At 70.0% G+C, this 55,114-nt stretch carries 48 protein-coding genes, 2 tRNA genes and 1 pseudogene (2 of these 51 only partly in view); 22 read left to right on the forward strand and 29 right to left on the reverse strand.

Annotation, left to right across the window (positions count from 1 at the left end):
• The 5 genes in view from J2X20_RS06755 to J2X20_RS06775 are tightly spaced (at most 4 nt apart) and all read left to right on the forward strand, a layout consistent with a single transcriptional unit that may run on beyond the window.
• Positions 1 to 450, forward strand: partial view of a sulfonate ABC transporter substrate-binding protein gene (locus tag J2X20_RS06755; RefSeq protein WP_310262629.1) — the final stretch only. It extends 510 nt beyond the left edge of the window; only the last 450 of its 960 coding nucleotides appear in the window; its start codon lies off the left edge, out of view; the stop codon is at positions 448 to 450.
• Entirely contained in the window at positions 447 to 1,394 is a 948-nt protein-coding gene (locus tag J2X20_RS06760; protein WP_310262632.1) for an aliphatic sulfonate ABC transporter substrate-binding protein, read from the forward strand. Before J2X20_RS06755 ends, J2X20_RS06760 begins: the two co-directional genes overlap by 4 nt.
• 1 nt (position 1,395) lies before the next feature.
• Positions 1,396 to 2,568, forward strand: a complete 1,173-nt coding sequence (gene ssuD / locus J2X20_RS06765) for an FMNH2-dependent alkanesulfonate monooxygenase (RefSeq protein WP_310262635.1) — start codon at positions 1,396 to 1,398, stop codon at positions 2,566 to 2,568.
• A gap of 4 nt (positions 2,569 to 2,572) precedes the next feature.
• On the forward strand, positions 2,573 to 3,337 hold the full coding sequence (gene ssuC / locus J2X20_RS06770) for an aliphatic sulfonate ABC transporter permease SsuC (RefSeq protein ID WP_409034137.1): 765 nt from the start codon (positions 2,573 to 2,575) through the stop codon (positions 3,335 to 3,337).
• Between the two features lie 2 nt (positions 3,338 to 3,339).
• Positions 3,340 to 4,131, forward strand: coding sequence for an ATP-binding cassette domain-containing protein (locus J2X20_RS06775; protein ID WP_310262642.1), 792 nt, complete (start codon positions 3,340 to 3,342; stop codon positions 4,129 to 4,131).
• Here the strand turns inward: J2X20_RS06775 and J2X20_RS06780 are convergent.
• Positions 4,054 to 4,980: a CPBP family intramembrane glutamic endopeptidase gene (locus J2X20_RS06780; protein ID WP_310262645.1), complete on the reverse strand. Its 927-nt coding sequence runs from the start codon at positions 4,978 to 4,980 to the stop codon at positions 4,054 to 4,056. The genes J2X20_RS06775 and J2X20_RS06780 overlap by 78 nt on opposite strands.
• A 124-nt stretch (positions 4,981 to 5,104) precedes the next feature.
• On the opposite strand from J2X20_RS06780, the gene J2X20_RS06785 reads away from it, so the two are divergent.
• Positions 5,105 to 6,073: a hypothetical protein gene (locus tag J2X20_RS06785; RefSeq protein WP_310262647.1), complete on the forward strand. Its 969-nt coding sequence runs from the start codon at positions 5,105 to 5,107 to the stop codon at positions 6,071 to 6,073.
• A gap of 6 nt (positions 6,074 to 6,079) precedes the next feature.
• On the opposite strand, the gene J2X20_RS06790 is transcribed toward J2X20_RS06785, so the two are convergent.
• Positions 6,080 to 7,345, reverse strand: coding sequence for a M20/M25/M40 family metallo-hydrolase (locus tag J2X20_RS06790; protein WP_310262650.1), 1,266 nt, complete (start codon positions 7,343 to 7,345; stop codon positions 6,080 to 6,082).
• Positions 7,346 to 7,446: 101 nt separating this feature from the next.
• Between J2X20_RS06790 and J2X20_RS06795 the strand changes: the two genes are divergently transcribed.
• From J2X20_RS06795 to J2X20_RS06805, 3 genes are all read left to right on the forward strand, one after another.
• Positions 7,447 to 8,364, forward strand: a complete 918-nt coding sequence (locus J2X20_RS06795) for a LysR substrate-binding domain-containing protein (protein WP_310262652.1) — start codon at positions 7,447 to 7,449, stop codon at positions 8,362 to 8,364.
• A gap of 45 nt (positions 8,365 to 8,409) precedes the next feature.
• The gene (locus J2X20_RS06800) at positions 8,410 to 8,748 is read left to right on the forward strand and encodes a thioredoxin domain-containing protein (protein WP_310262655.1); all 339 of its coding nucleotides are present in this window, start codon (positions 8,410 to 8,412) and stop codon (positions 8,746 to 8,748) included.
• Between the two features lie 156 nt (positions 8,749 to 8,904).
• Positions 8,905 to 17,403 (forward strand): GH36-type glycosyl hydrolase domain-containing protein, encoded by an 8,499-nt coding sequence (locus J2X20_RS06805; RefSeq protein WP_310262656.1) that lies wholly within the window; start codon positions 8,905 to 8,907, stop codon positions 17,401 to 17,403.
• 52 nt (positions 17,404 to 17,455) lie between these two features.
• Here the strand turns inward: J2X20_RS06805 and J2X20_RS06810 are convergent, their stop codons facing one another.
• Positions 17,456 to 17,659: a hypothetical protein gene (locus tag J2X20_RS06810; protein WP_310262659.1), complete on the reverse strand. Its 204-nt coding sequence runs from the start codon at positions 17,657 to 17,659 to the stop codon at positions 17,456 to 17,458.
• A gap of 189 nt (positions 17,660 to 17,848) precedes the next feature.
• On the opposite strand from J2X20_RS06810, the gene J2X20_RS06815 reads away from it, so the two are divergent.
• Complete coding sequence (locus tag J2X20_RS06815; RefSeq protein WP_409034138.1) at positions 17,849 to 19,306, forward strand: glycine betaine ABC transporter substrate-binding protein; 1,458 nt, start codon at positions 17,849 to 17,851, stop codon at positions 19,304 to 19,306.
• On the forward strand, positions 19,303 to 20,121 hold the full coding sequence (locus J2X20_RS06820) for a substrate-binding periplasmic protein (protein WP_310262664.1): 819 nt from the start codon (positions 19,303 to 19,305) through the stop codon (positions 20,119 to 20,121). Before J2X20_RS06815 ends, J2X20_RS06820 begins: the two co-directional genes overlap by 4 nt.
• 12 nt (positions 20,122 to 20,133) lie before the next feature.
• Here the strand turns inward: J2X20_RS06820 and J2X20_RS06825 are convergent, their stop codons facing one another.
• Positions 20,134 to 21,147 (reverse strand): MBL fold metallo-hydrolase, encoded by a 1,014-nt coding sequence (locus tag J2X20_RS06825; RefSeq protein ID WP_310262667.1) that lies wholly within the window; start codon positions 21,145 to 21,147, stop codon positions 20,134 to 20,136.
• A gap of 109 nt (positions 21,148 to 21,256) precedes the next feature.
• Between J2X20_RS06825 and J2X20_RS06830 the strand changes: the two genes are divergently transcribed.
• Positions 21,257 to 22,201, forward strand: a complete 945-nt coding sequence (locus tag J2X20_RS06830) for a LysR family transcriptional regulator (RefSeq protein ID WP_310262669.1) — start codon at positions 21,257 to 21,259, stop codon at positions 22,199 to 22,201.
• A gap of 83 nt (positions 22,202 to 22,284) precedes the next feature.
• Positions 22,285 to 23,073 (forward strand): glycoside hydrolase family 19 protein, encoded by a 789-nt coding sequence (locus J2X20_RS06835; protein ID WP_310262672.1) that lies wholly within the window; start codon positions 22,285 to 22,287, stop codon positions 23,071 to 23,073.
• A 65-nt stretch (positions 23,074 to 23,138) separates the two neighbouring features.
• Here the strand turns inward: J2X20_RS06835 and J2X20_RS06840 are convergent.
• From J2X20_RS06840 to J2X20_RS06910, 15 genes are all read right to left on the reverse strand, one after another.
• Positions 23,139 to 23,214, reverse strand: a tRNA-Lys gene (locus J2X20_RS06840).
• Between the two features lie 74 nt (positions 23,215 to 23,288).
• A tRNA-Lys gene (locus J2X20_RS06845) sits at positions 23,289 to 23,364 on the reverse strand.
• A 68-nt stretch (positions 23,365 to 23,432) separates the two neighbouring features.
• The gene (locus J2X20_RS06850; protein WP_310262679.1) at positions 23,433 to 24,212 is read right to left on the reverse strand and encodes a tRNA threonylcarbamoyladenosine dehydratase; all 780 of its coding nucleotides are present in this window, start codon (positions 24,210 to 24,212) and stop codon (positions 23,433 to 23,435) included.
• Complete coding sequence (gene ybgF, locus J2X20_RS06855) at positions 24,212 to 24,991, reverse strand: tol-pal system protein YbgF (RefSeq protein WP_310262683.1); 780 nt, start codon at positions 24,989 to 24,991, stop codon at positions 24,212 to 24,214. The genes J2X20_RS06850 and ybgF overlap by 1 nt, the downstream gene beginning before the upstream one ends.
• 5 nt (positions 24,992 to 24,996) lie before the next feature.
• Complete coding sequence (pal, locus tag J2X20_RS06860; protein WP_310262687.1) at positions 24,997 to 25,539, reverse strand: peptidoglycan-associated lipoprotein Pal; 543 nt, start codon at positions 25,537 to 25,539, stop codon at positions 24,997 to 24,999.
• Between the two features lie 99 nt (positions 25,540 to 25,638).
• Positions 25,639 to 26,928, reverse strand: a complete 1,290-nt coding sequence (gene tolB / locus J2X20_RS06865; RefSeq protein ID WP_310262690.1) for a Tol-Pal system beta propeller repeat protein TolB — start codon at positions 26,926 to 26,928, stop codon at positions 25,639 to 25,641.
• Between the two features lie 291 nt (positions 26,929 to 27,219).
• A complete protein-coding gene (rng, locus tag J2X20_RS06870) occupies positions 27,220 to 28,713 on the reverse strand; it encodes a ribonuclease G (RefSeq protein WP_310262691.1) in 1,494 nt (497 codons plus the stop codon).
• Positions 28,714 to 28,775: 62 nt separating this feature from the next.
• A complete protein-coding gene (locus J2X20_RS06875) occupies positions 28,776 to 29,390 on the reverse strand; it encodes a Maf family protein (protein ID WP_310262694.1) in 615 nt (204 codons plus the stop codon).
• Between the two features lie 55 nt (positions 29,391 to 29,445).
• Complete coding sequence (rlmH, locus tag J2X20_RS06880) at positions 29,446 to 29,913, reverse strand: 23S rRNA (pseudouridine(1915)-N(3))-methyltransferase RlmH (protein ID WP_310262697.1); 468 nt, start codon at positions 29,911 to 29,913, stop codon at positions 29,446 to 29,448.
• Positions 29,913 to 30,593: a ribosome silencing factor gene (gene rsfS / locus J2X20_RS06885; protein ID WP_310262700.1), complete on the reverse strand. Its 681-nt coding sequence runs from the start codon at positions 30,591 to 30,593 to the stop codon at positions 29,913 to 29,915. Before rsfS ends, rlmH begins: the two co-directional genes overlap by 1 nt.
• Positions 30,594 to 30,595: 2 nt before the next feature.
• Positions 30,596 to 31,186, reverse strand: coding sequence for a nicotinate-nucleotide adenylyltransferase (gene nadD, locus J2X20_RS06890; RefSeq protein ID WP_310262702.1), 591 nt, complete (start codon positions 31,184 to 31,186; stop codon positions 30,596 to 30,598).
• Positions 31,177 to 32,112, reverse strand: coding sequence for an oxygen-dependent coproporphyrinogen oxidase (hemF, locus tag J2X20_RS06895; RefSeq protein ID WP_310262704.1), 936 nt, complete (start codon positions 32,110 to 32,112; stop codon positions 31,177 to 31,179). Before hemF ends, nadD begins: the two co-directional genes overlap by 10 nt.
• Positions 32,109 to 32,729: a 1-acyl-sn-glycerol-3-phosphate acyltransferase gene (locus tag J2X20_RS06900; RefSeq protein WP_310262707.1), complete on the reverse strand. Its 621-nt coding sequence runs from the start codon at positions 32,727 to 32,729 to the stop codon at positions 32,109 to 32,111. The genes hemF and J2X20_RS06900 overlap by 4 nt, the downstream gene beginning before the upstream one ends.
• Positions 32,726 to 34,012: a phosphoribosylamine--glycine ligase gene (purD, locus tag J2X20_RS06905; RefSeq protein ID WP_310262709.1), complete on the reverse strand. Its 1,287-nt coding sequence runs from the start codon at positions 34,010 to 34,012 to the stop codon at positions 32,726 to 32,728. The genes J2X20_RS06900 and purD overlap by 4 nt, the downstream gene beginning before the upstream one ends.
• Complete coding sequence (locus tag J2X20_RS06910) at positions 34,012 to 34,734, reverse strand: YebC/PmpR family DNA-binding transcriptional regulator (RefSeq protein ID WP_310262712.1); 723 nt, start codon at positions 34,732 to 34,734, stop codon at positions 34,012 to 34,014. The genes purD and J2X20_RS06910 overlap by 1 nt, the downstream gene beginning before the upstream one ends.
• 269 nt (positions 34,735 to 35,003) lie before the next feature.
• Between J2X20_RS06910 and J2X20_RS06915 the strand changes: the two genes are divergently transcribed.
• From J2X20_RS06915 to J2X20_RS06940, 6 genes are all read left to right on the forward strand, one after another.
• The gene (locus tag J2X20_RS06915; RefSeq protein ID WP_310262714.1) at positions 35,004 to 36,542 is read left to right on the forward strand and encodes a helicase HerA-like domain-containing protein; all 1,539 of its coding nucleotides are present in this window, start codon (positions 35,004 to 35,006) and stop codon (positions 36,540 to 36,542) included.
• Positions 36,543 to 36,623: 81 nt separating this feature from the next.
• Positions 36,624 to 37,688, forward strand: a complete 1,065-nt coding sequence (locus tag J2X20_RS06920; protein WP_310262717.1) for a sensor histidine kinase — start codon at positions 36,624 to 36,626, stop codon at positions 37,686 to 37,688.
• Positions 37,685 to 38,461 (forward strand): LytR/AlgR family response regulator transcription factor, encoded by a 777-nt coding sequence (locus J2X20_RS06925; RefSeq protein WP_310262719.1) that lies wholly within the window; start codon positions 37,685 to 37,687, stop codon positions 38,459 to 38,461. The genes J2X20_RS06920 and J2X20_RS06925 overlap by 4 nt, the downstream gene beginning before the upstream one ends.
• 51 nt (positions 38,462 to 38,512) lie before the next feature.
• Entirely contained in the window at positions 38,513 to 38,767 is a 255-nt protein-coding gene (locus tag J2X20_RS06930) for a hypothetical protein (RefSeq protein ID WP_310262722.1), read from the forward strand.
• A 9-nt stretch (positions 38,768 to 38,776) separates the two neighbouring features.
• Positions 38,777 to 39,592: a hypothetical protein gene (locus J2X20_RS06935; protein WP_310262724.1), complete on the forward strand. Its 816-nt coding sequence runs from the start codon at positions 38,777 to 38,779 to the stop codon at positions 39,590 to 39,592.
• Between the two features lie 56 nt (positions 39,593 to 39,648).
• Positions 39,649 to 41,418: a glutamine--tRNA ligase/YqeY domain fusion protein gene (locus J2X20_RS06940; RefSeq protein ID WP_310262727.1), complete on the forward strand. Its 1,770-nt coding sequence runs from the start codon at positions 39,649 to 39,651 to the stop codon at positions 41,416 to 41,418.
• Between the two features lie 15 nt (positions 41,419 to 41,433).
• Here the strand turns inward: J2X20_RS06940 and J2X20_RS06945 are convergent, their stop codons facing one another.
• From J2X20_RS06945 to J2X20_RS06955, 3 genes are all read right to left on the reverse strand, one after another.
• A complete protein-coding gene (locus tag J2X20_RS06945) occupies positions 41,434 to 42,198 on the reverse strand; it encodes a substrate-binding periplasmic protein (protein WP_310262731.1) in 765 nt (254 codons plus the stop codon).
• A gap of 104 nt (positions 42,199 to 42,302) precedes the next feature.
• Entirely contained in the window at positions 42,303 to 42,527 is a 225-nt protein-coding gene (locus tag J2X20_RS06950) for a hypothetical protein (protein WP_119043205.1), read from the reverse strand.
• Positions 42,528 to 42,655: 128 nt separating this feature from the next.
• Entirely contained in the window at positions 42,656 to 43,543 is an 888-nt protein-coding gene (locus J2X20_RS06955) for a hypothetical protein (protein WP_310262737.1), read from the reverse strand.
• Between the two features lie 146 nt (positions 43,544 to 43,689).
• On the opposite strand from J2X20_RS06955, the gene J2X20_RS06960 reads away from it, so the two are divergent.
• Positions 43,690 to 44,202 (forward strand): hypothetical protein, encoded by a 513-nt coding sequence (locus J2X20_RS06960; RefSeq protein WP_310262739.1) that lies wholly within the window; start codon positions 43,690 to 43,692, stop codon positions 44,200 to 44,202.
• Here J2X20_RS06960 and dbpA read toward each other — a convergent pair.
• The 5 genes from dbpA to J2X20_RS06985 all read right to left on the reverse strand — a co-directional run bounded on the left by dbpA (position 44,199) and on the right by J2X20_RS06985 (position 50,451).
• Positions 44,199 to 45,602 carry an ATP-dependent RNA helicase DbpA gene (dbpA, locus tag J2X20_RS06965; protein ID WP_310262743.1) on the reverse strand — a complete coding sequence of 468 codons (1,404 nt, stop codon included), beginning with the start codon at positions 45,600 to 45,602 and terminating at the stop codon, positions 44,199 to 44,201. The two genes, J2X20_RS06960 and dbpA, sit on opposite strands and share 4 nt — an antisense overlap.
• A gap of 648 nt (positions 45,603 to 46,250) precedes the next feature.
• Positions 46,251 to 47,432 (reverse strand): LacI family DNA-binding transcriptional regulator, encoded by a 1,182-nt coding sequence (locus tag J2X20_RS06970; RefSeq protein WP_310265122.1) that lies wholly within the window; start codon positions 47,430 to 47,432, stop codon positions 46,251 to 46,253.
• Between the two features lie 47 nt (positions 47,433 to 47,479).
• Positions 47,480 to 47,824, reverse strand: a complete 345-nt coding sequence (locus J2X20_RS06975) for a translation initiation factor Sui1 (RefSeq protein WP_310262748.1) — start codon at positions 47,822 to 47,824, stop codon at positions 47,480 to 47,482.
• Entirely contained in the window at positions 47,821 to 50,031 is a 2,211-nt protein-coding gene (locus J2X20_RS06980; protein WP_310262750.1) for an alpha/beta fold hydrolase, read from the reverse strand. Before J2X20_RS06980 ends, J2X20_RS06975 begins: the two co-directional genes overlap by 4 nt.
• Before the next feature lie 9 nt (positions 50,032 to 50,040).
• Positions 50,041 to 50,451: a rhodanese-like domain-containing protein gene (locus tag J2X20_RS06985; RefSeq protein WP_310262753.1), complete on the reverse strand. Its 411-nt coding sequence runs from the start codon at positions 50,449 to 50,451 to the stop codon at positions 50,041 to 50,043.
• Positions 50,452 to 50,545: 94 nt separating this feature from the next.
• Between J2X20_RS06985 and ftrA the strand changes: the two are divergent.
• Positions 50,546 to 51,497, forward strand: a pseudogene (gene ftrA, locus J2X20_RS29475) (transcriptional regulator FtrA).
• On the opposite strand, the gene J2X20_RS06995 reads toward ftrA, so the two are convergent.
• Positions 51,494 to 51,886 (reverse strand): hypothetical protein, encoded by a 393-nt coding sequence (locus J2X20_RS06995; RefSeq protein WP_310262760.1) that lies wholly within the window; start codon positions 51,884 to 51,886, stop codon positions 51,494 to 51,496. The pseudogene ftrA and the gene J2X20_RS06995 sit on opposite strands and share 4 nt — an antisense overlap.
• A 42-nt stretch (positions 51,887 to 51,928) precedes the next feature.
• Positions 51,929 to 54,337, reverse strand: a complete 2,409-nt coding sequence (locus J2X20_RS07000; RefSeq protein ID WP_310262763.1) for an ATP-binding protein — start codon at positions 54,335 to 54,337, stop codon at positions 51,929 to 51,931.
• 127 nt (positions 54,338 to 54,464) lie between these two features.
• Between J2X20_RS07000 and J2X20_RS07005 the strand changes: the two genes are divergently transcribed.
• Positions 54,465 to 55,114, forward strand: the 5' portion of a protein-coding gene (locus tag J2X20_RS07005; protein ID WP_310262766.1) for a hemerythrin domain-containing protein. The gene runs 46 nt beyond the window's last position; 650 of the gene's 696 nt are visible here — the first part of the coding sequence; it begins with the start codon at positions 54,465 to 54,467; the stop codon falls past the right edge of the window.

Here is a 55,114-nt window from a genome sequence, read left to right on the forward strand (position 1 = left end):
GCGGCGTTCGAGCGCGGCGCGGTGGATGCCTGGGTGATCTGGGATCCCTTTCTGGCCGCCGTCGAGAAGCAGAGCGGCGCCCGCGTGCTGAAGGACGGCCGCGGCATCGTCAACAACTACGCCTACTACCTGGCCGAACGCGGCTATGCCGAGAAGCAGCCGCAGGTCATCCAGGCCCTGTTCGAGGACACTCAGGCCCAGGCCGCCACGCTGAAAGCCAACGTCAAGGCCGCCGCCGCCGTCATCGCACCGCTGCAGGGGCTGGAGGCCGAAGTGGTCGAGAAGAGCCTGACGCGCTACCAGTTCGGCGTGAAGCCGCTCAACGCCGCCGTCGCTGCCGAGCAGCAGAAGATCGCCGACACCTTCCACGCCCTGGGCCTCATCCCCAAGCCCATCCGCGTGGCCGACGCCCTGCCCGGCACGGCCAAGCTCGCCGAGGCCGCCAAATGAATGCCCATACCACGCGGCGCGCCGCCGTCGCCATCCTTGCGACGACGGCCGCGGTCTGGACGCGCGCGCAGACGCCGCAGCAACTTCGCATCGGCTTCCAGAAGGGCTCGCTGAATCTCGCGCTGCTGAAGAGCTACGGCCTGTTGGAGCAGCGGCTGCCCGGCACGCGCATCCAGTGGATCGAGTTCCCGGCCGGCCCGCAGTTGCTGGAGGCCCTGGCGCTGGGCAGCGTCGAGTTCGGCGCCACGGGCGATGCCCCGCCAGTGTTCGCCCAGGCCGCCGGCAAGGACGTCGTCTATGTCGGCGCCGAGCCGCCCAAGCCCGACAGCTCGGCCATCCTCGTCAAGCCCGATTCGCCGCTGAAGACCCTCGCCGACCTCAAGGGCCGCCGCGTGGCTTTGCAGAAGGGCAGCAGCGCACACTTCCTGACCGTGCGGGCCGTCAAGAAGGCCGGGCTGGGTTGGAGCGACATCCAGGCCGTCTATCTGCCGCCGGCGGATGCCCGCGCCGCCTTCGAGCGCGGTTCGGTGGACGCCTGGGCCGTCTGGGATCCCTACTACGCCGCCGCTGAAGTCAGCGGCGAACTGCGCGCCCTGGCCACCAGCCGGGGCCTGACGAGCAACAACACCTTCTACCTGGCCTCGCAGGCCCTCGGCCGCGATGGCGGCCTGATCAAGACGCTGTTCCAGGCCCTGACCGACACCGACACCCGCGCCCGTACTGACCGCCGCGACGCCGTGCAGCGCTATGCCGAGTTCGCCGGCCTGCCGCTGGCCACGGTCTACAAGATGGTCGAGCGCCGGGGCGCCGCGCCCGTGGGGCCGCTGACGACAGAGCTCGTCAGGGAGCAGCAACTGGTGGCCGACTCCTTCACCGAACTGGGGCTGATCCCCCGCTCCATCCGCGTGGTCGACGCCATCGCCACGCCGATCCGAAAGGCCTGACATGAAGATCTTCTGGTTCATCCCCACCCATGGCGACAGCCGCTACCTCGGCAGCTCGCGCGGCGCCCGTGTGGCCGACCATGCCTACTTCAAGCAGATCGCCATCGCCGCCGACAGCCTGGGCTACGAAGGCGTGCTGCTGCCCACCGGCCGCTCCTGCGAAGACTCGTGGATCGTCGCGGCCAGCCTCATCGACGCGACCAAGCAGCTGAAGTTCCTCGTCGCGCTGCGGCCCGGCCTGGTGGCGCCGTCGCAGAGCGCCCGCATGGCCGCTACGCTGGACCGCCTCTCGGGCGGGCGCCTGCTGGTCAACCTCGTCACCGGCGGCGACCCCGACGAGCTGGCGGGCGACGGCCAGTTCCTCGACCACGCGGCGCGCTACGAGCAGTCGGCCGAGTTCATCCGCATCTGGCGCGAGCTGCTGGCCCGCTCGCACAGCGGCGAGCCGCTGGACCTGGACGGCGAACACCTCAGCGTCAAGGGTGGGAAGGTGCTGTATCCGCCCATCAACAAGCCCTACCCGCCGGTCTTCTTCGGCGGCTCGTCGGCGCCGGCGCATGAGCTGGCCGCGGAGCAGGTCGACACCTATCTGACCTGGGGCGAACCGCCCGCCGAGGTCCAGAAAAAGCTGGCCGATGTGCGCGAGCGCGCCGCGGCACGGGGCCGCCAGCTGCGCTACGGCATCCGCCTGCATGTCATCGTGCGCGAGACCGAGGACGAGGCCTGGCGCGCCGCTGGCGAGCTGCTGTCCGAGTTGGACGAAGCCACCGTGACCGCGGCCCAGGCGCGCTTCAAGACCATGGACTCGGTCGGCCAGCGCCGCATGGCCGAGCTGCATGGCGGCCAGTTCAACAAGGCCGATGTGCGCCAGGGGCTGGAGATCTCACCCAACCTCTGGGCCGGCGTTGGCCTGGTGCGCGGTGGCGCGGGCACGGCCCTGGTCGGCAGCCCGCAGCAGGTGGCGGATCGCATCAAGGAATACTCGGACATCGGCCTGGAGTACTTCATCCTCAGCGGCTATCCGCATCTGGACGAGGCGCATCGCTTCGCCGAGCTGGTCTTCCCGCTGCTGCCGCTGGGCGTGCGCGAGAAGCTCAGCGCGCCGGCGCTGACCGGACCCTTCGGCGAGGTCGTCGCCAACAGCTATGTTCCCAAAGCCGTCTCCGCGAGCTGAAGACATGCTGAAGCGCCTCACCCCCTGGCTGCTGCCCGCGGCCATCCTGGTCGCCTGGGAGATCGCCTCACGCAGCGGCCTGCTGTCCGCGCGCATCCTGCCCGAGCCTGCCGCCGTGCTGGCTGCCTTCTGGCAGCTGCTGCGCTCGGGCGAGCTGGCGCATCACGTCGGCGTCAGCGCGGCGCGGGCCTTCTCGGCCCTGGCCATCGGCGGTGGCCTGGGCCTGCTGCTGGGACTGCTGACGGGCACGTGGAAACACGCCGAAGCCCTGCTGGACACCACGCTGCAGATGCTGCGCAATATCCCGGCCCTGGCCCTGATCCCGCTGGTCATCCTGTGGTTCGGCATCGACGAGGCCGCCAAGCTGGTGCTGGTCGCGGTGGGCGTGTTCTTCCCCGTCTACCTGAACACCTTCCACGGCATCCGCAACGTCGACCGCGACCTCATCGAGATGGCACGCAGCTATGGCCTCAACGGCTTCCAGCTGTACCGCCAGGTCATCCTGCCCGGCGCCCTGCCTTCCATCCTCGTCGGCCTGCGCTTCTCGCTGGGCCTGATGTGGGTGCTGCTCATCGTCGCCGAGACACTGTCGGCCCAGGCCGGCATCGGCTATCTGACCATGAATGCCCGCGAGTTCCTGCAGACCGACATCGTGCTGGTCGGCATCCTGCTCTACGCCGTGCTCGGCAAGCTGGCCGACGTCGTGGCGCGCGGGCTGGAGAAGGCCTGGCTGCCCTGGCACAAAGGCTATGCCGAGCAAGGAGGCTGACCATGTGGCTCACCGAATACGACGCCCCCGTGCTGCCGCGTGAACCGGTCGTTGAGGCCTCATCACCCACGCGCAAGGCTTCCAACGGCCTGGCGCTCAAGCTGAGCGGCGTCAGCAAATCCTATGGCTCACGCCATGTGCTGGAGCAGCTGGACCTGAATGTCGCGCCCGGAGAATTCGTCGCCCTGGTGGGCCGCAGCGGCTGCGGCAAGAGCACGCTGCTGCGCCTCATCGCCGGCCTGGACGCACCGACCGCCGGCCGCATCGAAGCCGGTGTGGCCGAGGAGCGCCGGCTGATGTTCCAGGACGCGCGCCTGCTGCCGTGGAAGCGCGTCGTCGACAACGTCGCCCTCGGCCTCGAAGGCCGCGATGCCCGCGACCGCGCGCTGGAAGCCCTGTCCCAGGTCGGCCTCGCCGGCCGCGGCGGCGACTGGCCCGCCACGCTGTCAGGCGGCCAGCGCCAGCGCGTGGCGCTGGCCCGCGCCCTCGTGCACCGGCCGCGCCTGCTGCTGCTGGACGAGCCGCTGGGCGCGCTCGACGCGCTGACGCGGCTGGAGATGCACCGCCTCATCGAGCAGCTGTGGCGCCACCACGGCTTCACCGCCCTGCTCGTGACCCACGATGTCGCCGAGGCCGTGGCCCTGGCCGACCGCGTGCTGCTGATCGATCGCGGCGGCATCGCGCTGGACGCGACGGTGGCTCTGCCACGGCCGCGCTCACGCACGGCGGCGGGGTTTGCCGAGCTGGAGGAGAGGGTGCTGCGGCATATCGTCGGCAACGGCGCGACCGTCTGAGCGGGCTTTGCCCGCCATGCCCTTCCAGCGCCAGAGCAGCAATACCGCCGCCGCGTCTGCAACGACGGCCAGGACGCTCGCCTCGGGACCGAAGGCGCCACCGCTGAGCCATGGCGGCACGTCCAGCAGATGCGGCTGCCACCACCCGGCCTGGGCCAGGCCACTGACGTCGAAACCCAGCACGCCGCCCTGCATCCAGTTCCAGCCGAAATGGATGCCGATCGGCAGAGCGAGGCTGCCGGTGCGCAGCCAGGCCAGGCCGAGCAGGATGGCGCCCAGGCCGTTGTCCAGGGTCGCCAGCAGCAGGCTGCTGCCGTCCATGCCGGGATTGCCCAGATGCGCAGCGGCAAACAGCGCTCCCGCCAGCAGCAAGGCCGCGGGGGCGCCAAGGCCGTCCACCAGGCGCTGGAACACGAAGCCGCGGAACAGCAGTTCCTCCAGCGTCGCCACCCAGGTGAAGCACCAGATTCCATAGCCCAGGGCCGCCCATCCGCGTGCCGGATCGAGCTCGAAGCGCACGCCGCCGGCCAGCAGCATCAAGGCCGCGACGGCCAGCATCTGGGCCACGCCGAAGGAGATGCCGCCCAGCAGCTGGCGCCACCAGCCTGCATCCAGGGCCAGTCCCACGGCAGCCAGGCGCTGGCGCCGCAGCCGCATGCAGACCCAGGTCACCGCCAACAGAAAGACGACGGGCAGGGGCAACAGCCAGGACTTGGTGACACCGAGCTGTTGCAGGCCCTGCGACACGGGCCGATACAGCCACTGGCTGACCAGGAAGACGGCGGCGAACAGGAGGATCCACCAACCGCTGCGCAGCTGGCCCTGGTCATTGCGTAGCAGCTTGTTCACATCCATGTCCGTGGCTCGGTGGGATGGAGGCATTCTGCAAAGGCTGCCCGGGCGGGGACAAGGCTGGAGCGACGAACTGCAGCAGGGGCGGACAGGCCGCACGGCCGCGCCCCACAATGCCGGCATGATGAAGCTCGCGTTCACCTCCTGCATGCTGCAGCAGCGCTTCGAGAGCCAGCCGGTCTGGAGCCGCATCCAGGCCCTGGATCCCGACTATCTGGTGCTGCTCGGCAATGCCATCCACCTGGACATTGACGCCACGCCAAGCCGCATGTCCCCCGGCGAATTCGCCGCCCATGCCCATGGCCTCTATCGCAGCCAGCTCGCCGTGCCCGAGTTCGACGCCCTGCTGCGCCACATGGTCGCCAAGGGCGGCCGCCGCGTGTTCGCGATCTGGGGCGAGCACGACTTTCTCTGGCATGAGGCGGCAGGCGCCGACATCGTCCACAACGCCGAGCATGCCGCCAAGCTAGAACCCAGCCGCGTGTTGTTCCAGCTTTTCCAGCAGGCCCTGGTGGGCGTCGGCAGCTTCCCGGCGCAGCTCGACGACATCACGCCGCCGACGCCGCCCGAGACGGCACCCCTGCACGAATCCCTGCCGCTGGGCGACGACGTCTGGCTGCACCTGACCGACGGCCGCAGCCAGCGCACCGGAACCTGGCTGGTGCCTCAGGACCAGCGCGCCCTGCTCGGCCTGTCCCAGCTCGACGCCCTCGCCACGGCCATCGCGACGACGGCGCCAGGCACCCTGCACCTGGTGGCGAGCGCGTCGACGAGTGCGGACTGGCAGGACTACCCGCGTGAATGGACGGCGCTGGGCGACATCGCCGCTCGCCACCGCCTGCTGATGCTCAGCGGCGGCCTGCAGCGCAATGCCTTTGCCTCGCATATCGAGGCCCCGGGCTGGCCTTTGCACGAAACCACCTCATCCGGTGCCGCCGTTCGGGATGCCGTCCTCTACGGCGCCGAGGTCGAGAACTTCGCCCTGGCTGAGATCGAGGCGGCCGACGTCCGCATCCGCTTCTTCGACCGTCATGGCGAGGCGCTACCGCGTCGTATCGGGCGCGAGGCTTGGAATCTCGCCGCGGCCTGAGGCGCCCTACTTCACGGCGCTGCCCGACATCTCCATGATCAGCCGCGTCACCAGATAGAGCCGCGGCGGGATGGAGCGGATGTCGACGTATTCGGCATCGTTGGAATGGGCGCCAAAGCCCGTCAGGCCCAGGCCTTCGATCACCGGGCCGCGCGCCCGCAGCGCCGCGAAGGCGGCGTCCGTGCCACCGCCCGTGGCCACCTCGGCCACCTGCATGGGCAGGCCCAGCTCCGCATAGATGGCCTGGGCGCGTTTGGCCAGCGCGCGCGAGGCCTCGGTAGCCTCCAGCGGCGGGCGGCGCAGCTCGAACTTGAGCTGGACCTTGGCCTCCGGCAGGCGCCTGTGCTGCACACGGCGCTGCAGTTCCTTCTCCAGGCGCTCGAAGTCCGCCACGCGCAAGGCGCGCGCGTCGGCCTGGGCCGTCGCCTGCGCCGGGATGACGTTGCGGTTGGTGCCGGCCTGGGCCACGGTCCAGTTCAGCTTCAGGCCCGTGCCCGGCTCGGACAGGTCCTGCATCTGCAGCAACTGGTGGGCCAGCTCCGTCAGCGCGTTGACGCCGCCCTCGGGCCGGGCGCCGGCATGCGAGGAGCGGCCCTCCACGCTCAGATAGGCCGAGCCAATGCCGCTGGTCGCCAGCCGCACACCCCCTTGGGCGCCGGCGCCTTCGAAGGACAGCGTCATGTCCTGCTCGGCCGCGGTGCGGGTGATGGTGGCGCGCGAACCGGGCGAGCTGATCTCCTCGTCGCCGTTGATCAAGACCGTCAGCGTGCCGTAGTCGTCGATGCCCGCCTTCTGCAGCAGCGCGATCGCATGCAGGATGGTGGCCACGCCCTGCTTGTCGTCGGCGACGGCCAGCCCGTAGGCGCGGTCGCCGTCGATGCGAAAAGGCTGGTCCTTCAGCATGCCCTTCAGATAGACCGTGTCCATGTGGGCGATCAGCAGCAGCTTGTTGCTGCCCCGGCCCTTGAACTGCGCCTTGACCATCTGGCCCTGGCGCTCCGGCGTGTCTTCCATGCGGTAGACCTCGCCGGGTTCGATCATCGACACCTCGCCGCCCAGCGCCTTCAGCTTGCCGGCGATGAGGCCGGCCAGCGCGGCCAGGCCGTCCAGGTCACGGCTGCCGGACTCGATCTCGACCAGGGCCCGCAGGGTCTCCAGCAGCGCGGGCTGCTCCTGCCTGGCCAGCTCCTGCAGTTGCTGGGACGTGGGGGCGGCCTGGGCCAGGGAAGCCATCAGCAACGCGGCGGCGGCGATCAAGGGACGGACTTGCATGTCGAGGAGTAGCGAGCTGGGACCGGGCGGACTGTGCCAGCGACGCTGCGCGGCGCCCATCGACAAGTTTTCCCCACCCTATGCAGTGATGTAATAGTCCAATGCGCTTCCGCTCGCCGTCGCTGGCCGAACTCCATGCCTTCGCCGCCGTGGCCGAGCTGGGCAGCTTCTCGGCGGCCGCCCAGGCCCTGTCCGTCACACAGGGTGCCGTCAGCCGCGCGGTGCAGCGCCTGGAGACGGAACTGGGCCTGGCGCTGCTGGCGCGCGGCGGCGCCCAGGTCAGGCCGACGCCGCATGGCGCGGACTATCTGGCCCGCATCAGGCCAGCCCTGGACATGCTGGAAAGCGCCGTGCCCCTGGCGGCCGCCACCGCCGGCCCCTCGCTGCGCATCGCGCCCGTGCCCTCGCTGTACGCGCGCTGGCTGGTGCCGCGCCTGCCGGCCCTGCAAGCCCAGCATCCCCAGCTCCAGCTCGAGTTCCGCCGCTGGCGCCACGACGACGGCTTCGAGCGCGACGACGTCGACTGCTGGATCAACCCCAAGCCGAGCGTGCACAGCCGCTGGCCCGAGGGCGTCGTTGCGCAATACCTGCTTGGGCGCGAGCTGGTCGCCGTGTGTCGCCCTTCCCGCGCCGCGCGGCTCAGCCGGCCGCAGGATGTCCTGCAGCACCCGCTGCTGCATCACAGCGCCCATCCCGGCGACTGGTCGCTCTGGCTCAAGGCCCAGGGCGTGCAGGCCGCCCGGCCCCGGCTGGCCTCGGGCTTCGACCTGGCCGCCGCGCTGATCGAGGCCGTCGTCGCCGACATGGGCATCGCCGTCGTGCAGCTCTGCCTCATCGAAAGGGAGCTGGCCGCGGGACAGCTCGTCCTGCCCTTCAGCGGCTGGGTGTCGTCGGGCCGCGGCTTCTACCTTTGCCGACGGGCGGACCGGGAAGCTTCGTCCGAGCAGCACAGCTTCGCCCAATGGGCGGTGGCCGGGAGCCGGCACTGGCGGCGCCAGGCCCTGGCCGCGCTCGACTGACGGCATGCCGGCGAGGGACTTGCCGGCCATGGCACCATGGCGCCCATGTCCCTTCACGTCGCCTGCCTTTGCGCCGCCTGGTGCCGCACCTGCGAGTCCTACCAGCAAGTCTTCGAAGCCGCCTGCGCGGAGCTGCCGCAGGCCGGTCTGCAGGTGCGCTGGATCGACATCGAGGACGAGGCCGAGCTGATCGGCGACCTGGACATCGAAACCTTCCCGACGCTGCTGATCGCGGATGACGCGCACGTTCGCTTCGCCGGGCCGCTGACGCCCCAGCCTGAGACGCTCAAGCGCGTGCTGCGCGCCCATCTGGCAGACGCGCGACCCATGGCGGTCGACGAGGCCTATATCGAACTCGCCTCACGCCTTCGCAACCAGGCTTGAGTCTGGCCAAACGCCCTATCCGAGCGGATCGCAGCCGGCGCGTTTCACGATGCGGCAGAACCAGCGTTTTTCATGGGGGACGCGTAGGACTGCGCCGACAGAGACACGCGACGCAAGCCGCTGTGCCGACAAGGCCTCGACACCCAAAGTCGAAGCATGTCCGCACCCCCGCAACATCCCCCGCATGACCTGACGCCCGCCGGCGCTGCGCAAGCCTTCATCCGCCTGGCCAGCGGCACCGAGGCCGCGGCGGCGCCGGTGCGCGCCGTGCAGTTCGGTGCCGAGCGTTTTGCCGAGCATGGCCGCAGTCTCGCCGCCGCCCAGCGCGTTGACGACCCGCGCCATCAACCGCGCCCCTTCTCACCGCGGCTGCGCAGCAATCTGCAGGTCTGGGCGGCCGCGCTGGGCGTGCTGTCGGAAGAAGGCCTGCAGGCGGACATCGACCCCGCCCACGCCTGGCTGCTGGACAACGCCCGCATCGTGCAGCAGCAGCTCGACGAGGTGCTGCACGACCTGCCGCGCAGCTATTTCCAGCGCCTGCCGCGCCTGGCCGATGAGCCCCTGCAAGGCCTGCCACGCGTCTACGGCGTCGCCTGGGCCTGGGTCGCCCACGCCGACAGCTCGCTGGACCTGACGCTGCTGCATCACTTCCTGACCGGTCACCATGACGTCCAGGCGTTGACGCTGCGCGAGCTCTGGGCCCTGCCCTCGACGCTGCGCGTCGTGCTGGTGGAGAACCTGCGCCGCCTGGCCGAGCGCGCCGCCTGGCGTCATCTGGCGCGCCGTGCTGCCCAGGGCCTGTTCGAGGCCCTGCCGCATCTGGATGCCGCCGCCGCGCGCAGCCAGCTGCAGCAGTGGCAGTCGGCCTGGCCGCGCGATCCCGCCATCGTCGCCCTGGCCCTGCGCCTGCATGAGCGCATGACCGACCGCGCCCTGGGCCAGCCCGAGCAGCGCGATGCCGACGATTCCCCCTGGGCCGCCGTGAGCGCCTGGCTGGCCGAGGTGCTGCCCGACCCCGCCGCCGCCCAGGCCACCGAGCAGGCCGAAAGTGCGGCCGACCACCAGAGCATCCGCAATGCCATCGGCAGCCTGCGCAACCTCGGCGCGGCCAACTGGGCCGGCCTGTTCGAGGCCGTGCACCCGACGCTGCGCGCCCTGGGCCGCATCGACGTCTACCGCCAGGAGCACGAGGCCACGCGCGACATGGCCATGCATGCCATCGAGGCCCTGACCGAGCGCCACAAGGTGCCCGAGGCCGACGTGGCCCAGGTGCTGCGCCTGCTGTGCAACGACCCCGACTGGGCCGACGACGCCGAGGAGCGCGCACCGCTGTACTGGCTGTCGGGCGCGGGCCGCGGGCGGCTGCTGAGCGAGCTGCGCCTCAAGCCCACGGCCGGCGAGCGCTTTGCCGCGGCCCTGCGCCGCCACCGGGTTGTCCTCTACCTGGCCAGCCTGGCGGCCTTGCTCGGCCTGTGCGAGCTGACGCTGCTGATGCTGGGCCTGCCGCCTGGTGTGGGCTGGCCCATGGTGGTGGCCGCCGTGCTGCTGTCACTGTTGCCGGCCAGCGAGGCCGTCGTCGCCCTGGCCAACCGCCTCATCAGCGAATGCGCGCCGCCGGCACTGCTGCCGCGCCTGACCTGGCCGCAGGGCATTCCAGCGGCGGCGCGCAGCCTCGTCGTCATCCCCTGCATGTTGACCCGGCCCAAGGGCATCGCGACGCTGCTGGCCCAACTCGAGCGCCACCACCTGGCCAACCTGGAGGCCGAGGCGCAGTTCGCCCTGCTCAGCGACTGGACCGATGCCAAGGCCGAGCACCTGCCCCAGGATGCCGCCCTGCTCGCCCAGGCCCGCGCCGGCATCGAGGCCCTCAACCAGCGGCATGGCGTGGCCTGCGACGGCCGCCCGCGCTTCCTGCTGCTGCACCGCGAGCGGCGCTGGAGCGAGACCGAGCAACGCTGGATAGGCTGGGAGCGCAAGCGCGGCAAGACCGAGACGCTGGCGGCCCTGCTGGCCGGCCAGGCCGCGGACACCCTGCCCGATCGCTTCGTCGACCTCGGCGAGCTGTCCGTGCCGGCGCCTGGCATCCGCCACATCGTCACGCTGGACGCCGACACCGCCCTGCCCCCCGGCGCCCTGCGCGAGCTGGTCGCCATCGCCGCCCATCCACTGAACCGCCCGCGCCTGGGCACCTCGGCCAGCGGCGCCGTCACCGTCGTGCGCGGCCACGGCATGCTGCAGCCGCGCGTGGCCACGCCGCTGGCCACGGCTGCCGGCAGCTCCACGGTGCACGGCACCTGGTTCCACAGCCTGTTCGCCGGCCAGCCGGGGCTGGACCCCTACAGCGCCGCCAGCTCCGAGGTCTACCAGGACCTGTTTGACGAAGGCAGCGCTGCCGGCAAGGGCGTCATCGACGTGCAGGCGGCGGCCCGGGTACTGGCCCATCGCCTGCCCGAGGGCCAGGTCTTGAGCCACGATCTGCTGGAAGGCTCGCTGATGCGCTGCGCCGGCATCAGCGATGTCGTCCTGGTCGAGCCCGCGCCCATGCATGCCGACGTGGCCGCCTCACGCATCCACCGCTGGACGCGCGGCGACTGGCAGTTGCTGCCCTTCCTCGGCCACCCGCGCCGCTGGGGCCTGCACGGCATCCACATCTGGAAGATGCTGGACAACCTGCGCCGCTCCCTGGTCGCGCCGGCCTCCTTGCTGCTGCTGGTGACGTCGTGGATGGGCCTGGGCCTGGCACCGGCCTGGGCCCTGGGCCTGGTGGCCGCCGCCTTCGGGGCCGGGCCGCTGATGGGGGCCCTGGCCGCCTGCGCGCCGTCGGGCGAGCGCATCTCGCTGCCGCGTTTTTATCGCCAGGCCGCCATCGAGCTGGGCCGCGCCATCGGCGGCACCGCCTGGCATCTGGCCATGCTGCCTGCGGCGAGCTGGCTCAGCGCGGACGCCATCGTGCGCGCGCTCTGGCGCCAGCGCGTCAGCCACCAGCACCTGCTGGAGTGGACGACGGCCGACGCCGCCGAGGCCGCGGCCCGCACCGACTGGAAGTCGATGTGGCGCCAGCACCGGCGCCTGACCTTCGCCAGCGGCGTGCTGGCCCTGCTGCTGATGACGCCGGCCCTCATCGGTCGCCCGGTCGACTGGGACCTCGCCCTGCCCCTGCTCGTGGCCTGGGCCCTGTCGCCGCTGTGGATAGGCCTGGCCAGCCGGCCGCGCCCCCGCCCGCGCCGCGAGGCCATCAACGACGACGATCGCCAGTACCTGCTCAGCGTGGCGCGCGACACCTGGCGCTGGTTCGAGCGCTGGGTCACCCAGGACGACAACGACCTGCCGCCCGACAACGTGCAGTTCGACCCCGACATCGCCGTCGCCCACCGCACCTCGCCCACCAATATCGGCCTGTACCTGCTGTCGGCCTGCTGCGCGCGCGAGTTCGGCTGGCTGCATGACGTGGGCCTGGCCGAGCGCATCGGCCGCACCCTGGACACCCTGGACAAGCTGCCCCGCCACCGCGGCCACTTCTACAACTGGATCGACACCCAGCGCCTGGCCGTGCTGGAGCCGCCCTATGTCTCGGCGGTGGACAGCGGCAATCTCTGCGCCCACCTGCTCGTCGTCGCCGCGGCCTGCGAGGGCTATGCGCAGGGTGGCGAAGGCATGCCGCCGCCGCCCGCCGTGGCTGAAGCGCTGAACGCCGTGGCCGCGCGCGCCCGCGCCCTCGCGCTGGCCCACGACTTCAGCTGGCTCTACGACCCGCAGCGCCGCCTGCTGCACATCGGCGCCGTCGCGGCCGTCGGATCCGAACCCGGCACCGAGAGGCTGGACCAGAACCACTACGACCTGCTGGCCTCCGAAGCCCGCCTGGCCAGCCTCGTCGCCATTGCCAAGGGCGACCTGCCGGCCACGCATTGGGGCGCCCTGGGCCGGCCCTTCTTCTCGCGCGGCCGCGTCACCGGGCTGAAGAGCTGGTCGGGCTCGATGTTCGAGATGCTGATGCCTTCGCTGGTGCTGGACGAGCCCACCGGCAGCGCCCTGGCCGAGGCGTCGCGGGCAGCCGTCATGGAGCAGATCCGCGCCGGCCGCGCGGCCGGCCTGCCCTGGGGCGTGTCCGAGAGCGCCTATGCCAAGCGCGATCACAGCCTGGCTTACCAGTACGGCCCGCAAGGTGTGGCCAGCCTGGCCCTGCGCGACACACCGCCCGAAGAAATGGTCATCGCGCCTTATGCCAGCCTGATGGCGACCATGGTGATGCCGCGCGCGGCCGTCGCCAATCTGCGTGCCCTGCAGGCCCTGGGGGCGCGGCACGATGGCGGCTTCATGGAGGCCCTGGATTACACCCTCGGCCGCCAGCCCGAGGCCACGGCCGAAACGCGCCCGGCCGGGCGGCGCTTCGAGCGCATCGGTACGACCATGGCCCATCACCATGGCATGTCCCTGGTCGCGCTGACCGAAGTGCTGTGCGGCGGCGCGCCGCAGCGCTGGGCCGACGCCGAACCACGCCTGTGCGCGGTGCGCTGGCTGCTGCACGAGCGCGCGCCGCACAAGGTCGCGCCGCTGCGCGAGCCGCCACCCCAACCCAGGCGCAGCGCGCCGCGCAAGGCCCGCATCTCCCTGGTCGTGCCCGAACTGCATGGCCGCGCCCTGCCCGCCACCGCCTGGCTGGGCCACGGCAAGCTCAGCGCCATGGTCCGCGAGCATGGTGGCGGCACCCTGGTCTGGGGCGAACCGGGCAGCCAGGTGCTGGTGAGCCGCTGGCGCGACGACCTCGCCCAGGATCTGCTCGGCCACCACCTGCATCTGCGCGACCTCGACCTGCACTGGAACGGCGCGCCCGAGACCAGCCCCTGGCGTTCCCTCACGCTGCGGCCCACGCCCGGCCCGCAATGGCGCTATGGCTGCCGGCTGCACCCGGCCAGCGCCCAGTTCACCGCAGAGGGCGAGGAACTGCATGCCCATACCGAGGCCTGGGTGGCGGTGGAGGACGATGTCGAGCTGCGCCGCATCACGTTGCGCAACCTCGCCCACCGGCCGCGGCGCCTGGCCCTGGTCTCGAGCTTCGAGCCCGTGCTCGCGCCCGCCAAGGCTGACCTGGCCCACCCGGCCTTCGGCAAGCTCTTCCTGCAGGCGCGCTGGGAGCCCGGCCAGCAGGCCCTCTACTGGCAGCGCCTGCCGCGCGGCCACAAGGAGCAGCCCCTGCATGCCGTGCACGCCCTGGTAGGTGTGGAGTTGGACGGCGGCGCGCGTCTGGACCAGGTGCGCGCCGGCGCCGACCGTGCCCACTGGCTGGCTCGCGGCGGCACGCCCGGCCAGCCCGGCGGCGTCATTGCGCACGCCGGCGTGCAGACCCTGCTCGGCACCGACGTGGCCGGCCTCAACACCGAGGCCGGCATGCTGGACACCGGCAACGATCCCATTTCCCTGCTGCACCTGGTGCTGACGCTGCCACCCGGCGCGCGCGTGACGCTGACGCTGGCGACGGCCGCCGCCCGCGAGCCCCAGACTCTCAACCATCTGCTGGACAAGCTGCGCCAGCCGGCCCTGTGTGAACGCGCCCTGACCCTGGCCCACACCATGGCCGGCGTGCGCACCCAGGGCGCGGCGCTGGCGCCGGGGGCCTGGCGCGCCGGCCTGACGCTGCAGACCCTGCTGACCTCGCAGGTCGCGCGCGAGAGCCTGCCTCTGCCCGAGACCGGCTATGAGCGCGACGCGCTGTGGCGCCATGGCATCTCGGGCGACGATCCCATCATCCTGATCCGCGTGGCCGATGCCACCGGCGTCGTCATGGTGCGCGAGCTCTGCGCCCTGCTGCAGGCCCAGGGCAGCCCGCTGCCGGTGGACGTCGTCGTGCTGGATGCCGAGCCGCCGTCCTATTTGGCGCCGGTGTCGCGCGCGCTGCGCTCGCTGGCCGAACAGCAGGTCCATGGCCGCTGCCGCGTGCATGTGCTGTCGGACGAGACCGTCGGGCCGGACACGCGCTTCGCGCTCAACCTGCTGGCTCGCGTGCGCTGGTTCGCCGACGGCCGGCCGCTGGCCCAGCAGCTCGAGCGCCTGCCCATCAACCACGAGCAGGCCGCCAAGGCCAGGCGCGGGGCTGGCGCGACGCTGGTGTCCAGCCTGGCCGCGGCGCCCAACGCCCAAGCCCCGGCCAGCCATTTCGACGACACCAGCGGCGCCTGCCACTTCGAGCTGGGCGAACGCAGCCAGCCGGCACGGCCGTGGATCAACGTCATCGCCAACGAGAACTTCGGCTGCCAGGTGTCCGAACGCGGCGCCGGCATGGCCTGGGCCGGCAACAGCCGCCTGCACCAGATCACCCCGTGGTCCAACGACGCCCTGCTGGACTCGCCCGGCGAGTGGCTGATGCTGCATTGTCTGAGCAGCGGCAAGGTCTGGCTGCTGGGCCGCTGCAGCCCACGCCAGAGCGTCGCCCATCTGCCGGGCGCCACGGCCATGGCCTTCCAGCTGCCCGGCATGGTGGTGCGCCTGCGCTGGACCGTGGACGCCGCGCACGCCGTCAAGCAATGCCAGGTGGAGCTGCACGCCGCGCCGGGCAAGCCGCCACGCCTCATGCGCCTGCTGGCGGCCGCGCAATGGCAGCTGGGCATGGACAGCAGCGCGCGGCGCAGCGTCGTGACCCGGCTTGAGGCCCCGCAGGGCGATGGACCGCTGCTGGCCCTGGCCACCCAGGCCGATGGCCTCAATGGCTTTGGCGGCCACACCGCCTGGATGACCCTGCGCCCGACCCGCGAGGGCGATGCCATGGCCGACGAGGTCGGCAATCTCACGACCGACGAGGCGCTGTGGCCCTGGCCGGCCGACGCCGGCTTCACGCCCGACCTGAACCGTCCCCGCCCCTGGACGGCCGCCATCGAGGCCAGCGGCGACCGCCGCCTGTTGTTCGACGACGAAGGCCGCCTCGTCATGCCGCATGCGCTGGATGGCCAGGCCGGTCCCGCCACCGACCCCGCGGCCCTGCTGGCCGTGCCCATCCGCCTGGAAGCCGGCCATGCCTGGCATGGCACGGTGCTGCTCGGCCATGCGCCCAGCCTCGCGGCCGCGCGTGAACAGGCCGCCCAGGCCTGGGCGGCTGACCCGCTGCGCCGCTTGGCGGCACAGCGCGCGGTCTGGCGCAAGCTCAGCCAGCCGGTGCAGGTGGAGACGCCCGACCCGGCCTTCGACGCCCTGGTCAACCACTGGCTGCCGGCCCAGGTGCTGGGCTGCCGCATCTGGGCGCGTGCCGGCTTCTATCAGGCCGGCGGCGCCTTCGGCTTCCGCGACCAGTTGCAGGACGCCATGTCCCTGGTCCAGCACGCCCCCGAGCGCCTGGCCGCGCAGATCCGCCTCCACGCGGCCCACCAGTTCCCGCCCGGCGATGTGCAGCATTGGTGGCATGAGCCGGCGGGTGCCGGCGTGCGCACGCATTTCGCCGACGACCGGCTCTGGCTGGCCCTGGCCCTGGCCCTGTATGTCGAGCGCACCGCCGACACCTCGCTGGCCGACGAGATGGTGCCCTTCCTGCAGGGCCGCCCTGTGCCCGAAGGCGCCGAAGACGTCTACGAGGTGCCCGCCATCAGCGACGAGAGCGCCAGCATCTACGAGCATGCGGCGCGCTCCATCGACGTCAGCCTGCCCGTTGGCGCGCACGGCCTGCCGCTGTTCGGCACCGGCGACTGGAACGACGGCATGAACCGCGTCGGCGCCGAAGGACGCGGCGAATCGGTGTGGATGGGCTTTTTCCTTTGCGCCGTCATCGATGCGCTGCATCCCCTGGCCATCGCCCGCGGCGAGCAGGCCCGCGCCGCGCGCTGGCGCCAGGCCCGCGACAAGCTGGCCAAGGCCCTGGACACCGAAGCCTGGGACGGCCGCTGGTACCGCCGCGGCTGGTTCGACGACGGCAGCGTGCTGGGCACCCACAGCGACACGGAATGCCGCATCGACCTCATCGTGCAAGCCTGGGCCGTGCTGACCGGCGCCGCCGAGGCTGACCGCGCCCGCCTGGCCCTGGACAGCGCCTGGCGCGAACTGCATGACCGCGATGCCCATCTGCTGCGCCTGCTGTGGCCGCCGCTGAAGGACCACCAGCCCGAGGCCGGCTACATCCAGGCCTACCCGGGCGGCGTGCGCGAGAACGGCGGCCAGTACAACCACGCGGCCACCTGGGCGCTGATGGCCAGCGCCAAGCTGGGCCAGGCGGAGCGCGCCTGGGCAGCCTTCACCGCCATCAGCCCGGCCCACCGCGGCGCCCATGGTGCGGCCTACGGACTGGAGCCCTTTGCCGTGGCCGGCGACATCGAGACCGCGGCGCCTCACGCCGGGCGGGGAGGCTGGAGCTGGTATACCGGCGCCGCCGGCTGGCTGCTGCGCGCGGCCACCGAGTCGCTGTGCGGCGTGAAGCTGGCCGACGGCATGCTGCGCGTCCAACCCTGCCTGCCACCGCACTGGCCCCAGGCCCGGGTGCGGCTGCAGCAGCAGGGTCGCCGCATCGAAGTGCTGCTGCAGCGCGCGCCGCTGGGCGCCGGCATCGCCCCGCCGCCCGGCTATCGGACGCTGGCGCCGGGTGCCACGCTGGCCTTGGGCGACCAGGCGGGCGACGTGCTGCTGTGGGTGCCCATCACCGAGACGCCGGCCCGCCGGCCCGAGCCGGCGACGACGTTCTGAAAGCGCAATGAAAAGCGGCCCCAAGGGGCCGCTGTCTGGAAGGCCGGCAGGTTTACACAGTGACGCTCAGCACCGCCGCGATGAGGACGCTGCCCAGCACGACGGTGGTGAACAGGCGGTCGCCGATGGCCGAGTCCAGCGCCTCCAGCGAGCACAGCATGCGCAATCGGCGGTCGGACAGGGTCCGGCACTGGCGCAGATGGACGCCCAGGCTGTCCAGGTGCTGACGCAGCAGATGATCGGTGGCGCGGGACATGGTGACCTCCTCTGAAAACAATGACTTCAAGTCTAGACAGGACGGCCCGCCGTTGCATTCGGACACCAAGGCGGCTGCGTGTAGGGCATGTCTGACATTGGGATGCAGGTCATGAGGCACCATGCGCCCATGAGAACAAGCCGGCAAGCCTTTTGGTGTTTGACCCTGCTAACGGCGTGGTTTGCCGGCGTGGCAAACGCCGCTCCCGCCCTGCAAGTGGGCTCCAAGCGCTTCACGGAAAGCTATCTGCTCGGCGAGATCGTCACCCAGACCCTGGCCGGCCAGGGCATCGCCGCCGAGCACCGCCAGGGCCTGGGCAACACCGCCATCCTGGCGGCGGCCCTGCAGCAGGGCCAGATCGACCTCTACCCCGAGTACACCGGCACCATCGTGCGCGAGCTGCTCAAGCGCGAGTCCGCCGCCGACGCCCAGGCGCCTCTGGACAGCATCAACGCCTGGCTGCAGCCGCTGGGGCTGAAGGCGGCCGTGCCGCTGGGCTTCAACAACAGCTATGCGCTGGCCCTGCGCGAAGCGGATGCAGCGCGGCTGGGCATCGCGACGATCTCGGACCTGGCTGCCAAGGCCCCGCTGCTCAAGCCCGGGCTGTCGCATGAATTCCTGGCCCGCGCCGACGGCTGGCCGGCCCTGCAGCGCGCCTACGGCCTGAAGCTGCAGCCCGGCTCGGGGCTGGACCATGGCCTGGCCTATCAGGCGCTGGCGAAGGGCCAGGTCGACCTCATCGACGTCTACACGACCGACGCCCAGCTGGCCCGCCAGCCCGTGCGCGTGCTGCACGACGACCGCGGCTTCTTCCCGCGCTATGACGCCGTGCTGCTGATGCGCGCCACGATCGACCCCGGGCCGCTGCTGGGCCTGAGCGGCCGTCTGCCCGAGGCCGAGATGACCCGCCTGAATGCCGCCGCCGAGCTGGACGGGCGCGCCTTTGCCGATGTTGCGAAAAGTTTTCTGCAATCCGCGCACGACGGCTCGACCCGCCAGGGCCTGCTGGCCCGGCTGCTGGCGCCGGATCTGCCGAAACTGCTGGCCCAGCATCTGGCCCTGGTGCTGGCTTCTCTCGCCCTGGCCGTCGTCGTGGCCGTGCCTCTGGGCGTCGCCGCCCACCGCCTGCCGCGCCTGGCTGGGCCGGTGATGGCGACGGCCGGCCTGCTGCAGACCCTGCCCTCGCTGGCCCTGCTGGCCTTCCTGATCGCCGTGGTCGGCCGCATCGGCTTCGCGCCGGCCCTGCTGGCCCTGTTCGTCTACGCGCTGCTGCCCATCGTGCGCAACACCCACGCGGGGCTGCAGGCCGTGTCCCGGGGGTTGACCGAGTCCGCCATGGCCCTGGGGCTGACACGCGGCCAGACGCTGCGCGCCGTCGAGCTGCCGCTGGCTCTGCCGACGCTGATGGCCGGCGTGAAGACAGCCGCCGTCACCAATGTCGGCACGGCCACCGTGGCGGCCTTCGTCGGTGCGGGCGGGCTGGGTGAGCGCATCGTCGCCGGCCTGGCCGTCAACGACAGCACGCTGATGCTGGCCGGCGCCCTGCCCGCCGCGGCCCTGGCCATCGCCGTGCAACTGCTGTTTGATGCGCTGGAACGCCGAGTCGCGCACAATGGGCCAAAACAGACTCGGGATCGAGGGGCATGAACGCAAGGGTGCGATCGGGCTTGCTGCTTTGGGGCTGGCTGGCGGCGGCAGCGGCCCAGGCCGATTGCACCCGCCCCCTCAATGTGCCCATGGCCTCGATAGGCCTGAGCGTCAGCTTCGAGGACGGCCAGGCCCAGGGCATCTACCCGACGATGCTGCGCGAGGTGGCCACCAGCACCCGCTGCCAGTTTGAAATGCACAAGGTGCCGCGGGCGCGGCTGCAAACCCTGTTCGACGCCGGCCAGGCGGACCTGCTGATCCCGGCCTCGACCACGCCGGCCCGTGATGCGGTGGGCGAATTCGTGCCCCTGATCCAGGTGCGCGCCAGCCTGCTGACGCTGGACAGCGACGCGCCCGTCCCCCGCTCCCTGGCCGAACTGCTGGCCCAGCCGGACTACAAGCTCGTCGTCGTGCGCGGCTTCTCCTTCGGGGCGGCCTATGACAGTGCCATCGCGACGCTGCGCCAGCGCCAGCGCCTCATCGAGGAGGCCGACGCCAGCGGTGTCGCCCGCGCACTGCGCCAGGGCCTGGCACGGGCCACCGTCATGACGGCCTCCATCCTGGTTGGGACCCTGGTCATCGAACCAGAACTGACGCCGCTGCTGAAGCGGCTGCGCATCGAACCGCTGGAGGAGCTGGGCTGGCATGCCAGCGGCCTCTATCTGTCGCGCCGCAGCCTCGGCGAGGCCGACCGGCGCACGCTGCGCCTGGCCCTGAGCCAGGCGGCGCGCAGCGGGCGGCTCTGGCAGCTCTTCAACGAGGCCCACCCGCCGGGCAGCCTGGGCGTCAGCATCCGGCCGCTGCCGACGCCCTAGGGGGTCAGGCTTTCAGCGCAGCTGGCTGCTGTAGTCCAGCGGCAGCCATTGCCAGCCCTTGCCGGCCTGGCGCAGGCGGCCCACGCCGGGGAAGCTGAAGTGGGTGATCGCGACCAGGCTGCCCTCCTTGGCCAGCTCAGCAAAGACGCGGGCGCGGGTCTTGGCGGCCTGCGGCTCGTCCGCGTCGAAGGCGATGGTGACCTCGGGCGAGGCCAATTGCACCGAGGCGACGTGGATGAGGTCGCCGATCAGCACCAGGCGCTGGCCCTGGCTCTCGACCGCATAGACCGCATGACCGGCCGTATGGCCATGGGCCTGCAGGGCGCGGATGCCGGGCACGATCTCGCCATCCCGCTCGAAGGGGGCGAAGCGGCCGGCCTGCACATAGGGCGTCAGCGATGCCATGGCGCCCTGGAAGAAGCCCTTGACCTCCTTGGGCGCGGCGTCGGCCTTGGCCGGGGACAGCCAGTAGTCGGCATCGGCCTTGTCGGCATGCACGGTGGCGTTGGCAAAGACGCGCTGGCCGTCGGCCGCGAGGCCGCCGACGTGGTCGGGGTGCATATGGGTGATGAGGATGTCGTCGACCTGCTCGGGCTGGTAGCCGGCGGCACGGATCTGCGTGACGAGCTTGCCCAGGGTCGGGCCGAACAGCGTGCCGGCGCCGGCGTCGACCAGGACGAGGCGGCTGCCGGTGTTGATCAGCCAGGCATTGACCGAGGTCTCCAGCGGGGTCTGCTGGAAGTTCTGCTTGAGCCCCTGGGCGACACGGCCGGCCGGGGCGTGCAGGATCTGGTCGACGGCCAGGCCGACGGTGCCGTCGCTCAGCGACGTGACCTCGAAGCTGCCCACCATCAGGCGATACCAGCCGGGGGCCTGAGTCTTGAACTGGGGCGCCGCGGCCTGGGCAGGCGCCGGCAGCGTGGCGGCAGCCAGGCCGGACAAGGCCAGGGCCGCCGCGACCGCCAGGCGGCCGAGGGTGACGGGGCGGCGACGGGAAGGAGTCGGGAACGGGGCGGTGGAGTTCATGGTCGGCTTTCTTTGAGTGGTTTGGCGAACGAGGCGCATTGTTTTGCTTTGCGTTTCTCGGAACAATCACGCAAAACGCAAACTGCACTTGCGAATCACGCAAAGCTCCATGATCGAATCCTTCGAGACCTTCCTGGCCGTTGCCGCTGCCGGCAGCTTTTCCGAGGTGGCGCGCCGCCAGGACGTTGCCGTGTCGTCGGTGACCCGCAAGATCGACGCGCTGGAAGCCGAACTCGGCTCCAAGCTCTTCCACCGCAGCCCGCGTCGCCTGGCTCTTACCGACGCCGGCGAGCAGTTCCTGCCGCGCGCCCGCCTCATCCTGGGCGAACTGGCCGGCGCCAAGGAAGCGCTCAACGCCGGCGACGCCGAGCCGCGCGGCCTGCTGACGGTGACGGCGCCCACGGTCTTCGGGCGCCGCCATGTTGTCGGCGCCCTGGCCAGCTTCCTGCGCCGCTATCCGGACATCGAGGTTGACCTGCACCTCATCGACCAGATCGTCGACCTGTCCGAACAGCGCATGGACGTGGCCATCCGCATCGGCCTGCTGCCCGACAGCGACCTGCGCGCCACGACGCTGGCCCAGGTGCGCCTGGTCACCTGCGCCAGCCCGGCCTATCTGGCGCGCAAGGGCCGGCCGCACAGCCCCGAGGACCTGCTGCAGCACGACTGCATCACCGTGGCCTCGCCGCCGGCGCCGGGCTTCGTCTGGCGCTATGCCGGCGTGAATCGCAACCAGCCGCTGCCGGTGCGCGGCAGCTTCAGGACCGATGACAAGGACGGCATGCTGCAGGCCGCGCTGCAGGGCCTGGGTGTGCTGCACATCGCGACCTGGGTGGTCTGCGACCAGCTGCGCTCGGGTGAACTCGTCGCCCTCTTCCCCGACGAAGCCGGCGCGCCGTCCTCGCCCGGCATGCCTGGCATCCACGCCGTGCGCCTGCCAGGCCGCAGTCACGCGACCAAGGCGAGGCTCTTCATCGACCATCTGCGCGCCGAGATCGGCGACACGCCGTGGTGGGACCGCATGCTGCAGCAAGACCGCGGCGTGCCGGCCTGAGGGGCGTCCTCCTGCCGATTGGGGATTCACGCTGCGCGACAAGCGCCTAAGGTGGCGGCTGTTCTTCCTCGAGGAGGCTTGCCATGTGCATTGCCAAGAGCGTCGGGCTGGGTGCCCGCAACGACGTCGCCGATGTCCGCATCGTCCAGGTGCTGCTCAATATGAACAGCGAGGCCTGGAGCGGAGCGGCGATGAAGCAGTTGGGGGTGGACGGGCAGATCGGCCCCAACACCATCGATGCGATCCGCGCCTTCGAGACCCAGGCCATGGGGCTGTCGGAATCCGACGGCCTGGTGACCCCCGGTGACGCCACGATGGCGCGGCTACTGGCCGGCCTGCCGCCCGGAGCGACGAAGGAAAAGCTCGGCATCGTCATGCCGCGGGCCATGCCAAAGCGCATCGATCTCTACTTCGAGCCCCTGGTGAAGGGCATGACCCGCTATGGCATCGACACGCCGCGCCAGATCGCCCATTTCATCGCCCAGCTCGCCCATGAATCGGGCTCGCTGCTCTATTCGGAAGAGCTGGCCAGCGGCAGCGCCTATGAGGGCCGCACCGACCTGGGCAACAGCCAGCCCGGCGATGGCGTGCGCTTCAAGGGTCGCGGCCTCATCCAGCTCACCGGCCGCAACAACTACCAGCAGTACAGCAAGTTCACCGGCGTCGACTACGTCAGCGACCCCACCAAGGTGGCGCTGGACCCCTTCGCCTGCGTGGACGTGGCCTGCTGGTTCTGGAAGGACCGCAACATCGGCCCGCTGGCCGAAGCCGATGATGCCAAGGCCGTCACCAAGCGCATCAATGGCGGCTACAACGGCCTGGATGATCGTCTCGAGCATCTGGCCCGGGCCAAGGCGCTGCTGGGCCTCTGACGGCAAACCGCGCAGGCAAGAAAAAAGGACCTGCCTCGCGGCAAGTCCTTGTTTCGCTCGAAATTTGGTGGGCCCTGAAGGATTCGAACCTTCGACCAACGGATTAAGAGTCCGCTGCTCTACCAACTGAGCTAAGAGCCCTGATTCAACTCGGCGAGTGCCTTGCTGAGCCAATTATTATAGCGTGGATTCTTTCGAATCACCGCCAGAAATTCTGGTGGGACGTGCAGGATTCGAACCTGCGACCAACGGATTAAAAGTCCGCTGCTCTACCGACTGAGCTAACGTCCCTCGTCAAGCAGAGCCCGCCATTATAGGCAGATTTTTGCGAGCGCGGCAATACTTTTTGATGTGCGTGATCAAGACCTGACCCGGGCCAGATGCAGGCGCTGCAATTCGGCCGCGGCGCACAGGCCGAAGGTCGCCGTGACGGTGACGCTGGAGCCATAGCCGTGGCAGTTCAGGCTGCCATCCACATCACAAGCTTCGCCCTCTTCCTGCTGCGGCAGATGCACCGGCTCGCGCGAATAGACGCAGGCCACATCCATCCTGCCCGTGCGCGGTGCGCCGTGCTGCTTGCGCAGGCGCTGGCGCAGCGAAGCGAGCAGCGGGTCATGCGTCGTCGCGCTGAGGTCGTCGAGTTGCACGCGATGCGGCTCGCGCTTGCCGCCCGCGGCACCCACGGTCACGAAAGGCAGGCCCTGCTCGCGCGCCCAGGCCGCAAGCGTGGCCTTGGCGCGCACTTGATCGCAGCAGTCGATGAGGCCGTCGAACTCGGCATCATCGATCAGCGCCGGCCAGTTCTCAGGCTCGACGAATTCCTCGATGACGCGCACGGCGCAGCCGGGATGGATGTCGGCGATGCGGGCCTTCAGCGCCTCGGCCTTGGCCATGCCGACGGTCGAGCCCAGGGCCTGGATCTGGCGATTGATGTTGGATTCGGAGACCTGGTCCAGGTCGATCAGCGTCAGCGCGGCAACCCCGCTGCGCGCCAGGGCCTCGACGGCCCAGGAACCGACACCTCCCAGGCCCACGACCGCGAAACGCGCGGTGCGCAGGCGCTGGTAAGCGGCGTCGCCGTGCAGGCGACGCAGGCCGCCGAAGCGGCGCTCCAGATCAGCCTCGAGCTGATCCGTCATCACTTCAAGGCGTGCAGGCGTTCCTTGCCCGCTTGCGCGGCCTCGGTGCCGGGATAGGCCTTGATGAGGTCTTCGAGGCTGCGACGCGCGCCCTTGTTGTCCTTCAGCTCGATCTGGCAGTTGGCCAGGGCGAGCAGGGCTTCGCCGGCGCGCGGATGGTCAGCATTGCCGGCGATGAAGGTCTTGAAGGTGGCAATGGCGTCCTTGTAGTCGCGCTTGCCGTACTGGGCGTTGCCGAGCCAGAAGCGCACCGAGTCGGTGTAGCCGCTGGCGGGGTAGCGCTTCAGGAAGGCGTTCAGCGCGGCCACGGCCTCGGCGAAGTCGCCGCGGCGCACGAGGCCGATGGCGGCTTCGTACTGGTTGCGCTCGTCCGGGCTGACCTGGAACTCGCGGCCATCGAGGCTGACCTTCTGCGGCTCCAGGGGCTTGAAGCGGGCTTCGACGGACTGCGACTGGTCGGTCAGCTTGCGCTGCGTGTCGGCCAGGTCACGAGCAAGTTGCTCGTTGGCGCCGCGCAGCTTGGCGATCTCGGCACGCAGCGCCTCGATCTGGCCGTTCAGGTCCAGCATGCTGCGGCGCAGCGGCTGGATCTGATCCTGGATCAAGGCATTGATCTGCTCGTCGCGCCGCTTGGCGGCATCCTCGTTGGCCTGGACCTTGGCACGCAGGTCGAGGATGGCCTTGCGGGCTTCGTCATCCTCGAACAGGCCGGCACGGGCCGGCTGCATGAAGGCCGCGCCCACGGCGAGCGCCATGAGCGACAGTCGCAGCACTCGCATCACTATCACTTGTCCTTCAGTTCGACGCGGCGGTTCTTGGCCCAGGCTTCTTCGCCGCTGCCTTGCACGGCCGGACGCTCCTTGCCGAAGCTGACGGCTTCGACCTGGTTGCCACCGGCACCCAGCAGCGTCAGCGACTTGGCCACGGCCTCGGCGCGGCGCTGGCCCAGGGCCAGGTTGTACTCGCGGCCGCCACGCTCGTCGGTGTGGCCTTCCAGCATCAGGGCGGCCTGGGGACGGGCCTTCAGGCGCTTGGCATGCAGGTCGACCACAGGGCGGTACTCTTCCTTGACGACGTCGCTGTCGAAGTCGAAGTAGACGACGCGCTTGCCGCTGGCATTGACCTCGCGGGTGTACTGCTCGAACAGGTCCACCGTCGGCACATTGGTCTGAGCCGGCTCGGCAGGCCTTTGCGCCTGGGGAGGCTGGGCAGGTTGGCGCGTCTCGACCGGCACATCCTTGGGCTCGTCCAGCTTGACGGCAGAGCTGCAGCCGGCCAGGGCAGCGGCAGCAGCAATCAGGGTGAGCACATACAGGGTCGGTTTCATTCGAAGGGTCTCCACAACAGACGGGGGGCGGGGGGATGGGGGCTCGGCACCATCAGCGGCGCGGGCGCTGCATTGTCCAACATGGTGCGGGTTGTCAAGTTACTGGCGTGTAAATGGACCCCAAGTGGGTTCGCGAACCTCTACCAAAGTGACGAGCAGCGGCGTCTTCATCTTGCCGTCCAGCGTCGTCGTCATCAGCACTTCCTTGCCGCCGGCGCGGGTGGCATAGACGATGAGCTTGCCGTTGGGCGCAAAGGCCGGGCTCTCGTCGTCGCTGCTCTCGCTGATCTGCTGGGACTGGCCGGTGCCGAGGTCCATCACCGTCAGGCGGAAGGCGCCGTTCAGGCGCGTGATGTAGGCCAGCGTGCGGCCGTCGGGGCTGACGGCCGGGCTGATGTTGTAGCTGCCGCTGAAGGTCACGCGCTCGGCGCTGCCGCCCGCAGCGGGCATGCGGTAGATCTGCGGGCCGCCGCCGCGGTCGCTGACGAAGTAGATCTTGCTGCCGTCGGGCGAGTAGCAGGCCTCGGTGTCGATGGAGCCGCTCTGCGTCAGGCGGCGCAGGCCCGAGCCGTCACGGTTGATGACGAAAAGCTGGGTGCCGCCCTCGCGCGACAGGCTGAGCACCAGCTGCGAGCCGTCGGGCGACCAGGCCGGCGCGCTGTTGGTGCCCTTGAAATCGGCCAGCACGCGGCGGCCGCCGGTCAGCACGTCCTGGATGCGCACCGTGGCCTTGCGGCTCTCGAAGCTCACATAGGCCAGCTCGCGGCCATTGGGTGCCCAGGCCGGCGAGATGATGGGCTCGGGGCTGGTCAAGGCGACCTTGGCGCCCTCGCCGTCGGCATCGGCGACGACCAGGCTGTAGCGCGGGCCGGCCTTGGTCACATAGGCCATGCGCGTGGCGAACACGCCCTTGTCGCCCAGCAGCTTTTCGTAGATGGTGTCGGCGATGCGATGGGCCGCCAGGCGGGCATCGTCGGGATGAACGGCCTGGGCCTGGCCGACGAGTTCGGTCCCCTTGGCCACGTCCCACAGCTTGAAGCGGATGTCCAGCCGCCCATCGGCCAGGCGGGTGACGGAGCCGGCGACCAGGGCGTCGGCCTGGCGGGCCTTCCACTCGGCCCAGGCGGGGCTGCTGGTCTCGCTCAGGCCCGGCGGCGCGTCGACGCTGCGGAACAGGCCGCTGCGCTCCAGGTCGGCCCGCACGATGGCGGCGATGGGCTGGGTCGAGGCCTTGGCGTCGTCGCGGAAGTCGACGATGGCCATGGGGTAGCGCGAACCGCCATAGCCGGCGATGTCGATGCGGACCTGGGCGAGTGCGGGGCCGACGCCCAGCGCGGCGAGGGCCGCAAGGCTGCGGCGGCGGGAGACGGTTGCAAGGGATGCGAGCATGGCGCGCGATTTTGCCGCAGCCGCGCCAGTTGTAACGTCGGACAAGACCGCGTCGCCTTCACACGGTTTTGCAGCGCGGGAAAGCGCCGGGCCGCTCCCAAGCTGGCCCGCGGGCGATGTGCACGGGGCTCCATGCCACGTGCATCGCCGTCCCCGCGGGGGCTGAAGCCGGACCCATGGCGCCCAGTGGGCGGCATGTGCCTGCTGAAGAGCTGCGGCGTCTGCCGCAGCGCGGTCTGCAAGACCGATTGGACTCGCCCGCGTTCAGCGCGGCGAGGCCAGGCGAGGGGCTCACAACAAGACGATGTCGTAATGCTCGGTCTGGTTGGTCGGCTCGGCGGTCAACGAGATGGGCTTGCCAATGAAGTCGGACAGGCCGGCCAGATGGGCGCTCTCCTCGTCCAGCATCATCTCCACCACATTGGCGGCGGCCACGACGCGGAACTCCCTGGGCGAGAACTGGCGCGCCTCGCGCAGGATCTCGCGCAGGATGTCGTAGCAGACCGAGCGCGCCGTCTTGACCTGGCCGCGGCCTTCGCAGGTCGGGCAGGGCTCGCAGAGCATGCGGGCCAGCGATTCGCGGGTGCGCTTCCTCGTCATCTCCACCAGGCCAAGCTGGGTGAAGCCGCCGACGGTGACCTTGGTGCGGTCGCGCCCCAGCTGCTTGCGGAACTCGGCCAGCACGGCCGTCTTGTGCTCCTCGCGCGTCATGTCGATGAAGTCGACGATGATGATGCCGCCAAGATTCCTCAGCCTGAGCTGGCGGGCTATTGCGCCCGCCGCTTCGAGGTTGGTCTTGAAGATGGTGTCGTCAAAGTTCTTGGCGCCGACGAAGCCGCCGGTGTTGACGTCGATGGTCGTCATCGCCTCGGTCTGGTCGAAGACCAGCGAGCCGCCCGACTTCAGCTCCACCTTGCGCGCCAGGGCCCGGGCGATCTCGGCGTCGACATTGCACAGGTCAAAGATGGGCCGCTCGCCGCGGTAATGCTCGAGCTTGGCCGTGGCCGCCGGCATGAAGGTCTCGCCGAAGGCGCGCAGCACGTCGTATTGCATCTTGGAGTCGATGCGGATGGAGCCCGTGCGCTCGCTCGTCAGGTCGCGCAGCACGCGCTCCACCAGGCTCAGGTCCTGGTGCAGCAGGCTGGCCGGCGGCGTCGTCAACGCCTTCTCGCGGATCTGTTGCCAGGTCTTGCGCAGATAGGCGATGTCGGCGCCAAGCTCCTCGTCCGACGCATCTTCCGCATTCGTGCGCAGGATGAAGCCGCCGCCACCGCCCTGCTCCTTGGTGCCGACCAGCGCGACCATGCGGGCACGCAGGGCTTCACGCGCCTCCGGCGAGCCGATCTTCTGGCTGATGCCGATGTGTTCATCCTGTGGCAGATAGACCAGCATGCGCCCGGCGATGCTGATCTGGCTGGACAGGCGCGCACCCTTGGTGCCGATGGGATCCTTGATCACCTGCACGGTCAGCGGCTGGCCCTCGAAGACGAGGCGCTCGATGGGCGTCGGCGGCACTTCCACGCCATGGGCGTTCTGATGCCGGCCATGGCCGAACTGCGAGGCGCTGTGCAGGTCGGCCACGTGCAGGAAAGCGGCGCGCTCCAGGCCGATGTCGATGAAGGCCGATTGCATGCCGGGCAGCACGCGCACGACCTTGCCGAGGTAGACGTTGCCGACGAGGCCCCGCTCCAAAGTGCGCTCGATGTGCAGTTCCTGCACGGCGCCGTTCTCGACCACGGCCACTCGCGTCTCCTGCGGTGACCAGTTGATCAGGATGTCTTCCATCTCTCATCCTTGAATGCTGATGCTTGCCGCCGGCCGGAGCGGCATGCATCAAAACTCAAGCGTCAGAACTCAAAGCCGAATTTGTCCAACAGCTGGGCTGTCTCAAAGAGGGGCAACCCCATGATGCCCGAGTAGCTGCCGGCAATCTTCACGATCCAGGCAGCTGCCTGGCTCTGGATGGCGTAGGCGCCCGCCTTGCCGAAGGGCTCGCGGCTGGCGACGTAGCGCTCGATCTGCGCAGCAGACAGCTGCGCGAACTCGACTTCGGACACGTTCAGCGTCGCCACTCGTCGCGTCGCGTCAGCGACCGCCACCGCCGTGATGACGCGGTGGCTGCGGCCCGACATCAGCCCCAGCATGCGCGTCGCATCGGCTTCGTCCGCCGGCTTGCCGAGTATGAGGCCATCGATGGCCACCGTCGTGTCGGCGCACAGGATGGGCGCCGGCGGCAGGTCACGCGCGGCCAGGCGCATCAAGGCGGCATCGAGCTTGGCAGCGGTGACGCGGGCGCAATAGGTCTCCGGCACCTCGTCGGCCTGCACGGCCTCGAGCGCCTCGGCATCCTCGTCCGCACCGGGCAGCAACAGCTCGTGCTTCACACCGATCTGCTCCAGCAGCTGGCGGCGGCGCGGACTCTGCGAAGCGAGGTAGACGAAACCGGCGCCGGGCCGCCCCAAGCCGGTTGCGCCCCCTCGGGGGGCCGACGACAAAGTCGTCTCGGGGGTTGTCAATTTATTCACGGTGGTAGGGATGCCCCGTCGTGACGGTCCAGGCGCGATACAGGCCTTCGGCGAGCAGCACGCGGGCGAAGGCGTGCGGCAGGGTCAGGTCGGACAGGCGCAGGGTTTCGTCGGCCGTGGCCTTGAGGTCGGGATGCAGGCCATCGGGGCCGCCGATGATGAGGGCCGCATCGCGCCCCTCGCCCATCCAGAGCTTGAGCCTCTCGGCCAGTTGCACCGAGGTGCGGCGCTCGCCGCGCTCGTCCAGGATGATGCGGCGCACACCTTTGGGCAAGGCGGCCTCGATGCGCGCCGCTTCGGCCGCCATCAGCTGCTCGGCCGTCTTGCTGCCGCGCGTCTCGGCTTTGACGGCCTTCAGCTCCAGCCTGAGCTCGGGCGGGAAGCGCTTGGCGAAGTCCTCGTAGGCCGTGTCGGCCCAGGCCGGCTGGCGCTGGCCCACGGCGACAAGCAGCAGGCGCATCAGCCCTTTTTGCTGGCTGCCTTCTTGGCCGGCGCCTTCTTGGCGACGACCTTCTTGGCGACCGTCTTGGCGGGTGCGGCCTTCCTGGCAGGGCTCTTCACAGCAGCGGCCTTCTTGGCGGGCGCTGCTGCCTTCTTGGCTGCCGGCTTGGCCGCGCCGACCTTGATGGTCTTGGCGGCAGGCGTCTTGCTGCCAACGACGCGGCTGACGCCCTTCTTTGCGGGCGCCGCCTTCTTGGCCGCCGGGGCCTTCTTGGCCGGCGCTGCCTTCTTTGCAGGAGCCGCCTTCTTGGCCGGCGCCGGCTCTTCCGAGGCCTTCACCAGCTTGGTCTCGCCGCTGGCCACCTTGAGCTTGATGGGCTTGTCGCCCCAGATTTCCTCGAGGTGGTAGTAGTCGCGGATGGCGGGCTGCATCACGTGCACGACGGCGGCGCCGCAGTCCACGATGATCCATTCGCCGTTGTCCTCGCCCTCGGTGCGCATGACCTGCATGCCGCGGCCCTTGACCGTTTCTCGCACGCTGGACGCGAGGGCCTTGGTCTGACGGTTGCTCGTGCCCGAGGCGATGATGACGCGCTCGAACAGCGGCGACAGATGCTCGGTGTTGAACACGACGATGTTCTGGGCCTTCACGTCTTCGAGACCATCGACGATGGCGCGTTGCAGCTTGCGGATGTCCATTCTTACTTCTTCTCGTAGAGGCGGTGCGAGGCAATATAGCTCGCCACCTCGGCGCCCACCATGGGGCTGATGTCCTCGCCGCGCGCGACGGCGTCGCGAACGGCGGTGGACGAAAGGGGTATTTCGGGCAGGGCCAGCACCTGCAGGCGGTGGGGCGGCAGGCCCGGCGGCGTGATGACGGCCTCGCCGGCACGCGGCACGACGACCAGGGTGGCCAGGGCCGTCACGGTCTCGACCTGATACCAGGTCGGCAGCCGCGCATACTGGTCCTGCCCGATCAAGAACATCAGCTCGACGCCCGGGTTCTGGCCCGCGAACTCGCGCAGCGTGTCGGCCGTGAAGCTGGGGCCGCGGCGGTGCAGTTCGCGATCATCGAGGACGAAACGCGGCTCCCCGGCGATCAGGCGCCGGATCATGCCCGAGCGATGCACAGCGGCCGCCATGATCTGGTCGGGCTTCTGCCACTGCCGGCCCGCGGGCAGCCAGACCAGGCGGTCCGGCGCCAGCGCCTCCAGCGCGAAGCGGGCGAAAGCCAGATGACCGAGATGGGGCGGGTCGAAACTGCCGCCGAAGATGGCGAGCTTCACAGCCATAGCGCGGTCGGGGTTTCGTCGGCCCAGTCGCGCGGGCGCAGGAAGTCGCTGTACAGCCGCGCCTCGGGCGTGTCCGGCTCGGGCGACCAGTCGTAGCGCCACTTCACTTGCGGCGGCATCGACATCAGGATGGATTCGGTGCGGCCGCCGGACTGCAGGCCGAACAGCGTGCCGCGGTCCCACACCAGGTTGAACTCGACATAGCGGCCGCGGCGATAGGCCTGGAAGTCGCGCTCGCGCTCGCCGTAGGCATAGCCCTGGCGGCGCTCGAGGATGGGCAGATAGGCCTGCAGGAAGGCATCACCGACGGAGCGGATCAACGCAAAGCCTGCATCGAACCCACCCTCGGCGAAATCATCGAAGAAGATGCCGCCGACGCCGCGTGGCTCGCTGCGGTGCTTCAGGAAGAAGTAGTCGTCGCACCAGGTCTTGAACTTCGGATACAGCTCGCCGCCATGGGGCGCGAGAGCATCGCGGCAGGTGCGATGGAAGTGCTGGGCATCGCGCTCGTAGCCGTAATAGGGCGTCAGGTCCATGCCGCCGCCGAACCAGGTCACGGCAGGCAGCCCGGGCGGCAGGGCGATGAAGGCGCGCACATTCATGTGCACCGTCGGCACGAAGGGGTTGTGCGGATGCAGCACCAGCGACACGCCCATGGCCTCGAAAGGCGCGCCGGCCAGGTCGGGGCGGTGCTGGGTGGCCGAGGGCGGCAGCACGCGGCCCTTCACATGCGAGAAGTTGACGCCGCCGCGCTCGAACACCGAACCACCCTCGATGAGGCGAGACAGGCCGTCGCCCTCGAGCCGGCCGCCGGGCTCGCGCGTCCAGCCGTCGCTGAGGAAGGCATTGCCATCGGCCGCTTCCAGCGCGGTGACGATGCGCTGCTGCAGTTCGAGCAGATAGTCGCGGACGGCTTGCGTGTTCATGAGCGCGGGCGGATGGGGCTGGCCAGCTCGGGGCGCTTGCCCACACGCTGGCCGAGATAGTCGGCGAAAGCGGCGAAATCGGTGTCGACGTTACCGGTCAACTGCACGAAACGGGTCAGGGACACGGTCCGGGTCTGGAAGTCAAAGTAACAAAGGCCGACCGGCACACCGGCCTGCACGGCCACTTGGTAGGCGCCGGTGCGCCAGCCGGCGGCGAGCGAGCGCGTGCCTTCGGGCGCCACGGCCAGCCAGAAGCGTTCGCCGCGCAGGGCCGCCTCGCGCATCTGCCTCACGGTGTCGCCGACGATGCCGTGGCGGCTGCTGCGGTCTACCGCCACGCCGCCGACCCAGCGCACCCAGCGGCCCAGCAGCGGCACCCTGAACAGGCTGTCCTTGCCCCAGAAGCGCAGCTGCAGGCCCAGGGCCCATTTGGCGAGGATGCCAACGACGAAGTCCCAGTTGGAGGTGTGCGGATAGACCAGGATGACGCCCTGCTGCGCCGGCAGGCCGGGCGACTCCACTCGCCAGCCGAACAGGCGCAGCACCGCCCGCGCCAGACGGCTCTGGTGGCCGTGGGGATGCAGCGGCCCGGTCAGGACGGCGGGAGCCTGGCTCAACGCTTGATGGCCCGATGGCCGATGTCGGAGCGGTACTGGCGACCGGCGAACTGGATGCCCGAGGCCGTGTCGTAGGCACGCTGGGCCGCCGTGCGCACCGACTCGCCCAGGGCCGTCACGCACAGCACGCGGCCGCCGCTGGTCACCAACTGGCCGTCGGCCATGGCCGTGCCGGCGTGGAAGACCATGGCCTCGTCCTCGTCGTCGGGCAGGCCGGTGATGGCGTCGCCCTTGCGCGGATTGAGCGGATAGCCCTCGGCGGCGAGCACGACGCCCAGCGCCACGCGGCGGTCCCATTGCAGCTCGACCTGGTCCAGCGTGCCGTCGGTGGCGTGCATCATCAGCTCGAAGAGATCGCTCTTGAGCCGCATCATGATGGGCTGGGTCTCGGGGTCGCCCATGCGGGTGTTGAACTCGACGGTGCGCGGCTGGCCGTGGTCGTCGATCATCAGGCCGGCATACAGGAAGCCGGTGAAGGGATGGCCGTCCTTGGCCATGCCGGCGATGGTCGGCTGGATGATCTCGTGCATGACCTTGGCATGCACATTGGGCGTGACAACGGGCGCGGGCGAGTAGGCACCCATGCCGCCGGTGTTGGGGCCGGCATCGCCGTCCAGCAGGCGCTTGTGGTCCTGGCTGGTGGCCAGGGACACCACATGCTTGCCGTCGCAGACGACGATGAAGCTGGCCTCCTCGCCGGCGAGGAAGTCCTCGATGACGACACGCGCGCCGCCGGCGTTGTGGGTCACGCCCAGCTTGTTGTCTTCGAGGATCCAGGTGATGGCCTCATGGGCCTCTTCCAGCGTCATCGCGACGACGACGCCCTTGCCCGCCGCCAGGCCGTCGGCCTTGATGACGATGGGGGCGCCACGGCCGTCCACATAGGCGTGGGCAGCGGCCGGGTCGGAGAAGGTCTCGTAGGCCGCGGTCGGGATGCCGTGGCGCTTCATGAAGTCCTTGGCAAAGGCCTTGGAACTCTCGAGCTGGGCGGCCGCCTTGGTGGGGCCGAAGATGCGCAGGCCACGCGCGCGGAACTCGTCGACGACGCCGGCCGCCAGGGCCGCCTCGGGGCCGACGACGGTCAGCGTGATCTTCTGCTCGACGGCGAAGTCGGCCAGGGCCTTCACATCGGTCATGCCGATGGGCACGGTCTCCAGGCGCTCGTCGCGCGCCGTGCCGCCGTTGCCGGGGGCCACATAGACCTGGCTGACGCGCTCGCCCTGGGCCAGCTTCCAGGCCAGCGCGTGTTCGCGGCCACCATTGCCAATGACAAGGACTCGCATCAGTTCAGCTCGGCGTTGTGATAGACGGCTTGCGTATCGTCCAGGTCTTCGATGACATCCAGCAGCTTCTGCATGCGCTCGGCGTCCTCGCCGCTCAGCTCGATGGTGTTCTCGGCGCGCATCGTCACCTCGGCCAGCTCGGGGGTGAGGCCGGCGGCCTCCAGCGCGGCCTTGACGACTTCGTAGTCGGCGGGCGCAGTCAGCACCTCGATGGCGCCGTCTTCACCGGTGATGACGTCCTCGGCGCCGGCGTCCAGGGCCACTTCCATGACCTTGTCTTCCGAGGTACCGGGCGCAAACAGCAACTGACCGCAATGCTTGAACTGGAAGGCCACCGAGCCGTCCGTGCCCATGTTGCCGCCGTATTTGCTGAAGGCGTGGCGCACCTCGGCCACGGTGCGGACACGGTTGTCCGTCATCGTGTCGATCATGATGGCCGCACCCCCGATGCCATAGCCCTCGTAGCGGATTTCCTCATAGGTCAGGCCATCGATGTTGCCGCTGGCCTTGTCGATGTTGTACTTGATGCGGTCAGCCGGCATGTTGGCCGCCTTGGCCTTGTCGACAGCCAGGCGCAGGCGCGGGTTGTCCTTGATGTCCGGGCCACCCTGGCGGGCCGCCACCGTGATTTCACGAATGATGCGCGTCCAGATCTTGCCGCGCTTCTCGTCCTGGCGGCCTTTGCGATGTTGGATATTGGCCCATTTGGAATGTCCTGCCATGTTCGGGAGCCCTGACGCTGTGCGGTTCTGAGAAAACCGGCATTTTACGAAGCCTCACAGACAGGTCTGCTGAGGGCGGTGCCGGGAGGCCGGCCGGCAAGGCATGGCGACACCATTGCGGGCAGCAGGCTGGATGTTCTTCTCCATCTTGCTCTCCCTGTCTGCGTCGGATTCTGAAGGCGGCGGCCGGCCCGCGCCGCCTCGATCAAGGGGGTGGACAGCCGGCCCGCAATAGACTCCGACCCAAGACTTTCCAAGGACCCGTTGACATGGCCGATCCCATCCTGCTTGCCCGCAACAAGGACACCGAGTGCCTGCTGCTGCCGGCACTGGCCAACCGCCATGGCCTCATCACCGGCGCCACCGGCACCGGCAAGACCATCAGCCTGCAAAAGCTCGCCGAGAGCTTCTCCCGCCTGGGAGTCCCCGTCTTCATGGCCGATGTGAAGGGCGACCTGACGGGCATCAGCCAGACCGGCAACCCGAGCGACAAGCTGCTGGGCGTGCTGAAGGACCGTGGCCTGGAGGCGCCCGAGAAACTGGCCTGCCCCACCACGCTGTGGGACGTGTTCGGCGAGCAGGGCCACCCGGTGCGCGCCACCGTCTCCGACATGGGGCCGCTGCTGCTGTCCCGCATGCTGGCCCTGAACGAGACCCAGGCCGGCGTGCTGCAGATGGTGTTCAAGATCGCCGACGACCACGGCCTGCTGCTGCTGGACCTGAAGGACCTGCGCGCCATGCTGCAGCATGTGGGCGACAACGCGAGTCAGTTCACCACGCAGTACGGCAATGTCTCGGCCGCCAGCGTTGGCGCCATCCAGCGCGGCCTGCTGCAGATCGAAGCCCAGGGCGGCGACAAGTTCTTCGGCGAGCCCATGCTCAACATCGCCGACTTCATGCAGACCGAAGGCGGTCTCGGCGTCATCAACGTGTTGGCCGCCGACAAGCTGATGAACGCGCCACGGCTGTACGCGACCTTCCTGCTGTGGATGCTGTCCGAGCTGTTCGAGACCCTGCCCGAGGTGGGGGACCTGGAGAGACCGAAGCTGGTGTTCTTCTTCGACGAGGCCCATCTGCTGTTCAAGGACGCGCCCGACGCGCTGGTGGAGCGCATCGAGCTGGTCGTGCGCCTGGTGCGCTCCAAGGGCGTGGGCGTCTATTTCGTGACCCAGAACCCGCTGGACATCCCCGACGCCGTGCTGGGCCAGTTGGGCAACCGCGTCCAGCACGCGCTGCGCGCCTTCACGCCGCGCGACCAGAAGGCCGTCAAGAGCGCGGCCGACACCATGCGCGCCAAGCCGGGGCTGGACATCGCCACTGCCATCACCGAGCTGGCCGTCGGCGAGGCCCTCGTCAGCCTGCTGGATGACCACGGCCGCCCCAGCATCACCGAGCGCGTCTTCGTGCTGCCGCCCGGCAGCCAGATCGGCCCCATCACAGCCCAGCAGCGCCAGGCCCTGGTGGCCAACTCCCTGGTCGCCGGCGTCTACGAGAAGCAGCTGGACCGCGAGTCCGCCTACGAGAAGCTCAGCGGCAAAGCCGCGGCAGCGCCCTCGAGCGGTGGCGTCGCGGCTGGCCCGGCGCCCCAGGGCGGCGCCGCTGCACCGGCACCCGCCGGCGGCGGCATGATGGACAGCCTCAAGGACGTGCTGTTCGGCACCACCGGCCCGCGCGGCGCCCACCATGCCGGCCTGGCCGAGACGGCGGCCAAGTCGGCCGTGCGCAGCATCGGCTCGGCCGTCGGCCGGGAGATCATCCGCGGCGTGCTGGGCAGCATCCTGGGCGGCGGTGGCAGCCGTCGGCGCTGACGCGGGCGCCATTCGCGCCAGCACAGCCCTACTCGTCGCGTGTTGCTGGCGCCATGGGGCCGGCGACGCGATGCTGGCGCCATGACGCTCCCTGATTCCCGACACAGCTGGTGGACGCATCTCGGCGGCACCGCGCTGATCTGCGTCGTCGTCGGCCTGCTGAACTATCTGATGCAGGGCGGCAGCTTCGGCATTGCGATGCTGTATTCCTTTGCCGTCGGTACGCAGATCTCGCTCTACATCCAGTTGCTGATGACGGGCGTCACCCGGGCGCTGCGGCTCCAGCGCGGTGACCTGCCCGAGTTGCGCCACGGCTGGATAGGCTGGGGCTGGGTGGCGCCCTGCGTGCTGCTGGGAGCCCTCGCCGGCTATGCCGGCGGCCTGTGGCTGGGCGACCTGATCAGCGGCCGCCACGCCGTGCGGCCCTGGAACATGCCCCAGGGCCGCGCCGCGTTGTCGGTAGGCTTCGTGCTGCTGGTGTCGGTGCTGGGCACGTTTTTCTTCTTCGTGCTGTTCCGGCTGAATGCGCTGCGGCTGGAACAAGCCCAGGCGCTGCGCCAGGCCGCCGAGGCGCGCCTCACGCTGCTGCAAAGCCAGCTCGAACCGCACATGCTGTTCAACACCCTGGCCCATCTGCGCGTGCTGATCAAGCTCAGGCCCGACGAGGCCCAGCGCATGCTGGACCGCCTCATCGACTATCTGCGCGCCACCCTGCAGGCCAGCCGCGCCACCGAGCACCCGCTCGCCGACGAGTTCGAGCGCCTGTCGGACTACCTCGCGCTGATGCAGCTGCGCATGGGCGAGCGCCTACGCGTGAAGCTGGAGCTGCCGGCCGACCTCGCCGGCATCGCCATCCCACCGCTGCTGCTGCAGCCGCTGGTGGAGAACGCCATCAAGCATGGGCTGGAGCCGCATGTGGACGGCGGCGAGCTGCGCGTGACGGCGGCTCGCGATGGCAAGCAGTTGGTGCTGGAAGTGGCCGACAGCGGCGCCGGGCTGGTTCAAGCAACGGACCTGCCTGGCACGGGATTCGGCCTCTCTCAGGTGCGAGAGCGTCTCGCCCAGCGCTATGGCAACGCAGCGAGCTTTGAACTCAGGCCTCAACCCGGCGGCGGCAGTGTCGCCCGCATCGAGATCCCGTCATGACCACTGCACTGATCGCCGAAGACGAACCCCTGCTCGCCGAGAACCTGCGCGCCGAGCTGGCCACCGCCTGGCCGGCGCTGGACATCGTCGCCCAGGCCGGCAGCGGCACGGCCGCCGTCGAGCTGGCGCTGCAGCATCGCCCTCAGGTCTGCTTTCTCGACATCCGCATGCCCGGCATGACGGGGCTGGAGGCCGCCCAGGCCATCAGCGAGGACTGGCCCGAAGACGTCGGCGCCCTGCCCCTGTTCGTCTTCGTGACCGCCTATGACCAGTACGCGCTGCAGGCCTTCGAGGCTGCGGCCGCCGACTATCTGCTCAAGCCGGTCACGTCCGAGCGCCTGGCCCAGAGCGTGGCGCGGCTGCAGGCCCGCCTGGCCCAGCCCACCGCGGGCGACGCGACCCTGGCCGCGCTGCGCCAGTTGCTGACCCAGGCGAGCGCGCCGGCGCCACGGCTGCGCCATCTACAGGCGGCCGTTGGCGACGCCATCGAGCTGGTGCCCATGGACGACATCGTCTACCTGGAGGCCGCCGACAAATACGTGCGCGCCGTGACGGCCCAGCGCGACTACTGGGTGCGGGTGTCGCTGCGCGAACTCGTCCCGCAGCTCGACCCCGAGCGCTTCTGGCAGGTGCACCGCTCCACCGTCGTCCACATCGACGCCGTCGCCCGCGCGCTGCGCCAGGAGAACGGCACCGTGCTGCTGGAGCTGCGCCAAAGACCCGAGAAGCTGACCGTCAGCCGCGTGCACGCAATTCGTTTCAAGGCCCTGTAGCCGCGCGATAGCGGACCGGCGACGAAAACCGTATAAACGGTTTTCATCGTTATGAGCCCACACCGCAAACCCGCCCCCGTCGAGCGCGCCAAGCTCGTGCGCGACGGCTTCACCATGCCGGAGGCCGACTACGCCTTGCTGAAGGCGCTGAAGGACCGGCTCCACGAGGTCAAGCGCGAGGCCAAGAAAAGCGAGTTGCTGCGCGCCGGCCTGCAGGCACTCGCCCTGCTGGACGCCAAGGACCTGGCGGCAGCGTTGGACCGCCTGGCGCCGGTGAAAACGGGGCGACCGCGGAAGGCGGAATAAGGAGACGCCATGACCGACGCGACCTATTGGTGGCATCTGCTCTGCGCCATCGCCGGCCTCAACCTAATCGCCTGGACGGCCTCGACCGCCTGGCTGCACCGCAACCGCCCCGACGGCACGACCTGGCCCCACCAGCGCCTGCAATTGCTGCTGTCGGCCCTGTACGTGCTGGGCTGCGGTTACCGCTGCTTCCTGCCGGTCTTTGACGTGCCGCGCGTCGTCATGGTCGATTCCTGGGCCTCCAGCGTCCTCGTCGGACGCAGCGTCGCCACCATCGCCGAGCTGAGCTTTGCTGCCCAATGGGCCCTGCTGCTGCGCGGCGGCGCGCTGACCACGGGCCACCGCTTCGGCCTGCACGTGGCCCACGCCATCGTGCCGCTGATCGCGATTGCCGAGATCAACTCCTGGTATGCGGTGCTGACGACGCGCAATATCGGCCATGTCGTCGAGGAGACGCTGTGGGGCACGGCTGCCCTGCTCAGCGTGCTGGCCCTGCTGGCCATGTGGCCCCGGGCGAGCGCCCGCGGCCGGCGCTGGCTGGCCTTGGCCATCGCCGCGGGCGGCCTGTATGCCGCCTATATGTTCGCCGTCGACGTCCCCATGTACTGGGCTCGCTGGGTGGCCGACGAGGCCGCCGGCCGGACCTACGCGACGCTGGCAGCCGGCGTGGCGGACGCGTCCAGCCGCTGGACCGTCTCGCACGACTGGGCGCATTGGCGCAGCGAGGTGGTCTGGATGACGCTGTACTTCAGCGTTGCGGTCTGGATCAGCATCGGCCTGGCCCATGTGCGCCTGCCGCTGAGGGCCCAGCCGCCCCGTCCTTAGAATCGTCGCCATCGCGGGCCTGAGAAAGCGGCCCGCTTCCGTTTCCTGAGTCGACGATGAGCCAAAACTCCCCTGCGCCCGCCCCGGCGAGCAATTTCCTGCGCCAGCGCATCGAGAACGACCTCGAAGCGGGCACCTTCAGCGGCCGCCGTTTTGCCGGCACGCCGGGCGACGCCGCCCACCACGCCGCCGGCCCGCTGGACGAGGCGCGCATCCGCACCCGCTTCCCGCCCGAGCCCAACGGCTATCTGCACATCGGCCACGCCAAGAGCATCTGCCTGAATTTCGGCCTGGCGCGCGACTTCGGCGGCGCCTGCCATCTGCGCTTCGACGACACCAACCCCGAGAAGGAGGAGCTGGAGTACGTCAACGCCATCAAGGAAATGGTGCAGTGGCTGGGCTGGAGCTGGGGCGACAACCTGTTCGAGGCCAGCAGCTATTTCGACTTCATGTACGCGGCCGCGGAAGCCCTGGTCAACGCCGGCCACGCCTATGTGGACGAGCAGAGCGCCGAGGACATGCGCGCCAACCGTGGCGACTTCGGCAAGCCGGGCGTCAACAGCCCCTTCCGCGATCGCACGCCGGCCGAGAACCTGGCCCGACTGCGCGAGATGCGCGACGGCCAGCATGCCGACGGTGCCATGGTCTTGCGCGCCAAGATCGACATGGCCTCGCCCAACATCAACCTGCGCGACCCGACGCTGTACCGCATCAAGCATGCGGAACACCATGCCACCGGCGACAAATGGTGCATCTACCCGATGTACACCTTCGCCCACCCCATCGAGGACGCGCTGGAGCGCATCACCCACAGCATCTGCACGCTGGAGTTCGAAGACCAGCGGCCCTTCTACGACTGGCTGCTGGCGCATCTGGCCGATCTCGGCATGCTGGCCCGCCCGCTGCCGCAACAGGTCGAGTTCGGCCGCCTCAACCTGAACTACGTCGTCACCAGCAAGCGCAAGCTGCGCCAGCTGGTCGAGGAGAACCACGTCAACGGCTGGGACGACCCGCGCATGCCCACACTGGTGGGCCTGCGCCGCCGCGGCTTCACGCCGGCCAGCCTGCGCGCCATGGTCGAGGCCACCGGCGCCAGCAAGCAGAACGCCTGGATCGACGACACCGTCCTCGACCAGGCCCTGCGCGCCGACCTCGAGCCGCAGGCCCCGCGCGCCTTTGCGGTGCTGCAGCCACTCAAGCTCAAGCTGACCAACTACGCCGAGGTCTTCGGCAGCGCCGAGCACCGCGAGCCCTGCGAGACGGCCGCCCACCCTCACAAGCCTGAGCTGGGCCTGCGTCAGTTCTCGCTCGGCCCGGAGCTGTGGATCGAGGCCGAGGACTACATGGAAGTGCCGCCCAAGGGCTATTTCCGCCTCTTCCCGGGCAACAAGGTGCGCCTGAAGGCCGGCTACATCATCGAGTGCACCGGCGCCGAAAAGGACGCCGAAGGCAACGTGACCGCCGCGCTGGCCACCGTCATCCCCGACACCAAGAGTGGCACGCCGGGCGCGGACGCCGTCAAGGTCAAGGGCACCATCGGCTGGGTGGGTGCCCACGAGGCGGTGCAGGCCGAGGTGCGCCTGTACGAGCGCCTGTTCGCCGAGGCCCAGCCCGACGCCGGCGGCCGCGACTTCATCGAGTTCCTGAATCCGAACTCGCTGCGCATCGTGCAGGCCTTCGTCGAGCCCTCGCTCGCAAACGCGCCTTCAGATGCGCGCTGGCAGTTCGAGCGCCATGGCTATTTCGTCACTGACCGCGTCGACCACCGCGCGGAAAAGCCGGTGTTCAACAAGATCACCGGGCTGAAGGACAGCTTCAGTCGCTGATCGAGGGCGCCGGCCTCAGGCCGGCATGCGGTCGTCGCCAAATTCCAGCAGCGCCCGCTGGTAGAGCCGGGCGATGCTGCCGTCGCGCTGCAGGGACTCGACAGCCTTCGTCAATCGATCGATCAACTCGGGCGTGGCGCTGCGCCGGGACAGATGCAACCAGAAGGTCTGGCGCTCCACGAGCAAAGGGCGCGCAAATTCTTCCATGCGCAGCCCCAGTCCACGTGCTGCGCCAAACAGCCCGAGGTTGCTACCGTAGGCGGCGTCCACGCGCCTGCCCATCAGCATCTGGATGGAATGCTCGTTGTTGTTCACCGCCTGCACGCGCAGCCCGGCCAGGCTGACCAGCTCTTCAGGCATCGGAAAACTGCGTGGCACGGCCAGCGACAGGTGCGCCAGATCCTCCAACCGACGCAGCGGGGCGTCGCGGCGGCTCACCACCACCGTCGGCAGGGTCAGCACCGGCGCCACCTGCTGTGCGACGGCCTTGAGTTCGTCATTGGAGAAACGCAGCACCACGTCAGACACGCCATCCTGCAGGCTGAGCACCGTGCGGGCATAAGGCACCACGCGGTTGCGCACTGCAAGACCCGCGCGCTGGGCAATCAGGTTGCCAATGTCGTACATCAAACCGCCCGGCCCCGGGGGCCCGGCGCGGCCGAATGGCTCGGACTGGATGGTCTCGATGCGCAGCACGAACTCTTCGGCCGCAAGCAGCGGCCCTGCCGGCAACCCGAATGACAGGCCTGCCACGCACACCGCGCGCCGGCGCACGGCCATCCAGCGCTGGGGCTGGTCTCCCGATGATTTGTACATGCAGGCATTGAACCAAGGCCAGGCCCCCGGACCTTGACCTGGCGCAAGAGCGCGGGCCGCCGGCCTGCTCAGTCGCGGGCGCCGCCGCAGCGCAGCACGATGGGTGTGGCGTATTCGCGGCCGACGACGGCGCGCGCGAACAGATAGTTCTGGCGCGCCCGGTCGCTCAGGGAATCCAGTCGCACGCCACCCTGCGCGTCGCAGGGGAAAGCGAGTGCGCGGCCGGCCTGGAACAGGGACTCGAAACGCAACTCGTAGTTGTCACACATCAGGGGCATGGGGCGTGAGTTCATGATGCACCTCGTCTTGCTTGCAGACTAGGCGCCGCGTGAGGCCCTTGCGCGTGAAAAGGTCGCAGCCGCGCTCATCGCCCCCCGCAGTTGCCTGCCCCGGCGCCAACATGTCACGCCCGTTGCAGGTCCTAACGCGGCGGCGAGCGCAGCAAGTCGATCTGGAAGGGCCGGTCATTCATCTCGACGATGGCGGGGCTGGGCACGTTCAGCGTCATCAGCCGGCGTTGCGGCAGGTTCAGCAGGGTCAGAGAAGGCTGCAGATGCTGGCGCAGCAGGGCCTGCAGCGAGCCGTCCGCATAGGCCTGGCGCAGGCCTCGGCCGATGCGCTCGAGCGCGATCTGGTTGCCGGGGTGGGTGTAGATGTACTGCGGCAGGTCATAGGCCAGCAGCAGGCTGTCGTCCAGGGCCAGGCCCTTGAGCCCGGCATGGGCCTTGGCCTCCTCGCCCACCTCCAGCACGCTGCGGCAGAACAGGTCGGCGCGACCCAGGGCCACCATCTGGAACAGGCCCTCGTAGCCATTGACCTCGGCGACCGTGAAGCCGTTGGCACGCAGGATGTCGGCATCGGCCCAGCCCCGACCCTGCACATGGCGCAGCCGGGCCACGGCGCTGACCGTGTCGGCCTCGCGCACCAGGGCGCGATGGGGCGCATGCACAAAGCAGACGCGGTAGCGGTTCACGCCCAGATGGATGGGAAAAGGCACCGGCACCAGCCCGGCCGCCCGGCCCGCATCCGGCCCGGTGACGACAAGGAAATTGGGCGCGCTCTGCTGGGCCGCCTCCAGCAGGGCGCGGCGCTTGTTCATGGGCGCTGACAGCTGCAGGCGGTAGGCGCCGTCGGTCGCCCGCGTCCTGTCCAGGGCCAGCTGCACGGCATCGCGGACATAGGCGTTGCGCAGGTCGGTCTCGCTGTCCGGCGCACGCAGCGTCAGCATCAGCTCCTGAGCGAGTGCCGGCCCGGCTGCCGTGGCGAGCAGCGCGGGCATTCCCTTGAGCAGGTCGCGTCTGAGCATCATGGGCAAGGCGGCGTCGGCCCGAATGTAGCGGGAACCGGGGCGTTAGGGCCAACCCGTGATTTCCTGCACGATTGACGGCTTGCAAAGCGCCGTGCTTGCAATTGCTCACACCACGCCGGCGCCGGCCTCCTAGCATGGCCGACGCCATGCCCACCACCCCGTCCACGCCCGCGCAGAACCGCCCGGCCCAGCCCCGGCTGCTCAGCGGGACCGGCGGCCGGCGCGGTGACGACCAGACCCGCACGGCGACCGAGGCCACCAGCTTCACGGCCACCCTCCCCTACCAACGGCCGCAGCCGACACCGGCACGCCCGGCGGCCACACCGGCCGCCGCCTCCGGCGCCCTGCCGCGCTGGACCAAGGGCTTTGTCATCGGCGGCGTGCTGCTGGCCGTGGCCATGCCGGCCTCGGTGCTGATGTCGCGTTCCATGCTCGTGCAGGAAGCCCTGGCCGAGCAAAGCAGCTCCAAGGCGGCCATGATCTGCACGGCCGGCGAAGGCAAGGCGGTCGACGACTCCAGCCTGCTGGGCTGGCTGTTCGGCGGCTCCTATTTCAGCTGCGGCGACTGGGAAACCCGCGAGGCCCGCGTGCAGCGCGATCGCGATCGCGACCAGGCCAACTACATGGCCCGCGAACGGGCCAAGCAGGGGTTGAATTAGTCGTCGGTCAAATCCGCCAGGCGGCGGACCTTGACCTTACGGCCCTTGAGCTTGCCCAGCGACAGGCGCTTCACTGCTTCCTTGGCAATGGAACGCTCGACGGCCACATAGCTGTGGAAGTCGGTCACGTTGATCTTGCCGATCTGCGTGCCCGCGAAACCGGCCTCGCCGGTCAGCGCGCCGAGGATGTCGCCGGGGCGGATCTTTTCCTTGCGGCCGCCCAGGATCTGCAGCGTGTCCATGGCCGGCAGCAGCGGGCCGCCGGGCGCGTCCTTGAGGCCGTCCAGCGGCTGCCACTTGAACTCCTCGCCCTGCAGCTGCTCGATGCGGCCGATGCGGCCCATCTCGTCGAGACTGGCCAGGCTCAGGGCCAGGCCTTCGGCGCCGGCGCGGCCGGTGCGGCCGATGCGGTGCACATGCTGCTCGACGTCGGCGCTGATGTCGACATTGATGACACAGGCCAGGTTGGCGATGTCCAGGCCGCGCGCGGCCACGTCGGTGGCCACCAGCACCGAGGCGCTGCGGTTGGCGAACTGGATCAGCACCTGGTCGCGGTCGCGCTGCTCGAGATCGCCATGCAGGGCCAGGGCGACAAAGCCCTGGGCGGCCAGCACGGCTTCGAGGTCGCGGCATTGCTGCTTGGTGTTGCAGAAGGCGATCGTCGACTCGGGCCGGAAGGCGCGCAGCAGGCGCGGCACGGCGTCCAGCCGCCCGGCGTCGCTGACCTCGAAGGCGATCTGGCGGATGGTGGAGGCGGCCGCGCTGGTCGCGCCGGCCATCTTCACGGTCTGCGGCTCGCGCATGAACTTGGCCGCAATGTCGTTGACGCCCTCGGGGAAGGTCGCCGAAAACAGCAGGGTCTGGCGGTTGGCGGGCGCCCGCTTGGCGATGGTCTTGATGTCGTCGACGAAGCCCATGTCCAGCATGCGGTCGGCCTCGTCCAGCACCAGGGTGTTGAGGGCCGACAGGTCCAGCGACCCGCGCTCCAGATGGTCGATGAGGCGACCCGGCGTGCCGACGGCGATATGGGCGCCGAAGGACAGGCTTTCCATCTGCGGCTTCATCGGGCTGCCGCCGCACAGGCTCAGCACTTTGATGTTGTCGGCGGCGCGGGCCAGGCGGCGGATTTCCTGGGTGACCTGGTCGGCCAGCTCGCGCGTCGGGCACAGCACCAGGGCCTGCACGCGCGGCAGGTCGGCCTTGAGGCGATGCAGCAGCGCGATGGCGAAGGCGGCGGTCTTGCCGGAACCGGTCTGCGCCTCGCCGATGACATCCTTGCCGGCCAGGGCCAGCGGCAGGCTGGCGGCCTGGATGGGCGTCATCTGCGCATAGCCCAGCTGACCGAGGTTGGCCAGCATGGCGGGGCTGAGGGGCAGGCGGTCGAAAGCGGTATCGGTCATCGCCGCATTGTCGGGGCTGGGCTGTTCAGGCCGGTGCCAGCGCAGCCGCCGTCACACGGCCCTTTTCGAGGGCGGGCTGCCATGCGTTGACCTACGCGCTCGCCCCGTCAACGGATTCACCCACCTGGGCGGACAGCGCGGCCGAGGAAAGGCCGCCTGCCCGGTCGATCAGGAGGCAACAGCCGCTTGCTCGGCCCAGGGTTCGCCCTGGCGCCGAAGGAGGGGGCCGGGCGCCTCACGAAAAGCGCTCGCCACAGACGTTCGCCGGGACGTTTCGATCGGCGCGGTCGCGGCGGCAAAGAGGGCGGGCGGACGGAAAACTTGCCGCTGCTGCGCACTGTGAAGCTCGATGAGGGCTTCATCTTCTGCTGGCGGCGCCGTGGCGGAGATGGCGCGAACGACATCGTCTAACAACGTGCTTGCAAGAGGCATGGCAGTTCCGTTTCGTTGGCACGCACCCTTGGGGCGGATGCGGAAGGAAGCTCGAATCCACTGGACGCGCAGGAGGGACTGCCAGCCGGGTGTCTCAAGCCGGCTGGGCACCTGCAAAGCGAGGATGAATTAGCGCTAATTCACTGGATCAAAATATAGTTCGGGCGTCGAAGAAATTAACTCCGGGGAAGTCCTAGTCTCGCGAGGCGGATGGGTTCAGCGCGGTGACTTCAGCGTCGCACGGTGAACGAACTCGGTCGGCAAGATGATGTTGGCCGGCCCCTGCCACTGACCGCCTTCGCGCCTGGCCTGGATCTGTTCCATCAACACTTCCGTCGCCCGCCTGCCCATGGCGTGCAGCGGCTGTCGAACGGTGGCCAAGGACGATGCTCGCGCGAACCAGATGTCGTCGAAGCCGACGACGGACACGTCCTCGGGCACGCGCAGTCCCTTCATCGCGAGAGCCTGGATGCAACCCAGCGCGATGGCATCGTTTGCGCAGAACACGGCCTCCGGGATCTTCTCTCCGTGATGCCGTTGCAGCCAGTCCAGCACCGCCTCGCGACCGCCATCGGCGTTGAGGGACGAATGCACCACATGATCGTCGGGAGGCTGCAACCGCGCCGCCTCGTGCGCGCGCCGGTAGCCCGCCAGCCGCCGTTGCGCACCGAGCAGTCCCGCCGGCCCACCGATATGCAGAATCCTGCGATGGCCGATGGCCAGCATCTGGCTGACGGCTTCGAAGGAACCGGCTTCCTCGTCAGGCTCCAGGTTCACAACGCCGTCGATGGCATTTTCGGAATGCAGGCTGGTGACCGGGACCTGCCTGGGCATCCAGCCCGACACATCGATGCCAAGTCGTGGCGCGACGAGGATGAGACCGTCGACGCGGCCGTCGCATATCTCGGGGATGCGCTGCTGCGCCTCTTCCCAACCCTGCAACATGAACACGGACACCGTCTGCCGGCTCGGCGTCGCGCTTTCGATGATGCCGCCCAGGATTTCCATGAAATAGAGGTTGGCGTCCTCCTTCCAGTGGCTGGCGACGATGCCGATGGCGTTCGCCCGGCCGTTCGCGAGGGCGCGGGCCGTGGCGTTCGCGCGGTAGTGCAGCCGTTCGGCCGCGGCGACGACGCGCGCCCGGGTCTCCGCCGAGGTTCGCGTCGCAGACTTCGCGCCGTTCAGCACCACGGAGGCGGCCATCACGGACACACCCGCCTCACGGGCGACGTCAGCGAGTGTGGCCACACCACGATGGCGACGAGGCTTCGAGGGAAGCGGCGGCGAAGTCTTGGGAGGCGAGGCGGGCACGGACGTGGTGAGAAGGTCGGTCGTTTCACCGCGCAGCTGCGGCAGACCCCCTGAGTTGGAAGACTGTAGCAGCGAGGCCTGCGGCATCTCCAACCGGAGAGGCCTGCGATGTGCCTATCGGCCTGCTGGCGGATTCACCCTCCCGCGCGCTTGACTTTCCAGCCCTCCGGCCGCGCCTGCAGCCAGGCCATGAGCCTGTCCGCGTGGTCGCCCTGGATCTCGACGACGCCGTCCTTGACCGTGCCGCCGCTACCGCACGCCGCCTTGAGCTGCTTGGCCAGCACGGTCAGCGCCGCATCATCCAGCGGCAGGCCGCGGATGACGGTGACGCCCTTGCCCTTGCGACCCGCCGTCTCGCGGCTGACGCGCACGATGCCGTCGCCGGCCGGGCGTGCCTTGGCCTTGCAGGCGCATTGCGCGATGGGTTGACCGCAGCCGGGGCAGACGCGGCCGACGTCGGTGGAATAGACGAGGGTCATGGCGTGGGCTTCAAGTGCCGTTCGAGGAAGGCGTCCATGGTGCGGTAAAGGTGCAGTCGCGCCGCGCGGCCGGCGATGCCATGGGCCTTGCCGGGGTAGATCTGCAGGTCGAAGGTCTTGCCGGCGGTCTGCAGGGCTTCGACCAGGCGCAGCGTGTGCTCGAACAGCACGTTGTCGTCGGCCGTGCCATGCACCAGCAGCAGGGGCTTGGACAGCAGCGCGGCACGGGCCGGCAGGTTGGCGCTGACATAGGTCGCGGCCTTGCCCCCCTCGGGCATGCCGAGATAGCGCTCGGTATAGGCGGTGTCGTAGAGCGTCCAGTCGGTCACCGGTGCCACGGCCACGGAGGCGGCAAACGGCGTGTCCGCATCCAGCACGGCACGCGCGCCGAGGAAGCCGCCATAGCTCCAGCCGAAGAAGCCGATGCGCGCCGCATCAACGCTGCCCACCTGGCCTGGCAACTGGCGCACGGCGGCAAAGAGGTCGGCGATCTCGTGCCTGCCGAAGCTGCGGTAATGGGCCCGCGTGTAGTCGCGGTCGCGGTGCTCCATGCCGCGCACATCCAGCATCAGCACGCCATAGCCGCGCTGCTGCCAATAGGCGATCAGCGGCATGTCGCGGCCCCAGCCCCAGTTGACCGTCGCCGAGCCCGGGCCGCCATAGGCCAGCACGATGGCCGGATGCTTGCCACCCTGGCGTCGCGCGGCAAAGAAGAAGGCGTTCAGCAGCGTCTTGCCGTCGGCGGCCATCAGGTCCAGCGGCAGCGGGATGTTGGTGAAGACGGCCAGGGCCGGGTCGGGTGCATCGCCGGCCAGCGCGATCGCGCCGCTCTGGCCGAGGCTGCGCAGCTCCAGCCGCGGCGGCTGGCCCCAGGCAGAGCGGGTCACCAGCAGGCGGGCGCAGGCGCTGTCGGCCTTGGCATCGCGCCATTGGCGCTCGGCCGTGCCCGCCAGGGCCTGGGCCTTGCCGCCGGCCAGGGGCTGCAGATAGAGGTCGCGGGCCTTGCCGCGGTCGCCGGCCGCGGCGAAGACGACGCCGCGCTCGCCCACGCAGACGGCGTGCGCAACCGCCTCGGCCTGCTGGGTCAACGGCGTGCGCTGGCCTGTCGCGCGGTCGATCAGCAGTAGCTGGCGCCGGCCCGAGGCCTCGCTGGACCAGAGCAGGCCGCGCGGCGTCTCCATCAGATCGTCGTGGACCTCGACCCAGGCGGCGTCGGTCTCGACGGTGATGTCATGCGGGGCGGCCTTGAACTCGGTCAGCGTCAGCCGCGTCTGCTCGCGGTTGAACCATTGCAGCCAGGGCGTGCCGTCCTTGAACCAGCCGGCGCGGGCGATGTATTCGGCGCTGGCCGGCAGCGACAGCGCATGCGCCTCCGCGGTGGCGATGCTGATGACAAAGGCAGAGACCACGGCATTGGCTTCACCGGCGGCCGGATAGCGTTGCTCCGTCATTTCGGTGCGGTCGGCAAAGATCTGCGCCCGCGTCTTCAGGCCAACGCGCGATTCGTCGACGCGCAGGGCCAGCAGCTGCCGGCCATCCGGGCTCCACCAGTAGCCACGATGCCGGCCCAGTTCCTCGCCGGCAATGAACTCAGCCAGGCCCCAGGTCGCTTGAGGATTCATCCGCGCGCCGAACAGGGGGCGTGGTTGGGCGCCGGCCTGCAGGGGCAGCACCATCAGCTCGCCCCCCTGCACATAGGCCAGCGTCTTGCCATCGGGGGCGCAGCGCGGGTCCTGCTTGGGCGCGTCGGGCGTGTTCGTCAGGCGCTGAGCCTGCGGACCCGAGGCGCCCAACTTGACCAGGTAGAGGTCGCCCGACAGCGGGAAGAGCAGCGCGCTGTCGTCGCTGCCGCACCATTGATAGCCGGTGATGCCGCGCTGGCTGATGCGCTGGCGCTCCAGGGCCATCTTCTCGGCCTCGCTGAGCTTTTGCGCCGCGCCGCCGAGCAGGTCGGCGGCGCTGACGAGCTTGCGCGGCTCGCCGCCCCCGCTGGGCTGGGCCCAGAGTTCCAGCACTTCGCTGTCGGCAGCGGAGGGGCGCAGGAAGCTGACCCATTGCCCGCCGGGCGAGATCTCGGCCTGGCGGGGCAGGCGGCCGGCCAGCGGGGGATCGGCGGTGATGCGTTCGAGGGTGAGCGGGGCGAGGGACTGGGCTGCGGCGGCGCTTGTGACGCAGACGGCTGCCAGCAGGGTCAGCAGGTTCTTCATCCCTCCATGCTAAGCGGCGGCCACGGCCTCCTGCGCCAACTCGAACCCTTCATCGACCCAGCCGGTGACGCCGCCCGCCATGATCTTGACGGGCCGGCCCAGCCGCGCCAGGCGCAAGGCGCCGCGGGCCGCGCCGTTGCAATGCGGGCCGGCGCAATAGGTGACGAAAAGGGTGTCCATCGGCCAGGCGGCGAGCTTGCTCTCGACCAGCTTGCCATGCGGGAAGTGGATGGCACCGGGCACATGGCCACGGGCATAGAGCTCGGCCGAGCGCACGTCCAGCAGCACGAAGTCCACCTCGCCGCAGCTGAAGGCGTCATGCACATCCCAGCAGTCGGTCTCGAAGCCGAACTCGGCGGCGAAATGGGCCTCGGCGGCGGCGGCAGGGGCGGCGGGGATGGCGGTCACGTGAGAGGGCATGGTGAGCTCCGGTTGAAAGATGAGCCATGGTCGCGGCGCCCGGCCTGGCCCACAATTGGCGCTCATGACGAGTATCGACAAGATCACGCCAAACATCACCGGGCCTCTCGTGGTGGCGCCGGTCTACGACGGGCTGTGCACCTTCGAGTTCGCCATCGCCGCCGAGATCTTCGGCCTGTCGCGGCCGGAGATGGGGCAAAACTGGTACCGCTTTGCCAGCGCTGCCATCGAGTCGGGGCCGCTGCGCGCGCATGGAGGCTTGAGCGTGACCAGCGACGGCGGCCTGGAACTGCTCGACCAAGCCGACCTCATCGTCATGGCCGGCTGGAAGGGCGCCGACGTGCCAGTGCCCGAGGCCTTCGGCCAGGCGCCTGCGCCGCGCTTGGCAGCGCGGTGCGCGGCTGGCGTCCATCTGTTCGGGTGCCTTCGTGCTGGCCGCTACCGGACTGCTCGACGGCCGCCGAGCGGCCACGCACTGGCGCTATGCCGACAAGCTGCGCGCACGCCATCCCGCCATCGAGGTGGACGCTGGCGTGCTCTATGTCGAGGAGGAGCGCGTGCTGACCTCGGCCGGCAGCGCCGCCGGTATCGACCTGATGCTGCACATCGTGCGCAGCGACTTCGGCGTGGAGGCAGCCAACAGCGTGGCGCGCCGCCTCGTCATGCCGGCCCACCGCAGCGGCGGCCAAGCCCAGTTCATCGAGCGCCCCGTGCCCGCCGACCGCGGCCACCGCCTGGCGGGCGTGCTGGAACAGGTGCGCGCCGACCTGCGCGCGCCGTGGACGGTGGAGCGCATGGCCGAGGCCGCCGCCATGAGCCCGCGCACCTTTCTGCGGCGCTTCAGCGAGGCCACGGGGCAGTCGCCCGGCGACTGGCTGATCGCCGAGCGCGTGGCTGAGGCGCAGCGCCTGCTGGAGGCCAGCGCCCTGCCCGTCGAACGCGTGGCGGCCGAGGCCGGTTTTGGCAGCGTGCAGGCCCTGCGCCATCACTTCCAGGCCCGGCTGGGCCTGGCGCCGCGGGCCTACCGGGCGAGCTTCGGGACCTAGCCCGGTGTGCCGCCGACAAAGCCCAGCGTCAGACCGCCGACAAAGCAGACGACGCTGAACCATGCCGTGATGGCCAGCTCGCGCCGCATGACCTGACCGTTCTTCAGCACGCCGGCCGACACGCGGAACTTCCAGCTCGGGATGGACCAGACGGCCACCAGATTGGCCAACAGGCTGAGCAACAGCAAGGCCACCGCGATGGCCAGCACGACGCCATCCGGCGTCGAGAAGCCCGGCTTGCTGCCGAACACCGTGATGACGACGAAGCTGCCAGTGACGAGGGACGAGAACCAGCTGTGGAAGGCGCTGCGGTCGCGCAGCCATTCGACGACATGGGGCCGCGTCTCGTCGTCGATGCGGCTGAGGTCAAGCGTGCGGACTTCGGACATGGCCCGGCGATCTTCGCCCGCCGGCCGCCGGCCCGCAATGCTTCAGGACCCCGCCAGGGCCGTGGCCGCGCCTTCGTCCAGCCCGCGGCCCTCGGCCTCCAGCGCGGCCGCGCGGTCGCGGCCCAGCAGGGCCTGGGCAGGCTCGACAGCGCCCGCCAGGATCTTCAGCTCCACCGGGTCCAGCGTCGTTTCGGCTGCCGTCCAGACGCGCCGCACATAGCCCGCGAGGCGGCAGGCGGCCTCCACGCGCCGCTGGGCCGCCAGCAGCGGCAGGATGCCCATCCAGGCGACATGGGTGCCGAAGCGCCGGCCCACGGCCAGGGAGCGCGGCACCAGGGCGGCGGCCTCGTCCAGCCGGTCCAGGCCCACCAGGGCCTCGACGAGGGCGTTCAGCACCCAGGGCAAGGCGCCGTTGTTGCCGCTGCCGTCGGCATCGAGGCTCTCCAGCAGCAACTTCGTGCGCGCGGCGCCCTCCTCCAACCGGCCCAGGCGCACCAGCGTCAGGCAGATGTTGTTCTCGGCGATCTGCACGCGCGCCTGCATGCCCAGCTCGCGCGCCGCGAGTTGCTCGCGCTCCATGCAGGCCAGGTGCTCCACCATGTTGCCGCGCAGGCGTTCGGCCACGGCCATCGCGTTGTTCACGCGAAAGCGCGTCATGGGCGAGTCGTCACCCGCGGTCAGCGCCTGCAGCAGCGCGCAGGCCTCATCCAGCTCAGGCGAGGGGTTGGACTCCGAGAAGGCGCGCACCCAGTGCACGGCGGCGATCTGCAGCTCGGTCGGGTTGCCCAGTGGCCGCCACAGCGTCACGGCGCGGCGCGCCACCGGCACGGCACGCACGTCGGCGCGGATCAGCAGCAGATAGGACAGCATCGACGTCCACAAGGCCAGCACCTGCGGCGGCAGGCTGTTGCCGCGGGCGTCCATGGCCGGCTCCAGCGACAGCAGCCAGCCGGTGACCTCGTGGCGCCAGACCGTCAGCACCATGACGCGCGCCGCGCGGGCGCTGAGCTGGGCGGCAGTCGCAAGGTCGTGCTCGCGCGCCCACAGGAAGGCCTCGCGCACGTTCTCCATGTCGGCCAGCCACAGTTGCGTGTCGTCGCTGGGTGCGATCAGTGCCAGCACGGCGGCCGCGTGGCGGCGCCTTGCCGAGTGGCGGCCGGCCTCGTCCAGCCGCGCCAGCGCATGGGCGCGCATGGTCTCGAGCAGCCGGTAGCGCGGCGGGTCGGCACCATCGACGCTGACCAGCGAGCGCTCCACCAGCGTCGCCAGGCCGTCCACCACGTCCCAGCGCGACACATGCTCGTCGCCGCTCAGCGTGACGGCCAGCTCCAGCGTGAAGCCGCCAGCAAACACGCCCAGGGCCTGGTAGAGCTGCTGCTCGGCCGGCTCCAGCAGGCCATGGCTCCAGTCCAGCGCCTCCAGCAGGCTGCGGTGCCGGGCCGAGGAGTCGCGCCGGCCGCGCGACAGCAGCGCGAAGCGCTCGGCCAGCGCGTCATGCACGGCCTGCAAGCCCATCAGCGGCACGCGCGCCGCCGCCAGCTCCAGCGCCAGCGGCAGGCCGTCCAGCTGCCGGCACAGCGCGGCCAGCAGGGGCAGGGACTTCGGCGTTGCTTCAAAACGGGCATCCATCGCGCGGATGCGCGCCAGCAGCAGCGCCTGCGCGCCCTCAGCGCCCTCGGCCACGGCCAAGGGCTCAACGCGCAGCACGCGCTCGCCCGCCACGCCCAGCGCAAGCTGGCTGGTCACCAGCAGGCGCAGCCGGCTTTGCAGCGCGGCGGCCCAGGTGGCGCAGGCATCGACCAGGTGCTCGGCGTTGTCCAGCACCAGCAGCGCGGGCTCGCCCTCGGGCAGCAGCTTGATGACCTGAGCCACTGCATCGTCGCCAGCCAATTGCCCGCCCAGCGCCCGGGCGATGGCCTCGGCCACCTGGCCGCCCTGGGTCAGCGGCGCCAGGTCCACCCAGGCGCCCTGGCCGGCGGCCACACGGGCCAGGCTGCTCTTGCCCACGCCGGCCATGCCCACCAGGGTGACGCAGCCCGGGCCGGCGGCCAGTGCGTCACACAGCCGGGCGAGGTCGGCATCACGGCCGAACAGCGCCTGGGCAGGGATGGCCTCGGCAGGCGCGGTAGCAGCCGCTTCCTGCAGCAGGGCCGTGAAGCGATAGCCCCGCCCCGGCACGGTCGCGATGGCGTCCTCGCCCAGCAAGCGGCGCAGGCCGTTGACCTGCACGCGCAGATTGCCCTCCTCGACGACGAGGCCGGGCCAGACCTTCTCGATCAGCTCGCCCTTGGTTAGCAATTCGCCGGGGCGCGCGGCCAGCGCGAACAGCAGGTCCAGCGCACGGCCGCCCAAGGGGCTGGGCGCGCCGTCCACCAGCAGCCGATGCTCCGTTGGCCGCAGCTCGAACCGCCCACCCGCACCGAACCGCAGCACCGCTGGCGCCTCGTCCATTGACACATAGCCTCCCGTCCCGAACCGCGCGCAGCTTAAGCCAGCCGGCCCCATCACGTTTAACAACGTTGAACACCCGTTCGGGAGCGCCAGCCCTGAACATTCGCTCACCCACCAGGAGCCCGACATGACCGAACCCGAAGTCTCCGTACCCGCCGTCATGCGCAACTACCACGAGGTGCTGCGCAACGACCTCGCCAAGGTGCTGGCCCCGTTGGCCGAGGCTGGCGACCTGGCCCGTTTCGAGACCGCCTGGGTCGGCTATGTGGACGCCATCGCCGTGCACGCCGCCATGGAAGACGGCGTGGCGGGCGCCGGTGGCGGCATCACGACCATGCTCGACCTGCATTTCGACGGCGCCGTCAACGCCGCCCTGTTCCGCGCCGAGCATGAGGACGAACACGGGCTGCAGGCGGCGGTGACGCGCGCCATCCCGCTGGGCGTGGGCGCCTTGCGCGATGCCTGGGTCGCTTACCGCGCCTGCGCCGAGGCCCATCTGCTGCACGAGGAAGACGTCATGATGCCGCTCGTCGCCCGCCTGCCCAAGGAGGGCAAGGCGGCATTGTTCGCCCAGTGGTGCGTGTCGGCCGGCATCGCCCAGGGTGGCTTCGACCACCTCGTGGCCCATGGCGTGGCCTCGCTTGCGGCCTTCGGCAGCACCAAGAACACGCCGGCCGGCGCCACCCGCGTCTTCGTGCAAGCCCTCAAGGCCGTCTGCACGCCCGAGCAATGGACCCGCTACCTGCCCATCGCCCGCGCCGCGGCGGCGCCCGCCGT

This window comes from Roseateles saccharophilus, assembly GCF_031458095.1.
GTDB lineage: Bacteria > Pseudomonadota > Gammaproteobacteria > Burkholderiales > Burkholderiaceae_C > Pelomonas > Pelomonas saccharophila_A.

Excerpts from the sequence above, each read along its gene's own strand:
- J2X20_RS06915 (WP_310262714.1), top strand. The coding sequence starts at position 35,004 with ATGGCCGATCCCATCCTGCTTGCCCGCAACAAGGACACCGAGTGCCTG.
- J2X20_RS06960 (WP_310262739.1), top strand. The coding sequence starts at position 43,690 with ATGCCCACCACCCCGTCCACGCCCGCGCAGAACCGCCCGGCCCAGCCC.
- J2X20_RS06910 (WP_310262712.1), bottom strand. The coding sequence starts at position 34,734 with ATGGCAGGACATTCCAAATGGGCCAATATCCAACATCGCAAAGGCCGC.
- J2X20_RS06940 (WP_310262727.1), top strand. The coding sequence starts at position 39,649 with ATGAGCCAAAACTCCCCTGCGCCCGCCCCGGCGAGCAATTTCCTGCGC.
- J2X20_RS07000 (WP_310262763.1), bottom strand. The coding sequence starts at position 54,337 with ATGGACGAGGCGCCAGCGGTGCTGCGGTTCGGTGCGGGTGGGCGGTTC.
- J2X20_RS06930 (WP_310262722.1), top strand. The coding sequence starts at position 38,513 with ATGAGCCCACACCGCAAACCCGCCCCCGTCGAGCGCGCCAAGCTCGTG.
- rsfS (WP_310262700.1), bottom strand. The coding sequence starts at position 30,593 with ATGGACATCCGCAAGCTGCAACGCGCCATCGTCGATGGTCTCGAAGAC.
- rlmH (WP_310262697.1), bottom strand. The coding sequence starts at position 29,913 with ATGCGCCTGCTGCTTGTCGCCGTGGGCCAGCGCCAGCCGGCCTGGGCC.
- J2X20_RS06850 (WP_310262679.1), bottom strand. The coding sequence starts at position 24,212 with ATGACGGATCAGCTCGAGGCTGATCTGGAGCGCCGCTTCGGCGGCCTG.
- J2X20_RS06790 (WP_310262650.1), bottom strand. The coding sequence starts at position 7,345 with ATGCAAGTCCGTCCCTTGATCGCCGCCGCCGCGTTGCTGATGGCTTCC.
- J2X20_RS06925 (WP_310262719.1), top strand. The coding sequence starts at position 37,685 with ATGACCACTGCACTGATCGCCGAAGACGAACCCCTGCTCGCCGAGAAC.
- J2X20_RS06980 (WP_310262750.1), bottom strand. The coding sequence starts at position 50,031 with ATGAAGAACCTGCTGACCCTGCTGGCAGCCGTCTGCGTCACAAGCGCC.
- J2X20_RS06800 (WP_310262655.1), top strand. The coding sequence starts at position 8,410 with ATGTCCCTTCACGTCGCCTGCCTTTGCGCCGCCTGGTGCCGCACCTGC.
- tolB (WP_310262690.1), bottom strand. The coding sequence starts at position 26,928 with ATGCTCGCATCCCTTGCAACCGTCTCCCGCCGCCGCAGCCTTGCGGCC.
- ssuC (WP_409034137.1), top strand. The coding sequence starts at position 2,573 with ATGCTGAAGCGCCTCACCCCCTGGCTGCTGCCCGCGGCCATCCTGGTC.
- J2X20_RS06920 (WP_310262717.1), top strand. The coding sequence starts at position 36,624 with ATGACGCTCCCTGATTCCCGACACAGCTGGTGGACGCATCTCGGCGGC.
- nadD (WP_310262702.1), bottom strand. The coding sequence starts at position 31,186 with ATGGCTGTGAAGCTCGCCATCTTCGGCGGCAGTTTCGACCCGCCCCAT.
- J2X20_RS06795 (WP_310262652.1), top strand. The coding sequence starts at position 7,447 with ATGCGCTTCCGCTCGCCGTCGCTGGCCGAACTCCATGCCTTCGCCGCC.
- J2X20_RS06935 (WP_310262724.1), top strand. The coding sequence starts at position 38,777 with ATGACCGACGCGACCTATTGGTGGCATCTGCTCTGCGCCATCGCCGGC.
- hemF (WP_310262704.1), bottom strand. The coding sequence starts at position 32,112 with ATGAACACGCAAGCCGTCCGCGACTATCTGCTCGAACTGCAGCAGCGC.
- purD (WP_310262709.1), bottom strand. The coding sequence starts at position 34,012 with ATGCGAGTCCTTGTCATTGGCAATGGTGGCCGCGAACACGCGCTGGCC.
- J2X20_RS06825 (WP_310262667.1), bottom strand. The coding sequence starts at position 21,147 with ATGAACTCCACCGCCCCGTTCCCGACTCCTTCCCGTCGCCGCCCCGTC.
- J2X20_RS06995 (WP_310262760.1), bottom strand. The coding sequence starts at position 51,886 with ATGTCCGAAGTCCGCACGCTTGACCTCAGCCGCATCGACGACGAGACG.
- rng (WP_310262691.1), bottom strand. The coding sequence starts at position 28,713 with ATGGAAGACATCCTGATCAACTGGTCACCGCAGGAGACGCGAGTGGCC.
- J2X20_RS06950 (WP_119043205.1), bottom strand. The coding sequence starts at position 42,527 with ATGAACTCACGCCCCATGCCCCTGATGTGTGACAACTACGAGTTGCGT.
- J2X20_RS06970 (WP_310265122.1), bottom strand. The coding sequence starts at position 47,432 with ATGCCGCAGGCCTCGCTGCTACAGTCTTCCAACTCAGGGGGTCTGCCG.
- J2X20_RS06810 (WP_310262659.1), bottom strand. The coding sequence starts at position 17,659 with ATGTCCCGCGCCACCGATCATCTGCTGCGTCAGCACCTGGACAGCCTG.
- J2X20_RS06975 (WP_310262748.1), bottom strand. The coding sequence starts at position 47,824 with ATGACCCTCGTCTATTCCACCGACGTCGGCCGCGTCTGCCCCGGCTGC.
- J2X20_RS06805 (WP_310262656.1), top strand. The coding sequence starts at position 8,905 with ATGTCCGCACCCCCGCAACATCCCCCGCATGACCTGACGCCCGCCGGC.
- J2X20_RS06820 (WP_310262664.1), top strand. The coding sequence starts at position 19,303 with ATGAACGCAAGGGTGCGATCGGGCTTGCTGCTTTGGGGCTGGCTGGCG.
- J2X20_RS06835 (WP_310262672.1), top strand. The coding sequence starts at position 22,285 with ATGTGCATTGCCAAGAGCGTCGGGCTGGGTGCCCGCAACGACGTCGCC.
- dbpA (WP_310262743.1), bottom strand. The coding sequence starts at position 45,602 with ATGACCGATACCGCTTTCGACCGCCTGCCCCTCAGCCCCGCCATGCTG.
- ssuD (WP_310262635.1), top strand. The coding sequence starts at position 1,396 with ATGAAGATCTTCTGGTTCATCCCCACCCATGGCGACAGCCGCTACCTC.
- ybgF (WP_310262683.1), bottom strand. The coding sequence starts at position 24,991 with ATGCGAGTGCTGCGACTGTCGCTCATGGCGCTCGCCGTGGGCGCGGCC.
- J2X20_RS06955 (WP_310262737.1), bottom strand. The coding sequence starts at position 43,543 with ATGATGCTCAGACGCGACCTGCTCAAGGGAATGCCCGCGCTGCTCGCC.
- J2X20_RS06775 (WP_310262642.1), top strand. The coding sequence starts at position 3,340 with ATGTGGCTCACCGAATACGACGCCCCCGTGCTGCCGCGTGAACCGGTC.
- J2X20_RS06785 (WP_310262647.1), top strand. The coding sequence starts at position 5,105 with ATGATGAAGCTCGCGTTCACCTCCTGCATGCTGCAGCAGCGCTTCGAG.
- J2X20_RS06985 (WP_310262753.1), bottom strand. The coding sequence starts at position 50,451 with ATGCCCTCTCACGTGACCGCCATCCCCGCCGCCCCTGCCGCCGCCGCC.
- J2X20_RS06760 (WP_310262632.1), top strand. The coding sequence starts at position 447 with ATGAATGCCCATACCACGCGGCGCGCCGCCGTCGCCATCCTTGCGACG.
- J2X20_RS06830 (WP_310262669.1), top strand. The coding sequence starts at position 21,257 with ATGATCGAATCCTTCGAGACCTTCCTGGCCGTTGCCGCTGCCGGCAGC.
- pal (WP_310262687.1), bottom strand. The coding sequence starts at position 25,539 with ATGAAACCGACCCTGTATGTGCTCACCCTGATTGCTGCTGCCGCTGCC.
- J2X20_RS06945 (WP_310262731.1), bottom strand. The coding sequence starts at position 42,198 with ATGGCCGTGCGCCGGCGCGCGGTGTGCGTGGCAGGCCTGTCATTCGGG.